55 protein-coding genes (1 of these 55 only partly in view) are annotated in these 56,808 nt (G+C 55.9%); 34 read left to right on the top strand and 21 right to left on the bottom strand.

The annotated features are described in order from the left end of the window. The first annotated feature begins 441 nt into the window (after positions 1 to 441). Positions 442 to 978 (top strand): gamma carbonic anhydrase family protein, encoded by a 537-nt coding sequence (locus AC2D8U_RS19365; protein WP_484620730.1) that lies wholly within the window; start codon positions 442 to 444, stop codon positions 976 to 978. Between the two features lie 7 nt (positions 979 to 985). Here the strand turns inward: AC2D8U_RS19365 and AC2D8U_RS19370 are convergent, their stop codons facing one another. Then, positions 986 to 1,261, bottom strand: a complete 276-nt coding sequence (locus AC2D8U_RS19370; RefSeq protein ID WP_484620731.1) for a DUF1488 family protein — start codon at positions 1,259 to 1,261, stop codon at positions 986 to 988. Then, a complete protein-coding gene (gene aroE / locus AC2D8U_RS19375) occupies positions 1,258 to 2,082 on the bottom strand; it encodes a shikimate dehydrogenase (RefSeq protein ID WP_484620732.1) in 825 nt (274 codons plus the stop codon). Before aroE ends, AC2D8U_RS19370 begins: the two co-directional genes overlap by 4 nt. A gap of 28 nt (positions 2,083 to 2,110) precedes the next feature. Between aroE and AC2D8U_RS19380 the strand changes: the two genes are divergently transcribed. Further along, positions 2,111 to 2,566: a group II truncated hemoglobin gene (locus AC2D8U_RS19380; RefSeq protein ID WP_484620733.1), complete on the top strand. Its 456-nt coding sequence runs from the start codon at positions 2,111 to 2,113 to the stop codon at positions 2,564 to 2,566. Here the strand turns inward: AC2D8U_RS19380 and hemF are convergent. The 7 genes from hemF to AC2D8U_RS19415 form a co-directional block, all read right to left on the bottom strand. Then, complete coding sequence (hemF, locus tag AC2D8U_RS19385) at positions 2,563 to 3,477, bottom strand: oxygen-dependent coproporphyrinogen oxidase (RefSeq protein WP_484620734.1); 915 nt, start codon at positions 3,475 to 3,477, stop codon at positions 2,563 to 2,565. The genes AC2D8U_RS19380 and hemF overlap by 4 nt on opposite strands. A 15-nt stretch (positions 3,478 to 3,492) precedes the next feature. Next, positions 3,493 to 4,062 (bottom strand): L-threonylcarbamoyladenylate synthase type 1 TsaC, encoded by a 570-nt coding sequence (gene tsaC, locus AC2D8U_RS19390; protein WP_484620735.1) that lies wholly within the window; start codon positions 4,060 to 4,062, stop codon positions 3,493 to 3,495. Between the two features lie 4 nt (positions 4,063 to 4,066). After that, positions 4,067 to 4,573 (bottom strand): 5-(carboxyamino)imidazole ribonucleotide mutase, encoded by a 507-nt coding sequence (gene purE, locus AC2D8U_RS19395; protein ID WP_484620736.1) that lies wholly within the window; start codon positions 4,571 to 4,573, stop codon positions 4,067 to 4,069. 57 nt (positions 4,574 to 4,630) lie between these two features. Then, positions 4,631 to 5,191, bottom strand: a complete 561-nt coding sequence (locus AC2D8U_RS19400) for a DNA topoisomerase family protein (protein ID WP_484620737.1) — start codon at positions 5,189 to 5,191, stop codon at positions 4,631 to 4,633. Positions 5,192 to 5,333: 142 nt separating this feature from the next. After that, positions 5,334 to 5,807: a DUF494 family protein gene (locus tag AC2D8U_RS19405; protein ID WP_484620738.1), complete on the bottom strand. Its 474-nt coding sequence runs from the start codon at positions 5,805 to 5,807 to the stop codon at positions 5,334 to 5,336. Positions 5,808 to 5,809: 2 nt separating this feature from the next. Continuing rightward, positions 5,810 to 6,982, bottom strand: a complete 1,173-nt coding sequence (dprA, locus tag AC2D8U_RS19410) for a DNA-processing protein DprA (protein WP_484620739.1) — start codon at positions 6,980 to 6,982, stop codon at positions 5,810 to 5,812. After that, positions 6,873 to 7,979, bottom strand: coding sequence for a LysM peptidoglycan-binding domain-containing protein (locus tag AC2D8U_RS19415; RefSeq protein ID WP_484620740.1), 1,107 nt, complete (start codon positions 7,977 to 7,979; stop codon positions 6,873 to 6,875). Before AC2D8U_RS19415 ends, dprA begins: the two co-directional genes overlap by 110 nt. A 134-nt stretch (positions 7,980 to 8,113) precedes the next feature. Between AC2D8U_RS19415 and def the strand changes: the two genes are divergently transcribed. Genes def through trkA form a run of 4 tightly spaced genes read left to right on the top strand, consistent with a single transcriptional unit; the run spans position 8,114 to position 12,346 of the window. Further along, positions 8,114 to 8,626 (top strand): peptide deformylase, encoded by a 513-nt coding sequence (gene def, locus AC2D8U_RS19420; RefSeq protein WP_484620741.1) that lies wholly within the window; start codon positions 8,114 to 8,116, stop codon positions 8,624 to 8,626. 9 nt (positions 8,627 to 8,635) lie between these two features. Next, positions 8,636 to 9,577, top strand: coding sequence for a methionyl-tRNA formyltransferase (fmt, locus tag AC2D8U_RS19425; protein ID WP_484620742.1), 942 nt, complete (start codon positions 8,636 to 8,638; stop codon positions 9,575 to 9,577). Continuing rightward, positions 9,577 to 10,938 (top strand): 16S rRNA (cytosine(967)-C(5))-methyltransferase RsmB, encoded by a 1,362-nt coding sequence (gene rsmB, locus AC2D8U_RS19430; protein WP_484620743.1) that lies wholly within the window; start codon positions 9,577 to 9,579, stop codon positions 10,936 to 10,938. The genes fmt and rsmB overlap by 1 nt, the downstream gene beginning before the upstream one ends. Before the next feature lie 7 nt (positions 10,939 to 10,945). After that, positions 10,946 to 12,346 (top strand): Trk system potassium transporter TrkA, encoded by a 1,401-nt coding sequence (gene trkA / locus AC2D8U_RS19435; RefSeq protein WP_484620744.1) that lies wholly within the window; start codon positions 10,946 to 10,948, stop codon positions 12,344 to 12,346. A 44-nt stretch (positions 12,347 to 12,390) separates the two neighbouring features. On the opposite strand, the gene hemG (AC2D8U_RS19440) is transcribed toward trkA, so the two are convergent. After that, positions 12,391 to 12,936: a menaquinone-dependent protoporphyrinogen IX dehydrogenase gene (hemG, locus tag AC2D8U_RS19440; protein ID WP_484620745.1), complete on the bottom strand. Its 546-nt coding sequence runs from the start codon at positions 12,934 to 12,936 to the stop codon at positions 12,391 to 12,393. Positions 12,937 to 13,140: 204 nt separating this feature from the next. On the opposite strand from hemG (AC2D8U_RS19440), the gene AC2D8U_RS19445 reads away from it, so the two are divergent. Then, a complete protein-coding gene (locus AC2D8U_RS19445) occupies positions 13,141 to 13,473 on the top strand; it encodes an ArsR/SmtB family transcription factor (RefSeq protein ID WP_484620746.1) in 333 nt (110 codons plus the stop codon). On the opposite strand, the gene hemG (AC2D8U_RS19450) is transcribed toward AC2D8U_RS19445, so the two are convergent. The 4 genes from hemG (AC2D8U_RS19450) to pepQ all read right to left on the bottom strand — a co-directional run bounded on the left by hemG (AC2D8U_RS19450) (position 13,437) and on the right by pepQ (position 17,459). After that, on the bottom strand, positions 13,437 to 13,979 hold the full coding sequence (gene hemG, locus AC2D8U_RS19450) for a menaquinone-dependent protoporphyrinogen IX dehydrogenase (RefSeq protein WP_484620747.1): 543 nt from the start codon (positions 13,977 to 13,979) through the stop codon (positions 13,437 to 13,439). The two genes, AC2D8U_RS19445 and hemG (AC2D8U_RS19450), sit on opposite strands and share 37 nt — an antisense overlap. Positions 13,980 to 13,992: 13 nt before the next feature. Beyond that, positions 13,993 to 15,450: a TrkH family potassium uptake protein gene (locus tag AC2D8U_RS19455; RefSeq protein WP_484620748.1), complete on the bottom strand. Its 1,458-nt coding sequence runs from the start codon at positions 15,448 to 15,450 to the stop codon at positions 13,993 to 13,995. Between the two features lie 80 nt (positions 15,451 to 15,530). Beyond that, positions 15,531 to 16,145 carry a YigZ family protein gene (locus AC2D8U_RS19460; RefSeq protein WP_484620749.1) on the bottom strand — a complete coding sequence of 205 codons (615 nt, stop codon included), beginning with the start codon at positions 16,143 to 16,145 and terminating at the stop codon, positions 15,531 to 15,533. Continuing rightward, positions 16,146 to 17,459 carry a Xaa-Pro dipeptidase gene (gene pepQ / locus AC2D8U_RS19465; protein WP_484620750.1) on the bottom strand — a complete coding sequence of 438 codons (1,314 nt, stop codon included), beginning with the start codon at positions 17,457 to 17,459 and terminating at the stop codon, positions 16,146 to 16,148. Positions 17,460 to 17,640: 181 nt separating this feature from the next. On the opposite strand from pepQ, the gene fadB reads away from it, so the two are divergent. The 3 genes from fadB to tusA all read left to right on the top strand — a co-directional run bounded on the left by fadB (position 17,641) and on the right by tusA (position 21,353). Continuing rightward, positions 17,641 to 19,791, top strand: a complete 2,151-nt coding sequence (gene fadB, locus AC2D8U_RS19470) for a fatty acid oxidation complex subunit alpha FadB (protein ID WP_484620751.1) — start codon at positions 17,641 to 17,643, stop codon at positions 19,789 to 19,791. A gap of 9 nt (positions 19,792 to 19,800) precedes the next feature. Further along, positions 19,801 to 20,964: an acetyl-CoA C-acyltransferase FadA gene (fadA, locus tag AC2D8U_RS19475; protein ID WP_484620752.1), complete on the top strand. Its 1,164-nt coding sequence runs from the start codon at positions 19,801 to 19,803 to the stop codon at positions 20,962 to 20,964. Positions 20,965 to 21,107: 143 nt separating this feature from the next. Continuing rightward, entirely contained in the window at positions 21,108 to 21,353 is a 246-nt protein-coding gene (gene tusA, locus AC2D8U_RS19480) for a sulfurtransferase TusA (protein WP_484620753.1), read from the top strand. Between the two features lie 33 nt (positions 21,354 to 21,386). Here the strand turns inward: tusA and AC2D8U_RS19485 are convergent, their stop codons facing one another. Next, positions 21,387 to 21,962: a DNA-3-methyladenine glycosylase I gene (locus AC2D8U_RS19485; RefSeq protein ID WP_484620754.1), complete on the bottom strand. Its 576-nt coding sequence runs from the start codon at positions 21,960 to 21,962 to the stop codon at positions 21,387 to 21,389. A gap of 134 nt (positions 21,963 to 22,096) precedes the next feature. Between AC2D8U_RS19485 and glyQ the strand changes: the two genes are divergently transcribed. From glyQ to AC2D8U_RS19500, 3 genes are all read left to right on the top strand, one after another. Beyond that, on the top strand, positions 22,097 to 22,999 hold the full coding sequence (glyQ, locus tag AC2D8U_RS19490; protein WP_484620755.1) for a glycine--tRNA ligase subunit alpha: 903 nt from the start codon (positions 22,097 to 22,099) through the stop codon (positions 22,997 to 22,999). A 7-nt stretch (positions 23,000 to 23,006) separates the two neighbouring features. After that, positions 23,007 to 25,100, top strand: coding sequence for a glycine--tRNA ligase subunit beta (gene glyS / locus AC2D8U_RS19495; protein WP_484620756.1), 2,094 nt, complete (start codon positions 23,007 to 23,009; stop codon positions 25,098 to 25,100). Positions 25,101 to 25,540: 440 nt separating this feature from the next. After that, entirely contained in the window at positions 25,541 to 26,578 is a 1,038-nt protein-coding gene (locus AC2D8U_RS19500; protein WP_484620757.1) for a GMP reductase, read from the top strand. A 235-nt stretch (positions 26,579 to 26,813) separates the two neighbouring features. Here the strand turns inward: AC2D8U_RS19500 and gyrB are convergent, their stop codons facing one another. The 4 genes from gyrB to dnaA are packed head-to-tail and all read right to left on the bottom strand — an operon-like array spanning position 26,814 to position 32,808. Further along, positions 26,814 to 29,231 (bottom strand): DNA topoisomerase (ATP-hydrolyzing) subunit B, encoded by a 2,418-nt coding sequence (gene gyrB / locus AC2D8U_RS19505; RefSeq protein WP_484620758.1) that lies wholly within the window; start codon positions 29,229 to 29,231, stop codon positions 26,814 to 26,816. 14 nt (positions 29,232 to 29,245) lie between these two features. Continuing rightward, on the bottom strand, positions 29,246 to 30,313 hold the full coding sequence (recF, locus tag AC2D8U_RS19510; protein ID WP_484620759.1) for a DNA replication/repair protein RecF: 1,068 nt from the start codon (positions 30,311 to 30,313) through the stop codon (positions 29,246 to 29,248). Then, on the bottom strand, positions 30,313 to 31,413 hold the full coding sequence (gene dnaN / locus AC2D8U_RS19515; protein WP_484620760.1) for a DNA polymerase III subunit beta: 1,101 nt from the start codon (positions 31,411 to 31,413) through the stop codon (positions 30,313 to 30,315). The genes recF and dnaN overlap by 1 nt, the downstream gene beginning before the upstream one ends. A gap of 12 nt (positions 31,414 to 31,425) precedes the next feature. Continuing rightward, complete coding sequence (gene dnaA / locus AC2D8U_RS19520) at positions 31,426 to 32,808, bottom strand: chromosomal replication initiator protein DnaA (RefSeq protein ID WP_484620761.1); 1,383 nt, start codon at positions 32,806 to 32,808, stop codon at positions 31,426 to 31,428. A gap of 439 nt (positions 32,809 to 33,247) precedes the next feature. Here dnaA and rpmH point away from each other — a divergent pair, with 439 nt between their 5' ends. The 19 genes from rpmH (at position 33,248) to glmU (ending at position 51,823) form a co-directional block, all read left to right on the top strand. After that, positions 33,248 to 33,382 (top strand): 50S ribosomal protein L34, encoded by a 135-nt coding sequence (gene rpmH, locus AC2D8U_RS19525; RefSeq protein ID WP_013347301.1) that lies wholly within the window; start codon positions 33,248 to 33,250, stop codon positions 33,380 to 33,382. 21 nt (positions 33,383 to 33,403) lie between these two features. Further along, positions 33,404 to 33,763: a ribonuclease P protein component gene (rnpA, locus tag AC2D8U_RS19530; RefSeq protein ID WP_484620809.1), complete on the top strand. Its 360-nt coding sequence runs from the start codon at positions 33,404 to 33,406 to the stop codon at positions 33,761 to 33,763. Next, positions 33,727 to 33,978, top strand: coding sequence for a membrane protein insertion efficiency factor YidD (gene yidD / locus AC2D8U_RS19535; protein ID WP_484620762.1), 252 nt, complete (start codon positions 33,727 to 33,729; stop codon positions 33,976 to 33,978). Before rnpA ends, yidD begins: the two co-directional genes overlap by 37 nt. A 6-nt stretch (positions 33,979 to 33,984) precedes the next feature. Beyond that, entirely contained in the window at positions 33,985 to 35,601 is a 1,617-nt protein-coding gene (gene yidC, locus AC2D8U_RS19540) for a membrane protein insertase YidC (protein ID WP_484620763.1), read from the top strand. A gap of 111 nt (positions 35,602 to 35,712) precedes the next feature. Continuing rightward, positions 35,713 to 37,080, top strand: coding sequence for a tRNA uridine-5-carboxymethylaminomethyl(34) synthesis GTPase MnmE (gene mnmE, locus AC2D8U_RS19545; RefSeq protein WP_484620764.1), 1,368 nt, complete (start codon positions 35,713 to 35,715; stop codon positions 37,078 to 37,080). 462 nt (positions 37,081 to 37,542) lie between these two features. Next, a complete protein-coding gene (gene mioC / locus AC2D8U_RS19550; protein WP_484620765.1) occupies positions 37,543 to 37,989 on the top strand; it encodes an FMN-binding protein MioC in 447 nt (148 codons plus the stop codon). Positions 37,990 to 38,415: 426 nt separating this feature from the next. Beyond that, the gene (mnmG, locus tag AC2D8U_RS19555) at positions 38,416 to 40,305 is read left to right on the top strand and encodes a tRNA uridine-5-carboxymethylaminomethyl(34) synthesis enzyme MnmG (protein WP_484620766.1); all 1,890 of its coding nucleotides are present in this window, start codon (positions 38,416 to 38,418) and stop codon (positions 40,303 to 40,305) included. An 87-nt stretch (positions 40,306 to 40,392) separates the two neighbouring features. After that, entirely contained in the window at positions 40,393 to 41,013 is a 621-nt protein-coding gene (rsmG, locus tag AC2D8U_RS19560; RefSeq protein WP_484620767.1) for a 16S rRNA (guanine(527)-N(7))-methyltransferase RsmG, read from the top strand. Positions 41,014 to 41,032: 19 nt separating this feature from the next. Continuing rightward, positions 41,033 to 41,833, top strand: a complete 801-nt coding sequence (locus AC2D8U_RS19565; RefSeq protein WP_484620768.1) for a ParA family protein — start codon at positions 41,033 to 41,035, stop codon at positions 41,831 to 41,833. A 10-nt stretch (positions 41,834 to 41,843) separates the two neighbouring features. After that, complete coding sequence (locus AC2D8U_RS19570) at positions 41,844 to 42,737, top strand: ParB/RepB/Spo0J family partition protein (protein WP_484620769.1); 894 nt, start codon at positions 41,844 to 41,846, stop codon at positions 42,735 to 42,737. A gap of 1,084 nt (positions 42,738 to 43,821) precedes the next feature. After that, the gene (gene atpB / locus AC2D8U_RS19575) at positions 43,822 to 44,634 is read left to right on the top strand and encodes a F0F1 ATP synthase subunit A (protein WP_484620770.1); all 813 of its coding nucleotides are present in this window, start codon (positions 43,822 to 43,824) and stop codon (positions 44,632 to 44,634) included. A 46-nt stretch (positions 44,635 to 44,680) separates the two neighbouring features. Beyond that, positions 44,681 to 44,896 (top strand): F0F1 ATP synthase subunit C, encoded by a 216-nt coding sequence (atpE, locus tag AC2D8U_RS19580; protein ID WP_484620771.1) that lies wholly within the window; start codon positions 44,681 to 44,683, stop codon positions 44,894 to 44,896. Between the two features lie 70 nt (positions 44,897 to 44,966). Further along, complete coding sequence (atpF, locus tag AC2D8U_RS19585; protein WP_484620772.1) at positions 44,967 to 45,437, top strand: F0F1 ATP synthase subunit B; 471 nt, start codon at positions 44,967 to 44,969, stop codon at positions 45,435 to 45,437. A gap of 18 nt (positions 45,438 to 45,455) precedes the next feature. Beyond that, complete coding sequence (gene atpH, locus AC2D8U_RS19590; RefSeq protein ID WP_484620773.1) at positions 45,456 to 45,989, top strand: F0F1 ATP synthase subunit delta; 534 nt, start codon at positions 45,456 to 45,458, stop codon at positions 45,987 to 45,989. A gap of 14 nt (positions 45,990 to 46,003) precedes the next feature. Further along, complete coding sequence (atpA, locus tag AC2D8U_RS19595; protein ID WP_484620774.1) at positions 46,004 to 47,545, top strand: F0F1 ATP synthase subunit alpha; 1,542 nt, start codon at positions 46,004 to 46,006, stop codon at positions 47,543 to 47,545. 20 nt (positions 47,546 to 47,565) lie between these two features. Beyond that, complete coding sequence (atpG, locus tag AC2D8U_RS19600) at positions 47,566 to 48,429, top strand: F0F1 ATP synthase subunit gamma (RefSeq protein WP_484620775.1); 864 nt, start codon at positions 47,566 to 47,568, stop codon at positions 48,427 to 48,429. 33 nt (positions 48,430 to 48,462) lie between these two features. Beyond that, entirely contained in the window at positions 48,463 to 49,866 is a 1,404-nt protein-coding gene (atpD, locus tag AC2D8U_RS19605; RefSeq protein WP_484620776.1) for a F0F1 ATP synthase subunit beta, read from the top strand. 18 nt (positions 49,867 to 49,884) lie between these two features. Then, positions 49,885 to 50,310 (top strand): F0F1 ATP synthase subunit epsilon, encoded by a 426-nt coding sequence (locus AC2D8U_RS19610; protein ID WP_484620777.1) that lies wholly within the window; start codon positions 49,885 to 49,887, stop codon positions 50,308 to 50,310. A gap of 157 nt (positions 50,311 to 50,467) precedes the next feature. Next, complete coding sequence (glmU, locus tag AC2D8U_RS19615; protein ID WP_484620778.1) at positions 50,468 to 51,823, top strand: bifunctional UDP-N-acetylglucosamine diphosphorylase/glucosamine-1-phosphate N-acetyltransferase GlmU; 1,356 nt, start codon at positions 50,468 to 50,470, stop codon at positions 51,821 to 51,823. Positions 51,824 to 51,876: 53 nt separating this feature from the next. Here the strand turns inward: glmU and AC2D8U_RS19620 are convergent, their stop codons facing one another. Both AC2D8U_RS19620 and AC2D8U_RS19625 read right to left on the bottom strand, forming a co-directional pair. Then, on the bottom strand, positions 51,877 to 52,575 hold the full coding sequence (locus AC2D8U_RS19620; protein WP_484620779.1) for an energy transducer TonB: 699 nt from the start codon (positions 52,573 to 52,575) through the stop codon (positions 51,877 to 51,879). Between the two features lie 92 nt (positions 52,576 to 52,667). Continuing rightward, on the bottom strand, positions 52,668 to 54,335 hold the full coding sequence (locus AC2D8U_RS19625; RefSeq protein WP_484620780.1) for a TonB family protein: 1,668 nt from the start codon (positions 54,333 to 54,335) through the stop codon (positions 52,668 to 52,670). Between the two features lie 394 nt (positions 54,336 to 54,729). Here AC2D8U_RS19625 and AC2D8U_RS19630 point away from each other — a divergent pair, with 394 nt between their 5' ends. Both AC2D8U_RS19630 and glmS read left to right on the top strand, forming a co-directional pair. Next, positions 54,730 to 55,503 (top strand): DeoR/GlpR family DNA-binding transcription regulator, encoded by a 774-nt coding sequence (locus AC2D8U_RS19630; RefSeq protein WP_484620781.1) that lies wholly within the window; start codon positions 54,730 to 54,732, stop codon positions 55,501 to 55,503. Positions 55,504 to 55,524: 21 nt separating this feature from the next. Continuing rightward, positions 55,525 to 56,808: the 5' portion of a glutamine--fructose-6-phosphate transaminase (isomerizing) gene (gene glmS, locus AC2D8U_RS19635; RefSeq protein WP_484620782.1), read on the top strand. Its footprint extends 549 nt past the window's final position; 1,284 of the gene's 1,833 nt are visible here — the first part of the coding sequence; the start codon lies at positions 55,525 to 55,527; its stop codon lies beyond the right edge, outside the window.

A 56,808-nucleotide genomic window follows, 5' to 3' on the forward strand; every position in this document is an offset into this window, starting at 1 on the left:
TGATGATTTCTCAATCCTACGTGAGTGCCCACACAGATTGTCTGACATATTGTTAAAGAGCTGCTCTTGCGAGCGTTGCTTCGTTGCCGAAGCAGGAAGCGTATCTTACGCTTCTCAGCGTTTAAGTCAAGGCGAATTATGAAATTCTTTTTTGACTCAAACCTCAACTTTCTAAGTCTTCGCTTCGAATGTTGAGCGGGAGCGCCATTTTATACAGAAAACTTTGCGGGTCAAGGACCTTATCAATAAGTTTTCTGCGTGGCTGCTGCCTCGTTGACCACTCCGCATGTGCGGCCGGGCCATTGCCCCGTCAACGTGGAGGCGCATTATAGGCAGTTATCCTGAAGGCGCAAGACCTTAATTGACCGTTTAGAGTCGAACGCTCATTATAGCAGCGACCATGGCCTTTACAGGCTCAATTTGCTCAAAAAGGATACAACGATGGCATTGAAACCCTATAAAGGTAAGGTTCCGGCCCTGGGCGAACGCGCCTTTGTGGAGGAAAGTGCGGTACTTTACGGCGATATCACCTTGGCAGAAGATGCCAGCATCTGGCCACTCGTCGCGGCCCGCGGGGATGTAAACACTATCCGTATCGGTGCACGCTCCAATATTCAGGACGGATCCGTGCTTCATGTGACTCGTACGAGTGCAGATAACCCGATTGGCCACCCACTCGTGATCGGTGATGATGTGACCGTAGGCCACAAAGCCATGCTCCATGGCTGTACCATTGGCAATCGCGTACTGGTGGGCATGGGCGCCATCGTATTGGATGGGGCCATCGTAGAAAACGATGTCATGATTGCCGGAGGGGCCCTGGTTGCCCCAGGCAAGCGACTGGAGTCAGGCTTTCTTTATGTTGGTAGCCCAGCAAAGAAAGCGCGCGCACTCAGTGAAGAGGAGCTTGCCTTCTTAAAAGCCTCGGCAGACAACTATGTGCGGCTCAAGGATGAGTATCTGGTCGCGATCAAATAGTCCCTCTTTACTTTGCTGGATGCCCAAGCCAGATCCGGCCTTGGGCATCATACGCTTCATCCTCAATCAGGGCTTCGGCTTCCTCTTCCAGATCGAAGCGTAATTGTTCGAAGGCCACGCTTACAGATTCGGGCTCGGCGATAGGTTGAGCCCAACGTCGACTCAGCTGGGTCAGGCTGATAAAGCAAGGAACCCGCTGACCCGCCAGGATGGCATCAAAGCGGACCCAGCCCTGCTGCCAGTCCAGTTCGATCTGTTCATTAAATAAGATCTGCTGATTCACTGCACCACCCCCAGCTGCTCGGCCAACTCTTCTAATACTGGCACGACATTCGGCTGCACGCCCCGCCATAAAGCAAAACTCTCAGCGGCCTGGGACACCAGCATCCCCAGCCCTGCCAGGTGAGGGCCCCCGCCCTGTTGCCGGCCCCAGCTCTGAAAGGGGGTCATCTCTTTACCATAAGCCATATCATAAGTTGCGCCATTGTCACTGAGCATGACGCCTGTCATCGGCGGTAATTTGCCAGATAGCGATGCCGACGTGCCGTTGATGATCAAATCATACTCACCCGCCATCCCATCCAGACCAACACCAGCTACGTTCCCCAACTCGGCAAAATCCCGGGCCAAGGCTTCAGCCTTGCTGGCCGTCCGGTTGGCAATCACCAGGCTGGATGGCTGACAGGCTAGGATCGGCTGAAGCACTCCCCGCACCGCACCACCGGCTCCAAGAATGAGTATGCGGCGATCGGTCAAGACAATGCCACTATTACGCAGATCCGTGACCAGCCCCTTGCCATCGGTATTGTCTCCCAGCAAGCAGCCATCCTCCTGCCACACTAGTGTGTTGACAGCCCCGGCTCGACGAGCGCGTTCCGTGAGCCGATCACACAAAGTCAGTGCCTGCTCTTTAAAGGGTAAGGTCACGTTGGCGCCCTTCCCCCCCCGACGTCGAAAAGCACTAACCGCATCGGAAAAACCCTCCACGGGTGCTAGGATGGCCCGATACTCCATAGGTTGCTGCGTTTGCTCAGCAAAACGTTGGTGTATAAAAGGAGATTTACTGTGGTGAATTGGGTTACCGAATACCGCGTACTGATCCATGAAGTCCGCCATGTGATAGGAATTTTGAATGCTGTCTCTTATACGCCGGGGTTTGACCAGGAAGCAAGCGCAAAGCCCTTATGATCGCATCGGTGGCGCTCTCCCCCTGCAGGCCCTCTGCAAACATTTCTATCTGCTGATGGACAGTGCCTCAGAATACCAGTCCTTAAGGGTGCAGCATCCGGCGGATCTGACGGAGAGTGAGCAAAAGTTGTTTGAGTTTTTCAGCGGCTGGCTGGGTGGCCCGCCACTGTTTGAGCAAAAATATGGCCACCCAAAGTTGCGATTTAGACACCTTGGTTTTCGAATTGATAAGCAACAACGCAACTTATGGCTTCACTGTATGAAACGAGCACTGGAAGCCGAGATCAAAGATCGAGTTGCTCGTCAGGCCATGCTAAAAGCGCTGATCGAGCTTGCAGATCATATGCGGAATGTGGATGAGGGATGCCCTCTGGAGCTTCCCCCTTCAGGGCAGGACTAACTCAGTTCGCCAAGCCAATCCCGAGGCCGCAAGTAATGATAGAGTTTGGCCTCGGCACTACCCCGCTCTGGCTGATACTGATACTCCCAGCGCACCAGAGGGGGCATAGACATCAGGATGGACTCGGTGCGCCCGCCGGACTGCAGCCCGAACAGGGTGCCGCGGTCATAAACCAGGTTGAACTCCACGTACCGGCCCCGGCGATAGAGTTGGAACTGGCGCTCACGCTCGCCAAATGGGTGAGTTCGACGACGCTCGACGATGGGCAAATACGCCTCTAAAAAGCCATTGCCCACGGCCTGCATATAAGCAAAGCTCCGCTCAAAACCCGGTTGATTCAGATCGTCAAAAAATAGCCCACCGATCCCCCGAGTCTCATCTCTATGCTTTAGGTAGAAGTATTCATCACACCAGGCTTTATGCTCGGCATAACGTTGCTCGCCAAACGGTTGGCATAAGGTTTCGGCCACCTGGTGCCAATGCAGGATATCTTCGTCAAAAGGGTAGTAGGGAGTCAGATCAAAGCCCCCACCAAACCACCAGACCGGCGCCTCTCCCTCTTTTTCGGCGATAAAGAAACGCACATTGGCATGGGTTGTGGGTACATAGGGGTTGTTGGGGTGGATCACTAGGGAGACGCCCATAGCTTCAAAGCGTCGACCGGCCAATTCTGGACGGTGGGCCGTTGCCGATGCCGGCATCTGAGCACCAAACACATGGGAGAAGTTGACACCGGCCTGTTCAAAGATCTGGCCCTGAGACAGCACTCGGCTTTCGCCACCACCGCCCTCTTCTCGCTGCCAACTGTCCTGAACAAACTTGGCTCTACCATCGGCACGCTCCAGCGCCTGGCAGATCTGCTCCTGCAAATTAAGCAGATAGTGTTTAACGTCCGACTTGTTGACCGTCATGGATCCTTCCTGTGTTTATGATCCTCCGCGCAGCACCTCGCCGCTGCGGGCATCAAGAATAGTAGAAGGGGCAGTATCCCCTCCGACATCGCCGATCACCACCCCATCCAGGCGATCGCCTAAATCGGTTTCTACTTCCGCCACAGTTTGGGCTGGCGCCATACCGCTGAGGTTGGCACTGGTGGAGATCAACGGACCGCCGAACGCACAACAGAGATCGGCCACCTGAGGGTGCCCGGATACACGTACGGCGATAGAATCAAAGCGCCCCTTTACCCAGGCTGGTACGCTCGCTTTCGCAGGCACCACCCAGGTATAGGGGCCAGGCCAACGCGCCAGTATCTGGCGACGCTGTTCCTCGGACAGCATAGCGTCATCCACGTAACGCAATAGTTGTCCATAACTGGCGGCCACCAAGATCAATCCCTTTTCAACCGGGCGTTGCTTGATGGCCAGGAGTCGTCGAACCGCCGCTTCATTGAGCGGATCGCAACCCAAACCAAATACGGCTTCAGTGGGATAAGCGACAACACCGCCCCGTTCGATAACCAGGGCAGCCTCTGCAACGGTAAAACGACGACTCATAAGCTTACTGTACCAGCTTGGCCTGCAGAGCGGCGTCTTTCGCCTGAACGGCTTCGGCACTCTTTTGGCGCTCAGCTTTCACCTCGGCAGCCAGCTCATCGCTACCCACACCCAGGATCTGTGCAGCGAGGTAACCAGCGTTTTTGGCACCGGCTTTACCAATGGCGACGGTGGCAACCGGCACACCACCTGGCATCATTACGGTGGACAGCAGGGCATCGTGACCCTGCAGTGGGCCATTATCGATTGGCACACCGATCACCGGACGCGTGGTGATCCCGGCAACGGCACCAGCCAGGTGGGCTGCCAGGCCAGCGGCACAAATAAAGACCTTACAACCACGGGCCTCAGCATCAGTTACGTAAGCATGAGTGGCAGCGGGGGTACGGTGGGCAGAGGTCACCTTGGCTTCAAACGGAATATTAAAGCCCTTCAGGGTATCCAGGGTGGTTTGCATGATCGGCAGATCAGAGTCGGAGCCCATCAGAACGGCAACAAAAGGAGTGCTCATAGATCAGATTTCCTGTTAGTAGGTTTCAGAGGTTATTGTTATTGAGGACGATTATATCTATTCCGATTGATATTTGCAGAGCCGTTGAGGGCAAACTTGGCGATTTTTCCCGCGTACCTTTTTATCAACCAACAAAGGCCAGCCACATTCGGGGCAATCTTTTGCTATCGGTTTGTCATTGATCAGGTACTTACACTTAGGGTAATCGCTGCATGCAAAAAACTTTTTGCCAAAACGACTGGTTCGCTCGACCAACTCCCCACGCCGACACTGGGGACAAGTGATCACCTCGGCCTGTTGCTCAGGTTGATCCTTGACGATGTAGTCACAGTCGGGATGACGACTGCAGCCTATGTAGAATCCATAGCGCCCAGACTTCAGGGCGAGCAAAGCACCACACTGAGGACATTCAGTGTCTTCCAATAACTCATCGGCCTGGATAGATTTCTCTACCAAGGGGCGGTGATACTCGCAATTTGGGTAACTTTGACAACCCAAAAACGGACCATGCTTGCCATGGCGAATCGTTAGTTCACTTCCACAGTCAGGGCAAACCCCATACTCCCGCTCGAGCGCATGCTCGTGGGTTTGAAACAGCTGATGATCTATTTTGGCCATGGATTATCCTGACAGCACGGGCGACAGGTCGATTTTAGCAAGAACCGCTAAGGAAACGCACAAGCATAGGCAAGCCGAGGCAAACGAAAGGTTCAATGCCACCAGACCGAACCATCAAAAAGGGCGCCCAAGGGCGCCCATCTCAATGCAGTAGCCCTTCGGGCTCCTCAAAAATAAGGTCTTCCATCTGGTGGTACGCCTGCTCATTGCCGGGAGCATTAAACAGCACCATCAACACCACCCACTTCAGGTCATCCAGAGTTAAAGGCTCACCATCGAGCTCCATAACCCTATCCAGCACCATTTCCCTGGTGGTGGGATCCAGCACATGAACCTGTTCCAAAAACAGTATGAACCCCCGACACTGCGTATCAATTTTGCTCAGCTCGACCGGATTATAAATCCGCATGCTGGGTGTCTGACTCAGCACCATATAAGGCTGCAGATCGGAGTTTTGCAGTTCAGCCAGCTTCTCAATCCAGATCAAGGCCTTTCCTATCTCATCGGGACGGAATCCCGCGCGACTCAACTCCTCCGTCAGCTCTTCTCGGTCGAACAAGAGTTCAACGTCGCTCTGCACATAGGTCTCAAACAAGTACATCAAGATATCGAACATCACTAGCCTCCCCTAAGCCTCATGTAGCCACCGGGTACCGCAACGACCCAACCTTCCAGTTCCATCTCGACCAGTCGTTCGAGCACCACGTCAACCGGCAATTGACTGCGCTGAACGAGCAGGTCAATGGGCGTGGCCTCATACCCAACACTATCTAACAGCGGCTCATGTGGCAAATCCGGATGGGTACTCACCTCCATTGCCCTTATAGAAGCGCCCCACTGGGGTACCAACTCTTCATAGATATCGACCGGCCCAGTCGCCAGTTTGGCACCCTGCTGAATCAACCAGTGACAGCCCGCCGTATTGGGGTCCAGGACACTGCCCGGCATTGCAAATACCTCCCGCCCCTGCTCGGCGGCCAATCTGGCGGTGATCAATGACCCGCTTTTCAGCCCTGCAGACATCACCACCACACCATGAGCAAGACCACTGACGATGCGATTCCGTTGAGGGAAATGGTGTGCACGAACCGCTTGTTGAGGCCAGAACTCGGAGATCAGGGCACCCTGCTGTCGGATCTGGCCTGCCAATCCGATGTGTCGCTTAGGATAACAATGATCCAATCCACACCCGAGCACCGCCACCGTTTGGCCCTGCTGCAATGCCCCTCGATGGCAGGCCCCATCCACGCCCAGAGCCATCCCCGAGATCACCACCAATCCCATCCCGGCCAACTCGGCAGCCCACGCATTGGCAGCTTCCAAACAGGGAATGGCTGCGTTACGACTGCCCACCATGGCGATCCCTGGACGGGACAAGGCCTCCACTTGCCCCTGAACAAACAGCACAAGGGGCGCATCATCGATTGCCTTCAAGGCCGGCGGATATGCCTCATCCGCCCAATGCACAATATGGTGATCCTCACACCTCGCCTGCCACTCCAGAGCCAACTCAACCCAAGGCGAGCAGGTCAAGCTTCGACATTGGGCTTCTTCGACTCCTGGCAAGGTGCACGCCTGTGCTCGTTGCCAAAGGATTTGGAGCGGCAAGGCCTCCAGCAGTGTCTGTTTACGCCTACGCCCAAGTTTGGGTAGCCCCGCCAGGGCCAGGACAATTTCGAGATCAGTCGCCACTTTCTTGGCCAAAAGCCATAGGTTCAGGACGTAAGATCCGATCAGCGATCCGAACGGGTCGACGGCCATTGACGACCAACCCGTAGCTGATCCGTTCATGTACTTTGAACAGGACCAGTTCCCCGCGATACACCTCGGGGAGCAAGCGTACCCGACCGTCACTCAGGGTCGCCATCACCTTATCGTAGGCCCGATACTCTGCGGGATCGCGAAAAGTACGCTCCCTGCCACTTCCCTGTTCCACCACCTGGGTGGCCGGTTGGTGCACGGCAAACACCTGGCCAACCTCGGCCCCATCCTGGTGGCCGCGGTTAACGATGGCAACCTGCAAAGGGCCAATCTCACGCACCAGGTCATCCGTGGCCACGATCTCTCCAGTCAAAGCCTTAGGTGCCGGGTGAGGCATGATATACGCAGGCATCAGGGTATGCTCAGACAGGGGCATCAACCAGTGTCCTGGGGCGATCTCACTGTGAGCCGTCAATACTCTCAATCGAGATATCTCCCCCTGCTCTATGACCTCACCGGTACCCACGAGCCGAGCTTCCTGTCCCAACAAGGGACCATCGGGCCCATCATGCAAACGCCGCCCAGAGCGAAAAATCCCATAACGCTGCCCGATTGGCATGGATTGATCGATGAACACCACATCCCCACCGGCATAACGTACCGCTTCACGTTCACCGCCCATCACCACCGGGACCCCTGGCAATTCAGACTCGGACACCAAGGTGTGAAAATTCAGGTAGGGCTCAATCACCTTAAGAGGCAAGATAGGGGTTGCCCCTTTAGGCTGGATCCGCCCTCTGGGTGATAGCCGCACCTGAGGCTTGCGCACCAAGCGAGGCTCGCCATTGAGAAACACCAGAGTCAGGCGATCGCCAGGATAGATCAGGTGGGGATTGGCGATCTGGGGGTTTGCCCCCCATAACGTCGGCCAACGCCAGGGATCATCGAGAAATAGGGCAGATATGTCCCATAGAGTGTCGCCATTTTTCACGGTATAGGTCTGTGGGTGGCCCGGTTTCAGAGTGAGCAGATCTGCCCAAACCGGCCAGACAAGACCAAACAAAAGAAAAAATGTCAGCTTTTTCATGCTACTTCCTTGTCGCATAACGCCATTCCTCACCTTTCTGTCAATGGTGCGATCAAAGGGTTAAAATTAGCGAATACCTTCCTCAACCATAGTTGAGTTGAGGCAATACATTTTATTTTTGAAAGAGATTAACAATGGCCATCCGCGAAGTGCTTCGTTTTCCCGATGAACGTTTACGTACCGTCGCTCAACCCGTGACCGAATTCGGCCCGGACCTGCAACAACTTGTCGATGACATGTTTGAAACCATGTACGAAGAGCGCGGGATCGGTTTGGCCGCGACACAGATCAACGAACATATCCAGTTGATTGTCATGGATCTGTCTGAAGACAAGAGTGCCCCGAGGGTATTCATCAACCCCAAGTTAACTCAGGAGCATGGACACTTCACTAATGAAGAAGGTTGCCTCTCTGTCCCCGGGATCTACGCAAAAGTAGAACGTGCCGAGCAAGTTACGGTCGAGGCCCTGGATCGTCATGGCGACGCCTTTTCCCTGGAAACTGATGAATTGCTGGCGATTTGCATTCAGCATGAGATGGACCACCTGGCCGGTAAACTCTTTATCGACTATCTCTCACCTCTCAAGCGCCAACGCATCAAGCAAAAATTGGAAAAGGCCGCCAAACTCGAAGCCCGCCAGGCCTAGGAGCCAGACTTGACCCCATTAAAGATCGTTTTTGCCGGCACGCCGGATTTTGCTGCCGACCACCTGCAAGCTCTGCTGGACTCAGAGCATCAGGTCATCGCGGTTTACACTCAGCCTGATCGGCCGGCAGGTCGCGGCAAGAAGTTGACCGCCAGCCCGGTAAAAAATCTGGCTCTGAAACATGAGTTGCCCGTCTATCAGCCAAAAAGCCTGCGCGCCGAAGAGGCCCAGCAGGCGTTGGCCGCCATCGATTTCGATATCATGGTGGTGGTGGCCTATGGCCTGATCCTGCCCAAGGCCGTATTGGAACTGCCCGAGTACGGCTGCATCAATGTTCATGGCAGCCTGCTGCCTCGCTGGCGTGGGGCCGCTCCGATCCAGCGCGCTATCTGGGCCGGCGATGCCGAAACCGGCGTCACCATCATGCAGATGGATGTGGGATTGGATACCGGTGCCATGCTGCACAAGATCAGCTGTCCCATTGAGGACACCGACACTTCGGCCAGTCTCTATGCCAAGCTGGCCAAGCTCGGCCCGCTGGGCCTGGTGGAAGCCCTTGGGCCGATCGCCGATGGCACCGCCACCCCGGAAGTCCAGGATGAAGCCCTGGCCAACTATGCCGATAAACTCTCCAAGGAAGAAGCTGCGGTCGATTGGCATAAGGACGCCACAGCCTTGTGGCGTGAGGTCCGCGCCTTCAACCCCTGGCCGGTCAGCCACTTCCAGTGCGGTGACAACACCATCAAGCTTTGGCAGGCTCAGCCACTCGACGAGCTCACCGACCAAGCACCCGGTACCATCCTTCGCGCAGACAAAGCCGGTATCGCCGTCGCCACAGGAAAGGGCGTTTTGCTGCTGGAGTCCATTCAGTTGCCGGGCAAGAAAGCCATGGCTGCCAGCGACGTGCTCAATGCACGTAAAGAATGGTTTGAAGTGGGTAACCGACTCTGATGAACAATCGCTCCGACAATCGCCGCACCAACAAGCGAGGCGGCCAACAGCGCCCGGCCCCAAGAAACCTGCGCGCCGATGCCGCACAGGTGATCCTGGCCGTGATCGATCAGGGCCAGTCCATGGGACAGGCCCTGCCTAAAGCCCAGTCTGGCTATGCCGATGGTCGCGATAAGGGCCTCCTGGCGGAGATCTGCTATGGGGTCATGCGCAAACTCCCCCAACTGGATACCCAGGTACGTCGCCAACTGCAGCAACCCCTCAGCGGTAAGAAGCGGATCCTGCACTGCCTGCTGCTGGCCGGCCTCTACCAGCTCAAGCACACCCGTGTACCCGCCCATGCCGTGGTAGCCGAATCCGTCAATGCCTGTTTGGCACTGAGAGCCCCGGGCATGAAAGGCCTGATCAACGGCGTAATGCGCAACATGGAGCGGGATCTCGACGCCCTGATCGGTGAGCAGTTCGATGCCGAACCGGTAAAAACCCTGCATCCTGGATGGCTACTCAAGCGCCTTCAAACCGCGTACCCGGAGCAGTGGATGGAGATTGTTGAGGCCAACAACGCTCAACCGCCCCTATGGCTACGTAACAACCGCAGCAAACAAACCCGAGAGCAGGCACTCGCACGCCTGGATGAAGCCGGTGTTGATGCCCGGGCCCAGGGAGAGGAAGATGCCATTCTGCTCACCACCCCCTGTGATGTGACCGCCCTGCCCGGCTTTCAAGATGGCGATCTGTCCGTGCAGGATCTCAGCGCCCAGCAAAGCGCCCGCCTGCTCGATGCCCAACCCGGAGATCGAGTACTGGATGTATGCGCCGCCCCAGGCGGAAAAACCTGTCACATCCTCGAGCAGCAGCCTCAGCTTAAAGAGATGGTCGCGGTGGATCTGGAAGCCAAACGTCTGGAGCGAGTGCAACAAAACCTAGATCGCATCGGCCTTAAGGCCACCCTGCACTGTGGCGATGCCAGCCACCCTTACCAGTGGTGGGACAAGCAGGCGTTCGATCGTATTCTACTGGATGCCCCCTGCTCGGCGACCGGCGTGATCCGCCGCAATCCCGACAGCAAATGGTTGCGTCGAGATGCGGACATTGAGCGGCTGGCTCAAGTCCAGGCCGATATCCTGGAGGCGATCTGGCCTCTGCTCAAGCCTGGCGGCACCCTGATCTACGCGACCTGTTCGGTATTGCCAGAAGAAAACCAAGAGCAGATCAAAGCGTTTCTTCAAAAAACCGCCGATGCTATGCTCTCTCCAATTCATCAACAGGAACTGGATGCGCAGCCCGGATGGCAATTACTGCCCCGGAACGACGGTGGCGACGGCTTCTACTATGCCCGCCTGATCAAATCCGCGCACTAAAAGTGGCATGAAGATCATAATTCTAGGTGCCGGCCAAGTGGGCGGTACCCTGGCCGAGAACCTGGTCGGGGAAAACAACGACATCACCATCGTTGACAGCAATATGCAGGCGCTACGCGCCCTGCAGGATAAGCTGGATCTGAGGGTGATCCACGGTCATGCCGGTCACCCTCACGTATTGAGGGATGCCGGGGCCGAAGACGCCGACATGCTGATCGCCGTGACCAACTCCGACGACAGTAACATGGTGGCCTGTCACCTGGCCTATACCCTGTTCGGCACGCCAACAAAAATCGCTCGGATCCGCAACGCGGCCTACCTCAACAAAAAGGACCAACTGTTCCAAACCGGGGGGGCCGATCCCGATGCTCGAGGCCGCTTCTTTATCGACGAATTGATCGCACCTGAACAGTTAGTGACCGATTACATTCATCGTTTGGTGGAATATCCGGGCGCTTTACAAGTTCTGGAGTTTGCCGGTGGCAAGGCCAGTCTGGTGGCGATCAAGGCCTATTACGGGGGCTCTCTGGTGGGCTGTGCCCTGTCGGCGTTGAAAGAGCATATGCCCAATATCGATACCCGGGTCGCTGCGATCTTCCGTCAGGGTCGGCCCATCATGCCGCGGGGAACAACGGTGATCGAAGCCGATGACGAGGTCTTCTTCGTCGCCGACTCCAAGCATATCCGGGCGGTGATGAGCGAAATGCAGAAGCTGGAATCCAGTTACCGCAACATCATGATCGCCGGTGGCGGCAATATTGGCTTTGGCTTGGCCAGGGCACTGGAATCTTTCCATGAGGTAAAACTGATCGAGCGTGATGCTGAGCGGGCAGCCCGCCTCTCGGAGTTTCTCGAAGACACCACGGTGTTTCATGGTGACGCCTCCGACCATGAACTGCTCAGTGAAGAGCAGATCGATCAGATCGATGCCTTTATCGCCGTCACCAACGACGATGAAGCCAACATCATGTCCGCCCTGTTGGCCAAACGTATGGGGGCAAAAAAGGTCATGGTGCTGATCCAGCGCGAGGCTTACGTCGATCTGGTTCAGGATGCCAATATTGATATTGCCATCTCGCCCCAGCAAGCCACCATTTCCGCCCTCCTGACCCATGTGCGCCAAGGAGACATCAATAATGTTTACTCCTTGCGACGGGGTGCGGCAGAAGCCATTGAAGCGGTCGCCCATGGCGATCCCAACACCTCCAAGGTGGTAGGACGCCAGGTGCAGGAGATCAAACTGCCGCCGGGCACCACCATCGGTGCCATCGTTCGCAAGGATGAAGTCATGATGGCCCATGATAAAACGGTGATCGAACAGGACGACCACGTCATCCTGCTGCTGGTGGACAAGAAACATATCCGTGAAGTGGAGAAACTGTTCCAGCCCTCGGCCCTGTTCTTCTAAAGAGCAAGAGAACAAAAACGCCGGCAGATGCCGGCGTTTTTTGTTCAGGCTTCCTTCGCCATCTCATCGATGGCCAGGGCGAAAGCCTCCACCTCTCCATAATCGGTGTAATCGATCACCGTATCGGGCGCAGTAGGCCCCTTGGTCATCTTCATAATGAATTTGATGGACAGGCTGTCCCAAAATCCCCAGTTCGGGTAATCCACCTTGCCCGCCACCACTTTAAGCAGTTGCGGCTTCCAGGGAGATTTGGCGAGGAACTTCTGCATATAGCGATTTCCCTCGACCGTCGCCTTGGCCGGATTGCGAGCCACAACGGACAGGCAGTAAAAGGCATTATGACGTGCCTCAATCTGCTCTCGGTGCTCCTCGATAAAGGCCCAGACGCTGTCATCGAAGTTACCGTAAAGCACCGGCGCCCCCACGACGACAGTGTGGTACTGATCCCAATCTATCCCTTCATGCTTGGCTTCCACCACGTCCATCATGTCACACGCCGTTCCCTGTGCCTGAATGTGGCCCATCAAGGTACGGGCGACCCGAGCGGTATGTCCCCGCCGGCTCATGTAGACGATCAAAACCCCGGGCATGCTGCCTCCTGCAAAACGATTTTATTAACCTGAGTGCAATATGCGGGGGTTTCACGTTACTTTCCAGCATAAAGATCACAGCCGCATCACAGCTCCCGTAGGATCAGCATAAAACGGGATCTGGATCTGACCGTCGCACTTTACACCCGCGGATGTTAATATAAGATTAAGCTAATTTAGAGATTTCACTGAGGTAGTCGAATCATGGACGCTCCCGAGCTAAACCTTGAAGATATGGCCAGCAACGCCGATGACGCCGCTCGGCTACTGAAAAGCATCGCCAACCCCCACCGGCTGATGATCCTGTGCCTCCTGCTCAAGCAGGAGATGACGGTTACCGAACTGAATGCCAAGGTACCGCTGAGTCAATCGGCCCTGTCTCAGCACCTGGCGGTCCTTCGCAAAGAAGGCTTGGTTGAAACCCGGAAAGAATCTTTGCTTGTCTGGTATCGCCTATCGAGCCCTGAAGTCGAAGCGATCCTTGCCACCCTCTATGGGATCTACTGCGCGCCAGAAGAGTCCATCGCTGCGATCTGATCGGCAAACAGCTCAACTCGACCCCAGTCCGTAAACTCTTGCACCGTCGTCGGCTGAGTTGGCCCTTTGGTCAACCACATGATAAAGCGGATAACCATACGGTCACGCCAGCCATAACTGGGGTAATCCAACTTACCGGCGAACACCCCCTGTAGCTCCGGCTGCCAATCCGACCTTTTACGAAACAGGCGAATATAAGGGCTACCCTCGGGTGTATCCTTAGTGGGTTTTCGTGCTACCAAATTCACACTGAAAAATGCCGAAGGCCGATTGGCCAGCAGTGCCCGATGGCGGTCAATGAAATCAAACAGGGCTGGACGGTACTTGCCATAACGGATGGATGCACCGATCACCACCTTATCAAACTCCACAAGCCCAACAGAGCAGCGCTCTATGGCCATCACCTGCACCTGATGTTCCTGTGCTTCCAGCCGAGCGGCAATACGCTGAGCAATCTTCTTAGTCTGTCCATCCACGGTGGAATAAAGGATCAGCGTCCGTTGCATGATCTGACGACTCCTAACTTTTCCAAAAGGCCGGGGTGAAGAGCACCAGAAGGGTAAAGATCTCCAGGCGACCAAACAGCATTCCCAGCACCAACAGCCACTTGGCTATCCCATCGACATCGCCATAATGAGAGGCCACATCCCCTAACCCGGGACCAAGGTTGTTAAGTGACGCGGCCGTGGCAGAGAAGGCGGTAAGGTCATCCATGCCCGTCGCTAACAGCGCCACCATGATCAAGACAAATACCACAGCATAAGCCGCGAAAAAACCCCAAACGGCATCGATAACCCTATCATTGACCGGCTTATTGTTTAAACGGATGGAGAACATTGCTCTCGGATGAACCAGGCGCTTAAGCTCCCGCATTCCCTGCAAAGATAACAGTGTGACCCGCATTACCTTGATACCCCCTCCGGTTGAGCCAGCACAGCCTCCAATGAAACTTGAGAAGATCAACAGAATAGGTAAGAAGAGTGGCCAGCCTGCAAAACTTTCCGTTGCAAAACCTGCCGTGGTCGACATGGATACGGCCTGAAACAGGGCTTTATCCATGGCAACCTCAGGCGAGTCATAGACCTGATGACTCAGCAACACCAGAAACACCAGTAATGCCAGACCCACCTGCAGCCCGAGAAACATACGCACTTCGGCATCTCGCCAATAGGTGGCCAGGCGGATCCCACGCTTACTAAAGGCCGTAAAGTGAAGGCTGAAGTTGATTGCCGACAGCAGCAAAAAAAACACGGCAATGCCATTGATCAGCGCACTGTCAAAGTGCCCCATGCTAGCGTCGTAGCTGGAGAACCCTCCAATGGCAATCGTGGAAAAAGCATGACCTATGGCGTCGAAGGCATCCATTCCTGCCAGATAGTATGCCCCCGCACAGGCCAATGTCATGGTCAAATAGATGTACCACAATGCCTTGGCTGTTTCGGCGATCCTCGGTGTCATCTTGTTGTCTTTTACCGGTCCAGGGGTTTCACAGCGATACAATTGCATCCCCCCCACTCCCAGCATGGGTAACACGGCAACCGCCAACACAATGATCCCCATTCCCCCCAACCACTGCAGCAAGTGCCGGTAAAACAGGATCGCTTTGGGCAGATCATCCAGCCCAGTGATCACCGTAGCACCTGTAGTTGTCAGCGCTGAAAATGACTCAAACATGGCATCGGTAAACGTCAGATCGGGACGTTCAGAAAGGACAAAAGGGATGGCCCCCATACTCCCCAGCACCGTCCAAAACAGCACCACAACCAGGAAACCTTCCCGAGTACGCATCTCCGCCTTGGCTCGACGATTTGGGTACCATAAAGCCAGCCCGAGCAACAGACTGAGGCAAAATGCCTGCATAAAGGCCGTTCCGCCCCCATCCTTATAGAGGATGGCGATCAAAGCTGGAGGTAGCATGGTGGCGCTGAAAATGGCCACCAGTAATCCGATGATCCGGATAATAGTGCGGTATTCCATGGGATCTTTTCTGTTTACTTTGCCGCTAGCATACTCCAACGGCATTACACTGTTAACGAATAAGAGTTGTAGGGGGTAACTCAATCCGGCCGAATACGCAGACGACCACGACTGCCATCCGCCAGCATCTGACCGAAGCTCATCAAACTTGCAGAGGGCAGAGCCAGTGTGAGTTGAACCTGGCTGCCATAATCCTGTTTGAGGATCTCACCTTGGTGCTGTTCCACCAGATGGGTGATCAAGGACATATCGGCGTAGTCGCAGACAAGATAAACCTGGGTCATGGGCACAAAAGGCTGAGTTTCTAAGGCCTCCAACGCCATTTTTACCCCCCCTGCATAGGCCCGCACCAAGCCCCCAACCCCCAGCTTGATACCGCCGGAGTATCGCACCACCACCGCCGCCAACTGGCCCACTCCGCTACCCAGCAACACATTGAGCATGGGCCGACCTGCAGAGCCCGCCGGTTCGCCATCATCGGAAGCACCGACATCACGCGTACAGCCCGGTCGACCTGCGGCAAAGGCTAGGCAATGGTGACGGGCGTCGGGATGAGTTTCCCGCATTCGGGCATGAAACGTCCGAGCCGCCTTGCCATCACTGACCGCTTCGATTCGGGTAATGAAACGGCTTCGTTTTATCGTCTCTTCCACTTCAACTGGACCGGCAGGTACCGCGAAACTTTCCTGGGTCATTCAGTCCAACCCCTGGCTGCGGGTAAGGTTCTCGACGCCGATAGACTGGACCAGGACATCGTCCTCGATCCGGATCCCGCCATAGGGACGCAACCAATCGATCCCCTCACTCTTCAGCATGGCCTTTGCCTGTGCAGGAAGCGACTCCAACAAACTATCAATCACATACAAGCCCGGCTCAATGGTCAGCACCATTCCCGGCTCCATGATCCGGGTGCAACGCAAAGTCATGCCATCTGGTGGTGCCAGATGGGTGCCCTGCTCGTCCTGCATAAATCCCGCAACATCATGAACCTGTAAACCAATGGGGTGTCCAAGGCCATGAGGGAAGAACGCCTTGGTGACGCCCGAAGCAACCAGTCCGTCCTCCGAGCCGGTGGCCAGCCCAAAGGACTTCAGCACGCTTGCAACCCTCAGGTGCATCGCCTTATGCAGTTCGATATAACTCAGTCCAGGGCGAATCAACTGAATCATGGCTTGCTGGTGCTCATCCATGGCCGCAATCAACTCAGCATAGCGACTGAGCGGATCATAGGCATAGGTACGGGTGATATCGGCGGCATAACCGTTATAGGAGGCTCCCGCATCGATCAGGAAGCTGCGAAGCACCTTGGGAGATGTCCTATCCAGTTGGGTGTAGTGCAAAATGGCACAGTTCTGATTCAGCGCAATGATATTGCCATAAGGCACATCATTCTCGCCTTGAGATGTCGCCGACAAGTAGGCTTGCTGAATGGCAAACTCACTGGCTCCATTAAAGAACGCCTCCCGCGCCGCCTCGTGACCGGTTACGGCAATGCGATTGGCCTGCCGCATGGACTCTATCTCATACCCCGTCTTAATACTTCGACCAAAGTGCAGTGCGTCCATCAAGCTTGCTGGATTGACCTTGTCTATGCTCAAAGCAGTGGCCCGCTCGGGATGGGCGCCGATATAAGCCATTTCAGCCCCACCAGGCAGTAATTCAGGTAGCCGTTCCAAGCGTTCGAATACCACCAATTCCAGCTCCTGGGTCCAGTGATCCTGCGGGACAGGTGGCACCTTGTGCCAATAATCCACTGGGCGGTAGAAAAACAGTATGGGCTTTTCGCCCTGTGTCACCAGCAGGAAACAGTGGGGATGTTCAACTAAGGGAACCCAATGCTTAAAGTGAGGATTAACCTTGAAAGGGTAATCCAAGTCATCCTGAAATAGCGGCAGGGGGACGCCAGCATCGATCACCATGCCTCGCAACTGATGCTGCTCCAGTAGGCGATCTGACCGCTGGCGTAATATTTGAACATGCTCCGAGTACAGGCTGACAAGGCGCCCCATGGTTTCCCCACAAACAATTTTGAGATCTCCGCAGTGTATCACCACGACTGCAGAGGGCCATACCAAGGGCAATCAAACAAGCGTTTAAAAACGAGTTGCATTTTTTTGTGCAGCAAATCACACTTGGTCACATTACCATCACCGGATGTGGACACATGGACGTGCTAATAAGGAAGCCAGAATGATTTATCAGAGTAATTCATTACAGGTAGATTGGCTCGAACCCGGCATCGCTGAACTTAAGTTCAATGCACCAGGATCGGTCAACAAGCTCGACCAAGCCACCCTGACTGAACTCGGCCAGGCTCTGGATAAACTCAATGCTCAAGCCGAACTGCAAGGGGTCCTGCTCTCCAGTAGCAAATCCTCCTTTATCGTCGGGGCCGACATTACCGAATTTACCGCCCTCTTTGCCGAGCCTGATGAAGTGCTGCTGCAATGGCTGGCGGAAGCCAATGCGGTCTTCAATAAACTCGAAGATCTGCCGGTCCCCACGGTCGCTGCCGTTAATGGCTTTGCCCTGGGGGGAGGCTGCGAAACCATTCTGGCCTGCGATCTGCGAATAGCGGACCGTTCGGCGCGGATCGGCCTGCCAGAAGTTCTGTTGGGGATCATGCCAGGATTTGGTGGGACCGTACGCCTGCCCCGCCTTATTGGCGCCGACAACGCGCTGGAATGGATGACCACAGGCAAACCAAACAAACCGGAATCGGTACTGGCGGTCAACGCCGTCGATGCCGTTGTTGAAGATGATCTGCACGGCCAGAGCGTCGCCCTGCTCAAGCGAGCCATCCTGGGTGAGATCGACTGGCAGGCACGCAGGGCCAAGAAACAGGCCCCTCTGTCCCTGTCTAAGATCGAAGCCCAGATGGCCTTTACCAGCGCCAAAGGCATGGTGGCCATGAAGGCCGGGCCGCACTACCCCGCACCCCACGCCATGGTCGCGCTGGTAGAAGCGGTCGCAGGCGCCGGTCGAGATCAGGCCCTGCTGGCAGAGAGCCAAGCCTTCCTCAAACTGGCCCGTACCGAACAGGCCGGTGCGATGATCGGTAACTTCCTCAATGATCAGTACGTCAAAGGCCTGGCCAAGAAGGCCGCCAAGGCCGGTACTCCAGTCAAGCAAGCCGCAGTGCTGGGTGCCGGGATCATGGGTGGTGGGATCGCGTACCAAAGCGCCAGCAAAGGGGTCCCTGTGGTGATGAAAGACATCGCCCAGCCTGCACTGGATCTGGGCCTGAGTGAAGCGACCAAACTGCTGACCAAACAGGTTGAACGGGGCCGTCTGAAGCCGACCGCCATGGCCAACGTGCTCAATAGCATTGTCCCGACGCTGAGCAGCAATACGGTCGCCACTGCCGAGGTGGTGGTCGAAGCCGTGGTGGAAAACCCGAAGATCAAAAGCATGGTGCTAGCCGAAATGGAAGGGGTGATCAACAAGGATGCAGTCCTGACTTCCAATACCTCTACCATCTCCATCACCTCTCTGGCGCAGAGCCTTGAACGCCCCGAACAGTTCTGCGGTATGCACTTCTTCAACCCGGTGCACCGCATGCCTCTGGTAGAGGTGATCCGGGGCGAAAAGAGCTCAGATGAAACCGTCGCCAAGGTGGTGGCCTACGCCGCCCAGATCGGCAAGACCCCTATCGTTGTCAATGACTGTCCGGGTTTCTTTGTTAACCGAGTGCTCTTCCCCTACTTCGCCGGTTTCAGCCTGATGGTCAAAGAGGGCATCGACTTTCAGCTGATCGATAAGGTCATGAGCAAACAGTTTGGTTGGCCCATGGGACCCGCCTACCTGCTGGATGTGGTCGGGATCGACACGGCTCATCACTGTCTGGACGTCATGGCAGAGGGCTTCCCGGAGCGTATGGGCAAGCTCGACAAGGACCCTGTGGATCTGCTGTTTAATGCCGACCGCTATGGACAAAAGAATGGAAAAGGCTTCTTTATCTACGCCCCGGATCGCAAAGGCAAGCCAAAGAAGACTGTCTGTCCGGATGCCCTCGCCCTGCTGCAGGGGGCCTATGGCGAATTCCAGCCACTGGACGCGGATGCAATCATTGCCCGCACCATGGTGCCGATGATCAAAGAAACCGTGCGCTGCCTCGAAGAGGGCATTATTGCCACCCCAGCGGAAGCCGATATGGCGCTGATGTACGGCCTGGGCTTCCCCCCCTTCCGTGGTGGCGTCTTCCGCTATCTGGACACCCTGGGGTTGGACCGCTTCGTTGCACTGGCCGACAGCTATACCCACCTGGGTCCCCTGTATCGGGTAACCGATAAACTTCGCGCCATGGCCGAGAGCGGCGAGCGCTTCTATCAAGGACAGTAAGGAGTCGTGATGAACCAGGCCGTTATCGTCGATTGTATTCGTACCCCCATGGGCCGCTCCAAGGGGGGCGCCTTTCGCAACGTGCGGGCAGAATCCCTCTCCGCACACTTGATGCAACAACTGCTGCAACGGAATTCGCAGTTGGATCCAAACGAACTGGAAGATGTGATCTGGGGCTGTGTGCAGCAGACCCTGGAGCAAGGCTTCAACGTGGGCCGTAATGCCGCGTTGCTGGCGGGCCTGCCCAAGAGTATTGGTGCCGTAACCGTCAACCGTCTGTGTGGCTCCTCCATGCAGGCGATCCATGATGCTACGCGGGCCATCATGGTGGGTGACGGTGATAGCTTTATCGTCGGCGGGGTCGAGCACATGGGTCATGTTCCCATGAGCCATGGTGTGGATTTCCACCCTGGTCTGGCCCACAACGTCGCCAAGGCGGCGGGGATGATGGGGCTGACTGCAGAGATGTTGGGCAAGCTTCACGGGATCAGCCGCGAGCAACAGGATGCCTTTGCCCTGCGCTCCCATCAACGTGCCCATGCCGCCAGTCAGGAAGGCCGGTTCGAAAAAGAGATCGCCCCACTGGAGGGTCACGATGCCGCAGGCAACCTGATCCGGGTGGATCGGGATGAGGTGATCCGGCCCGAGACCACAATGGAGAGCCTTGCGGCTCTGCGCCCGGTATTCGATCCCGTCAATGGTACCGTTACTGCAGGCACCTCCTCAGCCCTGTCCGATGGTGCGGCGGCCCTGCTAATGATGAGCGAAACCAAGGCCAAGGTATTAGGGCTTCCGATCCGCGCCAGGATCAAGGCCATGGCCGTTGCCGGCTGTGATCCCTCGATAATGGGGTATGGTCCGGTCCCAGCCACCCAAAAGGCCCTGAAAAGGGCGGGCCTCACCATGGACGACATCGATCTGGTAGAGCTCAACGAAGCCTTTGCCGCCCAGTCACTACCTTGCATTAAGGATCTGGGCCTGACAGAAATGATGGAAGATAAAGTGAATCTCAATGGCGGTGCCATCGCTCTCGGCCATCCGCTAGGTTGCTCCGGTGCCCGGATCAGCACCACTCTGCTCAACCTGATGGAATCCAGGGATGCGACATTAGGGCTCGCCACCATGTGTATAGGTCTGGGCCAGGGGATCGCCACGATCTTCGAGCGAGTCTAGAATATACATAAGAAGGGCGCCGCACGATGCGGCGCCCTTTTTGTTGACCAGATCACCTTACCGTGGTCAAAAAAAACACAGACATTGATCCCGCTGGCGAAGGGCGTACCATGTGCGCCCTGACTTTTTATTGGGTGATATTCATGTCCGATCTCTTCCACTGTGCCGAGCACACATTAGATGCCATGGGCCTGCGTTGCCCGGAACCTGTGATGATGGTGCGTAAAACTGTCCGCAAGATGGCAGCTGGCGAGACCCTGCTCGTCACGGCAGACGATCCCTCCACGACTCGGGATATCCCCAGCTTCTGTCGCTTTATGGATCACACCCTAGTCGCCAGCGATACAGAAGCTGCTCCCTACCGCTACCTGATCCGTAAGGGCGAGTGATCTCGATTCGTATACAATGTTTCACGTGAAACATTACTCGTGGGGACACTCACGATAGCTGGGGCACCCGACTAGATGGTCATTGACCATCCCCACCGCCTGCATAAATGCATAGCAGATGGTGCTACCAACGAAACTGAAGCCCGCCTTCTTAAGTGCCCTGCTCATGGCATCTGACTGATCCGTGGAGGTCGGCAACTGGCTCAACTCGGTCCATCGGTTCACCTTGGTATCCCCACCGACAAACCCCCAGAGAAACTCGGAAAAATCGATTCCTTTCGCCTCCAAGGCCAAGAAAGCCCGGGCATTTTTGATGATTGAATTCACCTTAAGACGATTACGCACAATGCCAGGATCCTTCAGTAACTGCTCGATCTTTGTCTCGTCGTACTGGGCAATCTTGGCGGGCTCGAAGCCATCGAATGCTCTGCGATAACCCTCGGTCTTCCTGAGGATGATCAACCAGGACAACCCGGCCTGCTGGCCATCAAGACATAGTTTTTCAAACAATTCCCGCTTATCCCGAACCGGACGTCCCCACTGCCTGTCGTGATAATCGACATAATCAGGGTCGGTGCCACACCAGCCACATCGTTGCCCTTCGCTCATTGATGCTCCCTTTGCCCAATTAAACGGGTTAAGTTCTACCCCATATCGACAAAATTTAACCTACATCTGTTTGTACGCACAGGGTATAATTGCTTCCATTTACCAAAATCCACACCGCATTCAGGTGAGATCCCATGCACAAGTATGACACCAAGACCTTTCAGGGCCTGATCATGGCCCTGCAGGACTACTGGGCCCAGCAAGGCTGTGCCGTAGTTCAGCCGCTGGATATGGAAGTCGGCGCCGGTACCTCCCACCCGCTGACCTGTCTGCGCGCCCTCGGCCCAGAGCCGTTTGCCGCTGCCTATGTCCAACCCTCCCGCCGTCCGACCGATGGTCGTTACGGTGAGAACCCAAACCGCCTCCAGCATTACTACCAGTTCCAGGTAATGATGAAGCCGTCGCCCGATAACATTCAGGAGCTGTACCTGGGCTCGCTGAAGGCCATCGGTATGGATCCCGAAGTTCACGACATCCGCTTCGTCGAAGACAACTGGGAAAACCCGACACTGGGCGCCTGGGGACTCGGCTGGGAAGTTTGGCTGGACGGCATGGAAGTGACTCAGTTTACTTACTTCCAGCAAGTCGGTGGCCTGGAGTGTAAGCCGGTGACCGGCGAGATCACCTATGGTCTTGAGCGTCTGGCCATGTACGTCCAGGGTGTCGACAGCGTCTACGATCTGATCTGGGCCGATGGCCCCTTCGGCACCATCACTTATGGGGATGTGTTCCATCAGAACGAGGTGGAGCAATCCACCTACAACTTCGAACACGCCGATGTGGATGCCCTGTTCGCCCAGTTCGAGCAGTCTGAAAAAGAGTGTCAGCACCTGCTGAGTCTGGAGAAGCCCCTTCCGCTGCCAGCCTACGAGCGCGTCCTGGATGCGGGCCACGCCTTTAACCTGCTGGATGCCCGTAAGGCGATCTCGGTCACCGAACGTCAGCGCTACATCCTGCGGATCCGCACCCTGACCAAAGCGGTCGCCGAAGCGTACTACGCCTCCCGTGAAGCCATGGGCTTCCCAATGTGCAAGTGAGGGCATGATGGAACAACAAACTTTCCTGGTTGAGATCGGCACCGAAGAGTTGCCACCGAAATCCTTGCGTACACTGGCTGAATCCTTCGCCACTAACCTGGTCGCTGGCCTGGAAAAGGCGGAAGTCCCCCATGGTCAGATGGAATGGTTCGCCTCCCCTCGCCGCCTGGCCGTGAAGATCGCCGATATGTCTGCGAATCAGCCGGATAAAATCGTCGAAAAACGCGGCCCGGCCATCGCCGCCGCATTCGATGCCGATGGCAACCCGACCAAGGCCGCCCAGGGCTGGGCCCGTGGGAACGGCATCAGTGTCGAGCAGGCCGAACGCCTCAAAACCGATAAGGGCGAATGGCTGCTGCACAAGGCAGAAGTGAAGGGGCAAGCGGTTCAAGGCCTGCTGCCCGATCTGGTCGCCCAGGCGCTGGCCAAGCTGCCGATCCCCAAGCCAATGCGCTGGGGCGCCTACGACACTCAGTTTATCCGCCCGGTAAAGACCGTTACCCTGTTGCTGGGCAGTGAGTCCATCAAAGCCACCATTCTAGGCAAAGAGAGCGACACCCTGATCCAGGGCCACCGCTTCATGGGTGAGCAAACACTCACCATCGACTCTGCCGATCAGTACCCCCAGTGTCTGCTGGATGGCAACTATGTGCTGGCCGATTACGAAGCCCGTAAGGCGAAGATCAAGCAGGACATCGAAGCCGCCGCCGCGGTGATCGGCGGCAAGGCCGATCTGGATGACGAACTACTGGAAGAGGTCACCTCCCTGGTCGAATGGCCCGTCGTGCTGACCGCCTCCTTTGAACCGGAATTCCTCAAGGTTCCCGCCGAAGCCCTCGTCTATACCATGAAGGGCGATCAGAAATACTTCCCCGTCTATGACAACGACGGTGAGCTGATGCCTAAGTTTATCTTCGTCTCCAACATCGAATCGAAAGATCCGGCGGTGGTGATCGACGGTAACGAAAAGGTCGTCCGTCCCCGCCTGGCGGATGCCGAGTTTTTCTTCAACACCGATAAGAAGCGCAAGCTGATCGATCAGCTTCCCCGCCTCGAAAGTGTGCTGTTCCAGAAACAGCTGGGTACCCTCAAAGATAAGACTGACCGGATCCAGGGGATGGCCGCCCACGTCGCCAAGCTGATCGGTGCTAACGAGGAGCACGCCTCCCGCGCCGGCTTGTTGTCCAAGTGCGATCTGATGACCGACATGGTGTTCGAGTTTACCGACACTCAGGGGATCATGGGCATGCACTACGCCCGCCACGATGGCGAGGCCGAAGAGGTTGCCTTAGCCCTGAATGAGCAATACCAGCCACGTTACGCGGGTGATGAGTTGCCTGGTTCAGGTGTGGCCCAGGCGTTGGCGATCGCCGATAAGATGGATTCCCTGGTGGGGATCTTCGGTATCGGTCAACCACCGAAAGCCGATCGCGATCCCTTTGCCCTGCGTCGCGCCGCCATTGGTGTGCTGCGTATCGCCGTCGAGAAGCAGTTGCCACTCGACCTGTTCGATCTGGCGGCTTACAGCTACAGCCTGTTCGCCGAGCAGGGTAAGCTGGAGAACGATCCCAAGCATGCCGTTAAGGTATGCGATCAGGTGGTCGAGTTCATGTTGGCCCGCTTCCGCGCCTCCTATCAGGAACAAGGCTTCCCGGTGGATGTGATCCAGGCGGTTCTGGCCCTGCGTCCAACCCGTCCGATGGACTTCGATCAGCGTGTGAAAGCCATGCAGCACTTCCGCAGCCTGGACGCCGCAGAAGCCCTGGCCGCCGCCAACAAGCGGGTTGGGAATATCCTGGCCAAGGTTGAAGGGGCAATCGCCGACAGCGTCGATCCTGCCCTGCTGCAGGAGGATGCCGAGCAGGCATTGGCCGCCAAGGTTGCCGAAGTGTCAGCCGAGATCAGTCCGCTGTACGCCAATGGCGACTACCAGCAGGGCCTGATCAAGCTGGCCGAGTTGCGTGAATCCGTAGATCAGTTCTTCGATAACGTCATGGTTAACGCCGACGACGCTGCGCTGCGTGCTAACCGTCAGGCACTGCTCAAGCAATTGCGGGCGCTGTTTATGCAGGTGGGCGACATCTCCCTGCTGCAACAATAACGACCTGATATACAAACAAGGCCACCGCGAGGTGGCCTTTTTCTTACCCTTAACTCTGAAGCACCAACCCAAAAATAAATAATTAAAAAACAATGTATTACTCCTTGATTTGGCTTTCCTTGCATCTAACCTGAGTGTAAAAATGGGGCGAACCAGACATCGTAAGTTAACCCCTAAGTGGACACGAGTAGCGTACAAGAACTGAGCCCCTCGTAGCTTTTCAACCACTCCGACATCAGCTCGCGCCTTGGGTTACACCTCATTGTTCTTCACACAGAACTTGATGTTCTTGCGAAACAGATTGGCATACGGATCGATCTGCCTATAATGCCCAAAACCGGTGCGCACGCTTTTTTATGGCGGGTTCGTGCTGGTCTGAATTCCTTCCTACCAGTCCATTCCCGCACTTTGAATTTCCTTAGAAGTAACCGGGATAGACCATGCATATCGAATCTGACATCAAATTAGGCTTTAAAGACGTTCTGTTTCGCCCGAAACGCTCCACGCTGAAAAGCCGTTCTGAAGTCGATATCCGTCGTACCTTTAATTTTAAACACGCCGAAGGCGAATGGACCGGCGTTCCAGTGATTGCCGCCAACATGGACACCGTAGGTACCTTCGATATTGCCGCCGCCCTGGCCGAACACGAAATGCTGACCGCTATCCACAAGCACTACAGCGTAGAACAGTGGGGCGATTTCCTGGGTAGCCAGGATGCCAAGATCTATCAACACATCATGGTTTCCACCGGCACCTCGGAGCATGAGTTCAACAAGCTTTGCACCCTGCTCAATGATTTCCCACAACTGCGCTTCATCTGCATCGATGTGGCCAACGGTTACCAACAAGCCTTTGTCGATTACGTTGCCAAGGTTCGCGCCACCTTCCCAACCAAGGTGATCGTTGCGGGTAACGTCGTGACCGGCGAAATGGCGGAAGAGCTGATCCTCTGTGGTGCTGACATCGTTAAGGTCGGTATCGGTCCAGGCTCTGTGTGTACCACTCGCGTAAAAACCGGTGTGGGCTACCCACAGCTGTCTGCCATCATCGAATGTGCCGATGCGGCGCACGGCCTGGGCGGCCAGATCATCGGTGACGGTGGCTGCAGCTGTGCCGGTGACGTAGCCAAAGCCTTCGGTGGCGGTGCCGACTTCGTCATGCTGGGTGGCATGCTGGCCGGCCACGATGAGTCCGGCGGCGAGCGTGTTGAGAAAGACGGCGAAACCTTCGTTGCCTTCTATGGCATGAGCTCCGATACGGCGATGAACAAACACAATGGTGGTGTCGCCAAGTACCGCGCCTCCGAAGGTAAGACCGTCATGCTGCCGTACCGCGGCCCGGTAGAGAACACAGTTCAGGACATCCTGGGTGGTGTGCGCTCTACTTGTACCTACGTGGGTGCTCACAAGCTCAAAGAGCTGACCAAGCGTACCACCTTTATCCGCGTACAAGAGCAGGAAAACCGCGTTTACAGCTGATCGGTTTCCAATAGAAAAGGCCCCGCTTTCGAGAGGAAGCGGGGCCTTTTTGTTTCACGTGGAACATACTGAGCTAACAGCTAACAGCTAACAGCTAACAGCTAACAGCTAACAGCTAACAGCTAACAGCTAACAGCTAACAGCTAGATGTTCCACATGAAACATGCGCCCGAGCAAGGAGATCAAAAAAGGGCAGCCCTAAGGCTGCCCTTTCTCTGCTTTAACCACTGAGCTTTTAGACGTCCAGGTTGGCTACAGCCAACGCATTGCGCTCGATAAACTCGCGGCGCGGCTCTACCTGATCGCCCATCAGGGTATTGAACAGCTGGTCGGCACCGATGGCATCCTCGATGGTGACCTGCAGCATGCGGCGAGTATCAGGATCCATGGTGGTCTCCCACAGCTGATCCGGATTCATCTCACCCAGTCCCTTATAGCGCTGGATGTAGAGGCCGCGCTTGGATTCCTTGATCAGCCACTCCAGACCCTGCTCGAAGTTGGCAATGGGCAGGCGCCGCTCGCCACGACGAATATAGGCACCCTCCTCCAGCAGATCGGCCAAGGCATCATACAAGGCCACAACCTTGCGATAGTCGCTGGAGTGGAAGAAATCATAGGTCAACACGTAATCCGACTCGACTCCGTGCTGGCGCAAGATCAGCTTGGGTTGCCACATGCCACGCTCGACCTCCTCTTCGAGATCGAAGCGATAGCTGGCACCTTCCAGATCCAGTTCATTCAGGCTGGTTACCAAGCCCTCAGTCCACTGGGTCATGGACGCCTTGTCTTTAAGTTCAGCTTCGGAGATCGCTGTGGTGTAGATCAACTGCTTCAAGAGGGTCACAGGGAAACGACGGGATTGGCGCTCAACCACGGCTTCGACTTCGCGGAACTGATAGACGAGGCGTTCAAGTTGCTCGCCACCGATCCCCGGCGCTTCGGCGTTGACATGCAACGCCGCGTTATCCAGCGCCAAGGTAGTCAGGTATTCCGTCAGGGCCGCTTCGTCCTTGATGTAACGCTCCTGCTTGCCCTTCTTCACCTTGTAGAGTGGCGGCTGAGCGATGTAGACATAGCCACGTTCGATCAGCTCAGCCATCTGGCGATAGAAGAAGGTCAGCAGCAAAGTACGAATGTGTGAACCGTCGACATCCGCATCCGTCATGATGATGATGTTGTGGTAACGGGTCTTTTCAGGGTCGTACTCATCGCGGCCAATACCACAGCCCAAGGCCGTGATCAGGGTCGCCACTTCCTGTGAGGAGAGCATCTTATCGAAGCGCGCCTTCTCCACGTTCAGGATCTTACCTTTGAGTGGCAAGATGGCCTGATTCTTACGGTTACGCCCCTGCTTGGCACTTCCGCCAGCAGAGTCACCCTCCACAATGTAGAGTTCAGACTTGCCTGGATCTTTTTCCTGGCAATCTGCCAGTTTGCCCGGCAGACCGGCCAGATCCAGCGCACCCTTACGTCGGGTCATTTCACGGGCCTTACGAGCCGCTTCACGGGCACGCGCCGCATCAATGATCTTACCGACAACCACCTTGGCTTCGCCTGGATTCTCCAGCAGGTATTCCGCCAGTTTTTCACCCATGGCTTGCTCTACCGCGGTTTTCACCTCGGAAGAGACCAATTTATCTTTAGTCTGAGAGGAGAACTTGGGATCTGGCACCTTCACCGAGATCACCGCAGTCAGACCTTCACGCGCATCATCCCCGGAGGCTGAGGTCTTGGCCTTCTTGCTGTACCCCTCTTTATCCATATAGGTATTCAGGGTTCGTGTCAGAGACGCTCGGAAACCGGCAAGGTGCGTCCCGCCATCCCGCTGCGGAATGTTGTTGGTAAAACAGTAGATGTTTTCCTGAAAGCCATCGTTCCACTGCATGGCAATCTCAACCGCCGTGCCATCTTCACGCTCGGTATTGAAGTAGAAGATATTCTGGTTGATTGGCGTCTTATTGGTATTCAGGTAGTCGACGAATGACTGGATCCCGCCCTCATAACAGAAATGCTCCTCCTTACCATCGCGCTCATCCACCAGGCGAATGGACACACCTGAGTTCAGGAAGGACAACTCACGAACACGCTTGGCCAGAATATCGTAATGGAAGGTCACATCGGAAAAGATGGTCGGGCTCGGCCAAAAGCGAACCATGGTACCTGTCTTATCGGTATCACCCACCACGGCCAATGGGGCTTGTGGCTCACCCAGGTGATAGGTCTGTTCGTGTACATGCCCTTGGCGGCGAATGGTCAGTTCCAGTTTGTCCGATAGGGCATTCACCACCGAAACCCCAACACCGTGCAGACCACCGGATACCTTATAGGAGTTATCGTCGAACTTACCGCCTGCGTGCAGTACAGTCATGATCACTTCCGCAGCCGATACCCCTTCTTCTTCGTGGATATCGACGGGTACACCACGGCCATCGTCTTTCACCGACAAAGAGCCATCGGCATGGATGGTGATCACGATGTCGTTACAGTGACCGGCCAAGGCTTCATCGATGGAGTTATCCACCACCTCGAACACCATATGGTGCAGGCCGGTACCATCATCGGTATCACCGATGTACATCCCGGGACGCTTACGTACCGCGTCCAGGCCTTTAAGGACCTTAATACTCGAGGAATCGTAGCTATTTTCTGCCATTCGCCTGTCTCTGTTTAATCTTTCTGTTCCGTGATCCGGCCATGTTCCACGTGAAACATTTTGTCCCACTGGACCATAGCCAGCTGTTCCGGCTCGATTGCCGTTACAAATACCTGACTACCGGTTTCTTGCAATTGCTGCAGCAGCAAGGTGCGTCGCCCCTGATCCAGCTCCGACGCTAAGTCATCCACCAGATAGAGGCACCTGCGGTGCTGTTGCTGACTCAACACCTTGCCCTGCGCGATCTTTAGTGCGCACACCAAGAGCTTTAGCTGCCCGCGGGATAAGCTATCCTGTGCAGGTAACTTACCCACCCGAAGGCGTAGATCTGCCTTATGGGGACCAGATACCGTATAACCTAACTGAATATCCCGCTCCAGGTTGTTGCGTAAAAGCGTATCCAGGGCCGTTTTGACGTCCCAGCCCTGACTGAAGCTAACCCGGATCGGCACATCGGGTAAAAACTGACTTATTATACCCTTCAACGCGTCATTTAACGAATTTACCCAAGCACTTCGCAGCTGAGTCAGAGACTCACCATAGAATGCTATTTGCCGATCCCACACGCCAATTTGACTTACTGCATTGGGTTGACGCAGCAGCTGATTCCTTTGTTTAAGCAAACGCCGGTAACGACTCCAGACTCCTATAAACTGGGGATCGGTATGGAAAGCTCCCCAATCTATAAACTCCCGCCGGGCCTTCGGCCCATCCAGCAGCAGGGCGAAGCTTTCCGGGCTGATCAACTGCAGGGGCAGCAAGGCGGCCAAATCGGCGATACGCTTAGGCCGTTCACCGTTGATCCTGAAATCGTTATCTCCATCTCGATGGCGCTGGATCCCAAGACGGTCTCCTTCGACAAGGCGACTGAAGAGGGTAAATTGAGGATGGTCGTGCTGGATAACCCGTGGGGACAGGTGAGTGCGAAAAGAACGCCCAAGGCTGAGATACCAGATCGCTTCGAGTACGCTGGTTTTACCGCTACCGTTCGCCCCATAGATAAGATTGAGACCGCCAGCCGGATCCAGGCTTGCGGTCTCAATATTACGAAAATGATGGATCTGGAGTCGCGACAAAGCCATTAGAGACGCATCGGCATCACCACGTAGAGCGATTCCTCGACCTCGCCACCTTCGAACAGCGCACTGCTGTTCGCCCCCCCAAGGGTGATCTTCACGGAATTTTGCTTAAGAGCATTGAGTACATCGAGTACATAGGACACGTTAAAGCCTATCTCCAGATCATCATAGGTGTAATCGATATCGAGTACCTCTTCCGCTTCTTCCTGCTCAGGATTATTGGCGGTAATAGTTAGCCTGTTGTTTTCCAACAACAACCTAACACCTCTAAACTTCTCATTAGAGAGAATGGAAGCACGAGCGAAGGCCTGTTTCAGCAGATCCCGGTCTGCCTGTACCACCTTATCACCGTCTTTGGGCAGTACCCTTCGGTAATCAGGGAAACGACCATCTACCAACTTAGAGGTAAAGATCGCATCTCGGGTAACGGCCCGAATACTGGAATCACCGATACACAAGGTGATTTCCGCCGCCTCGTCCTCGAACAGACGTGCCAACTCAACCACCCCTTTCCTCGGCACGATAACCTGTTTTTCCGGCAGGTTAGCCTCGACAGTACGAAAACTGACCGCCAAGCGATGACCATCGGTGGACACAGTGCGCAGCACATTCCCTTCGGTTTCAAATAGCATACCATTGAGGTAGTACCGAACATCCTGGTGCGCCATGGAAAACTGAGTCGATTCAATCAGCGATTTAAGCACACCCTGGGGGAGAGTGAACTGCAGTTCGCCCTGCCAGTCTCCCAGATCTGGAAACTCTTCAGCTGGCAGGGTCGCTAGGGAAAAGCGACTGCGACCACAGCGGATCAACAGACGATTATCCTGTTGTTCAATGCGGATCTCGGCCTCATCGGGTAAGCTCTTGCAGATATCTAAGAACTTGCGGGCCGGTACTGTCGTGCGCCCAGGACGCACCTCTCCTTCCAGCGCTACCTGCCCCACCAACTCAACTTCCAGATCTGTGCCGGTGATCTTAAGCATATCGCCAGAGACATCGAGCAACACATTGGCCAGGATCGGCAGGTTATGGCGGCGCTCTACCGCGCCGGATACCAGTTGAAGGGGCTTAAACAGCGCATCCCGGGTAATGGAAAATTGCATCGGGCTCACCTATCAGGAGGACAAGGTTCGGATCAGGTTGGCGTAATCTTCTTTAATGTCGTGGCTCTCTTCACGGAGCTGCTCGATCTTGCGGCAGGCGTGCAAAACGGTCGTATGATCCCGACCACCAAAGGCATCGCCGATCTCCGGCAAGCTGTGGTTGGTCAACTCCTTGGCCAGAGCCATGGCCACCTGCCGAGGACGAGCCACCGAGCGAGAGCGTCGCTTGGACAGCAGATCGGCCACCTTTATCTTGTAATATTCAGCTACCGTTTTCTGAATATTGTCGACGGTTACCAACTTTTCCTGCAACGCCAACAGATCCCGCAGCGCCTCACGAACAAAATCAATGGTGATGGGCCGGCCGGTAAAGTTAGCGTTAGCGATCACCCGGTTCAATGCCCCTTCCAGTTCTCGCACATTGGAACGCAGTCGCTTCGCGATAAAGAACGCCACCTCATCGGGCAGATGAATATTACTCTCTTCAGCCTTACGCATCAGGATGGCAACCCGGGTCTCCAACTCTGGTGGCTCAATAGCCACCGTCAGCCCCCAGCCGAAGCGGGACTTGAGACGATCCTCTACTCCATCGATCTCCTTCGGATAACGATCCGAGGTAAGAATGATCTGATGGTTGCCTTCCAGCAGGGCGTTAAAGGTATGGAAGAACTCTTCCTGAGAACGGTCTTTGTTGGCAAAGAACTGGATATCATCGATCAACAAGGCATCGACGCTGCGATAGTAGCGCTTGAACTCCGCGATAGCGTTGTTTTGCAGCGCCTTAACCATATCCTGAACAAACCGCTCGGAGTGCATATACACCACCTTGGCATTGGGCTTGTTCTTCATAATGCCATTGCCCACCGCATGCAGTAGGTGAGTTTTACCCAGGCCGGTTCCCCCATAGAGAAACAACGGGTTATAGGCACCACCAGGGTTGTCGGCGACCTGGGTCGCAGCAGCCCGTGCCAACTGGTTAGACTTACCTTCCACGAAGTTGTCGAACTGATAGGTCAGGTTAATATTGCTTCGTGGGCCGCTGGCTGGCGCGGGTGCAACCGGAGCCGGCTCGGGGCGGCGGATCGGCTGACTTGGCGCAGCAACCGCCGGACGAGTCGTTTCTCCCATCGCCACTTTGGGGCGCGCCTCAGGCTTAGACCCAATATCAAACTGCAGCGTGGGGGATTGACCGCCAAGCTCCTGGTGTAAAAATGCCGTGATCTTATCCAGATACTTATCTCGTACCCAGTCAAGGACAAAGCGATTTGGGGCATACAAAACCAGCGTATCGCCGATCATCTCGGACTGAAGTGGCCGGATCCACATGCTGAACTGCTGCGCTGGCAGCTCCTCTTGTAGCGAGGCCACACAGCGTTGCCAAATCGGTACACTCACCGCGATCTTCCCCAAAAAATTTCAACACCAAAGAAGGACGATTTTACTCCTCTTGCCCAGCGATCACCATAGCTTTGAGAAGGTTATCAACAGATCCGATCCAAGATCCCGGGATCCGATCAGAACGAAGGATCGTTCAGATCGCGCTTTTCAAACCCAGACTGTATAAGGGCTGGCAAGGGATCGAAGCGATCGTTATAATCCCCGGCGTCGGATCCGATCGCGATCCGCCTGTCTATATCTAGTGGTGGATACACAGTTTTATCCACAAGAACTGGTGCCAGACATACGAGAAAAGAAAACACTGCAATTTCGATTGACGGTGGTGGTCGTTTTTTATTAGAATTCGGCCTCTTTTTGAACCGCCTGATCGTCAAGCCAAGCTTGAAGTGGGCGTCTAAAGTTAATCTGTACAGTTAACTGAATACGGTAAAAAGCTATGAAACGTACTTTTCAACCGAGCGTACTGAAGCGTAAGCGTAACCACGGTTTCCGTGCCCGCATGGCCACTAAAAACGGTCGTCAGGTACTGGCTCGTCGTCGCGCCAAAGGCCGCGCTCGCCTGTCTGCATAATTCATTATGCAAAGCGCCACACTGGTGCGATACACCTTCGGCCGGGAGTTACGTCTGTTAACTCCCGGCGATTTCAAACCTGTCTTCGCTAACCCTGTTCGGGCAGCCTCTCCCCAGCTTACCCTTCTGGCCATACCTAATGGTCTGGAACATCCCCGCATCGGCCTCACCGTCGCAAAAAAACACGTCAAAAAAGCCTGTCAACGTAACCGCATCAAGCGCGTTGTGCGTGATAGCTTCCGTCTGCAGCAGCATGATCTGCCCGCAGTGGATATCGTGGTGATCGCCAAAAAGGGGGTCGACGAGCTGGACAACGCCGCCCTGCACAAATTGATTGAAAAGTTATGGCGCAAGCTCATTCGCCGCTGCAACGAGTCCTGATAGGATTGGTTCGCGGCTACCAAAGGTGGATCAGCCCCATGCTAGGGCCCCGCTGCCGGTTTACGCCAAGCTGTTCTCAATACACCGTGGAAGCAATTTCCGCCCACGGAGCGATATTCGGGTGTTGGTTAGCCATCGCACGCATACTAAAATGTCACCCTTTGCATCCGGGTGGCCACGATCCGGTCCCCAAAGCCAAAAAAGGCAGAGACTGATAATTTATGGAATCACAACGCAATTTAATCCTGATCGGATTGCTGTTTGTCAGCTTTATGGTGTGGCAGCAGTGGAATCTCGATCAGAATCCGCCGGCCGAACCTGCGCCGGTCGCAGCGCAAAGCAGCACCCCGGTAGACGTACCTCAGGCAACGCAATCCGCCGAAGTACCGACAGCGACACAAGCCGTCTCTGCCAGCCTGGTTAAGGTAAAAACAGATACCCTGGATCTGGTGATCGACACCGCCGGTGGTGACATCGTGTTTGCAGCCTTGCCTCAGTACAAACTGGAGCAAGGGGGTGAAGAGGCCCTGACCATCCTGGAAAACGCCAACGGCTTTACCTATATCGCTCAAAGCGGTCTGATTGGCCTGCAAGGGCCGGATGGTCAGCAGCAGCGTCCGACCTATGCGGTCGACGGGGCCGAGTTTGTCCTCGCCGAGGGTCAGGACAGCCTGGTGGTGCCCATGGTATACACCGATGAAAACGGCATCCAGTTTGAAAAGCGCTTCACCTTTACCCGCGGCCAGTACGACGTTCGTGTCGATTACGTGATCCGCAACGCCGGTGAGCAAAACGCCCAGGTGCAGATGTACACCCAGCTGAAGCAAAGCACAGGTAAGAAAGAGGGCAGCATGTTTATGCCCACTTACCGTGGTGCAGCCTACAGCACGGCAGACACCCGCTATGAAAAGTACAGCTTCGACAAGATCGCCAAGGGCAACCTGACTCAGCTGACCGAAGGTGGCTGGATCGCCATGCTGCAGCACTACTTCGTGTCGGCCTGGGTACCAGAAGCCAATGAGCGCAATGAGCTCACCACGGTGCAGGTGGGCAACGATGCCATCATTCGCGTCAAGCAGCCCTCCCACATCATTGCCCCGGGCAGTGAGCTGACCACAGGTGCCAGCCTCTATGTTGGCCCTAAAGATCAGGACGCCTTGTCCGCGCTGTCGCCAACGTTGAACCTGACCGTCGATTACGGCTGGCTTTGGTTTGTGGCCCAGCCCCTTAACAGCGTTCTGATGTTCCTCCAGTCGCTGGTGGTCAACTGGGGTATCGCCATTATCCTGATGACCCTGCTGATCCGTGGTGCCATGTACCCGCTGACCAAGGCGCAGTACACCTCCATGGCCAAGATGCGCAAATTGCAGCCAAAGCTGGCTGAAATGAAAGAGCGTTTCGGTGACGATCGTCAGCGCATGAGCCAGGCGATGATGGAGCTGTACAAGAAAGAGAAAGTGAACCCCATGGGTGGCTGTCTGCCACTGCTGGTTCAATTCCCATTCTTTATTGCTTTCTACTGGGTGCTGCTGGAATCCGTCGATCTGCGCCACGCGCCGTTCTTTGGCTGGATCACCGACTTGTCCCAGAAAGACCCGTACTACATCCTGCCTGTGCTGATGGGGATCTCCATGTTCGCCATGCAGAAAATGCAGCCGACCATGGCTACCATGGATCCGATGCAGCAGAAGATCATGCAGTACATGCCGGTGATGTTCACCTTCTTCTTCCTGTGGTTCCCATCCGGCCTGGTTCTGTACTGGCTGGTGGGTAACCTGGTGTCTATCACCCAGCAGGTGATCATCTATCGCCAACTGGACAAGCAAGGCCTGAAATAACGGTCTCTGTAGGAAAAAAGGCGGCCAATTGGCCGCCTTTTTTGTCTCTCCCTTTCTCAGTCCAAGGCTGAAACGGTTACACTTGGCAAAAAATTTCCCCACTGGATAACTATGACCGATCACAACGACACTATCGTCGCCCAGGCTACCGCCCCCGGTCGGGGTGGCGTCGGCATCGTCCGCGTCTCCGGCAAGCTGGCTGACCGGGTCGCGACCACCCTGCTGGGCAGGGTACCCAAAACCCGCTATGCCGAGTACCTGGCGTTTAAGGATGCCCAGGGCGAAGTGCTGGATCAGGGGATCGCCCTGATGTTCAAGGCCCCCAACTCATTTACCGGGGAAGATGTGCTGGAACTGCAAGGCCATGGCGGACCGGTCGTGATCGACATGCTGATCCGCGCGATCCTGCAGATCCCCGGTGTCCGCACTGCCCGTCCCGGCGAATTTTCAGAGCGGGCCTTCTTGAACGACAAGATGGATCTGACCCAGGCGGAAGCCATTGCCGATCTGATCGAAGCCAGCTCAGAGCAGGCTGTACGCAGTGCCATGCACTCCCTGCAAGGGGATTTCTCCGCCCGGATCCATGAGCTGGTTGAGCAACTGACCCGGTTGAGGATCTACGTCGAAGCCGCCATCGACTTCCCGGAAGAGGAGGTGGACTTCCTTGCCGACGGTCGTATCGCCGCCGATCTGGCGGCAGTCAAAGCCCAGCTGGAAGAGGTCCAGTCCAGTGCCCGCCAAGGTGCCCTGATGCGTGAGGGCATGAAGGTGGTGATCGCAGGCCGACCCAATGCCGGTAAATCCAGCCTGCTTAACGCCCTCGCTGGCCGCGAGTCCGCCATTGTCACCGATATCGCTGGCACCACCCGAGACGTGTTACGGGAGCATATCCACATCGATGGCATGCCACTGCATATCATAGATACCGCCGGCCTGCGTGAAGCGTCCGACGAAGTGGAGCGGATCGGCATCGAACGGGCCTGGAGCGAGATAGAGCAGGCCGATCGTGTCCTACTGATGGTGGATGGCACCGACACCGAGGCCACCGATCCCGAGGCCATCTGGCCTGAGTTTATCCACCGTCTGCCAAAAGAGATGGGGATCTCCATCATCCGCAATAAAGCGGATCTGACCGGTGAACCCCTGGGTGAGAGCACGGCCGATGAATGGCCCCTGTTCCGCCTGTCCGCCAAGAGCGGTGAAGGTATCGGCCCGCTAAAAGCTCACCTCAAGGCCTGCATGGGTTACCAAGGTACGGCGGAGGGCGGCTTTATGGCCCGTCAGCGCCACCTGGAAGCCCTGGAGCAAGCCGCTGGGCATCTGGACAATGGGGATGAGCAGCTGACTGTCTTCCACGCTGGAGAGCTGCTGGCTGAAGAGCTGCGTCTGGCCCAGCAGGCCCTGGCTGAGATCACCGGGGAGTTCAGCTCAGATGATCTGCTGGGCCGGATCTTCTCCTCCTTCTGTATCGGCAAGTAACCTCGAACCGGTCATCATAATTAGCTTAAGCCCTCTGTTATAGAGGGCTTTTTTGTACGCTCTATGCGGGCCGTAGGGTGGGTTAGGCGCGCTCGGCTCCTTCTCTAAAGCTGGACCCGAACCGCCGTAACCCGCCATTTCGATCTCGACGCTAACTCCAGATATCAGGTTACGAACACTCCGTCCTGTGGCGAAATTGGTCATGTTGCAGATAAGGAGCATTCCGGATGTAGGTCAGGTTAGGCATGGTTAAAGCTGGCCATTACCCAAAAAAACAATAATCGACGTAACCTGCCATTCAGATCTTGAAGAGACATCGGATGGCAGGTTACGTCCGCCCCAGAGCAGCGCGTCGGTACAGAGTCGCCCTCGTTCCCGGAGCCCCCACCATGCCCCGGATCGCGGACTAACCTGCCCTACGGTAAGATTGGCCCTCTTTTCCCTATCAAAAGGATCCCATCCATGAAGATCGCCTTGATCATTGGTACCACCATGGGCGGCGCCGAAGCCGTTGCCGATGAGCTGCTGCCGGTTCTGCAAAGTGCCGGACACGAAGTCAGCTATTGTCTCGAACTCGATCCCCAAGCCCTACTGGATGCCCCCTTTTGGCTGATCGTCACCTCCACCCATGGCGCCGGCGAACTGCCGGACAACCTGCTTCCATTCGCCAACTGGCTGTCCGAACAAACCGATCTGAGTGCTCATCGTTACGCCCTGTGCGGGATCGGTGATTCCAGCTATGACACCTTTTGTGGCGCAATTGATCGTTTGGATCCCCCCTTGCGATCCAAGGGCGCGATCCCACTTGTGGATAAGATCCTTATCGATGTACAACAGATGGATCTCCCGGAAGATCAAGCACTAAGCTGGCTTGAAAGCTGGCAGGATCGGATCGGGATCCCAGCTTAGATCCCATTTTGATCACAGGATCCCTAGGGTTATCCACGGATCAAGGATCTAACCACAGGCAATTGTGCATAAACATGGATCTCCCTGTGATTAACCTGCCTATTAATCACAGGGAGATCTTTTTTTTGATCCCCCCTGTGCATAAGATCCGGATCTATCCCCGTGTTGCGATCCCATAGATCCCATGAAGATCACAGCTTGCGATCCTTCACAAACCCAGAGCCAGCAAGGGTTTGCGAAGGTTTTCCACAAAGATCGCGGGATCTAATAGAAGAAACAATAAAAGATCTTTAAATAGATCTTTTAATATTTAAGGATCAGAACACCCAGGATTGGTCAAATAGTAATCTTTCTTACTCGACAAAGCGGTGATAGAATGCAGCGCTTTTTTTGATCCATCACGGCTTAGGGTAAAGGTAGCGACCTATGCAGGCACAAGAACACTTTGACGTCATCGTTGTAGGCGGCGGTCATGCGGGAACAGAGGCGGCATTAGCCAGTGCTCGAACCGGCAGTAACACCCTGCTGTTGACCCATAACCTGGATACGCTGGGACAGATGTCCTGTAACCCCGCGATCGGTGGGATCGGCAAAGGTCACCTGGTTAAAGAGATCGATGCACTGGGTGGTGCCATGGCCCTGGCCACCGATCATGCCGGGATCCAGTTTCGTACCCTGAACGCCTCGAAAGGCCCAGCCGTTCGTGCCACCCGTGCCCAGGCGGATCGCGCCCTGTATCGCAATGCCATTCAGCAGATCCTTTTTAGCCAAAAAAACCTGCAGATCTTTCAGCAAGGGGTCAATGATCTGATCCTGGATCAGGATCGGATCGCTGGCGTGATCACCGATGCCGGGATCCGCTTTACTGCCAATGCCGTCGTGCTGACCGTAGGGACCTTCCTCGATGGTAAGATCCATATCGGCCTGGAAAACTACGGAGGCGGACGGATCGGCGATACCAATGCCGTTGCATTGGCCCACCGCCTGCGTGAAATGCCTTTCCGCATGGATCGTCTTAAAACCGGCACCCCGGCCCGCCTCGATGCCCGTAGCCTGGATTTCTCCGTGATGCAGGAGCAGCCCGGGGATCACCCAACGCCACTGATGTCCTACATTGGTGACCGCTCGATGCAGCCGAAGCAGATCTCCTGTTACATCACCCATACCAATGAACGAACCCATGAGATCATCCGCAGCGGCCTGGATCGCAGTCCCATGTATACCGGGGTGATTGATGGGATCGGCCCGCGTTATTGCCCGTCGGTGGAAGACAAGATCATGCGCTTTGCCGATAAAACCTCGCACCAGATCTTTGTCGAGCCGGAGGGGCTTAACAGCATCGAGATCTACCCCAATGGGATCTCCACCTCCCTGCCCTACGATGTCCAGCTGGATCTGATCCACTCCATCAAGGGCTTCGAGCAGGCGCGGATCCTGCGTCCCGGCTACGCCATCGAATACGATTTCTTTGACCCGCGGGATCTGAAAACCTCGCTGGAGAGCAAATACATCGAAGGCCTGTTCTTTGCCGGTCAGATCAATGGCACAACGGGCTACGAAGAAGCCGGTGCTCAGGGGCTACTGGCTGGCCTCAATGCGGCACGCCAGGGCCGTGGTGAAGCTGCGTGGACCCCACGTCGGGATGAGGCTTACCTGGGTGTGCTAGTGGACGATCTATCGACCCTGGGAACCCAGGAGCCCTATCGCATGTTCACCTCCCGAGCGGAATACCGCCTGCTGCTGCGAGAAGACAATGCCGATCTGCGCCTGACCGAAAAGGGGCGTGAGATGGGACTGATTGACGACGATCGATGGGCCAAGTTTAGCGAAAAGCTGGAGTCCATCGAGCAGGAACGCCAACGTATGCGCAGCACTTGGGTGCAGAAAGAGAGTGCCGAGGCCGAGATCCTCAATCCTCAGCTGAAGTCTCCACTGACCCGGGAAGCCAACCTCGAAGATCTGATCCGCCGACCGGAAATGACCTATCGCCAACTGATGGCGGTGGGATCTCTGGGACCGGCGCTGAATGACAGCCGGGCTGCAGAGCAGGTTGAGATCCAGATCAAGTACGCGGGCTATATTGACCGTCAAAAAGATGAGATCGAGAAGGCCCGTCGCCACGAGAGCACGATCCTGCCGCTGGACCTGGATTACAGCCAGGTAAAAGGGCTCTCTAACGAGGTGGTCGCCAAGCTCAACGAACATAAGCCGGAAACCATTGGCAGTGCCTCTCGGATCTCCGGCGTCACACCCGCCGCCATTTCCCTGCTGCTGGTGTACTTGAAGAAACACGGGCTGCTACGAAAAAGCGCCTGATCCCATCTTGTGATGACGCAGCGGGGCTTTTCATGCCCCGCTGTTCCTTTCATAATGCAAAATTGACCCTTAGGGGAGGAAGCCGACGTGTTGGCTCAACGCCTGAATACTCTGATCAACCAAACCAACCTGACCGTGAGCCCTGAACAACAGGCCCAGCTTATCAACCTGGTTGAGTTACTGGACAAGTGGAACAAGGCCTACAACTTGACTTCGGTGCGAGATCCCAACGAAATGTTGGTGAAACACATTCTCGATAGCATCGTGGTGGGCCCGCATCTGGTTGGCCAGCGTTTTATCGATGTGGGCACCGGCCCGGGGTTACCTGGACTGCCACTGGCGATCTGTAACCCGGATAAAGAGTTTGTCCTGCTGGACAGCCTGGGCAAGCGGATCCGCTTTATCCGTACCGTGATCCACAAGTTGGGCCTGACCAATGTCACCGCCGTGGAAAGTCGGGTTGAAGCCTATCAGCCAGAGTGTGGATTTGATGGTGTTCTTAGCCGGGCGTTTGCCTCATTGCAGGACATGCTCAACTGGTGTCATCATCTGCCCAAGGTGGATGGTCGCTATTATGCTCTGAAGGGCCAGCTTGACCCATCTGAACTGGCTCAGATCCCTGATGGTTTAGGGATCGATACCGAGGTTGCTTTGCAGGTTCCGGGCTTGGATGCTCAACGGCACCTGGTGATCGTGACCGCCCAATAACGGTTCTGGAGAGATTTTCGTGGCCAAGATCATTGCCGTCGCTAACCAAAAAGGCGGCGTAGGAAAAACGACCACCAGTATTAACCTGGCAGCTTCCATGGCGGCGACGCGTCGTCGCGTCCTGCTGATCGATCTTGATCCCCAGGGCAATGCCACCATGGGCAGTGGTGTGGACAAATACCAGGTGCCTCACACTGCCTACGATCTCTTGGTGGAGGAAACGCCGACGGCCGAGGTGATCCAGACTGAAACCACTGGCAAATATCACCTGATCGCCGCGAATGGTGATGTGACGGCGGCTGAGATCAAGTTGATGGAAGTGTTTGCCCGGGAAGTGCGCCTGCGCAATGCCCTGGCTTCGGTGCGCGATCAGTACGATTACATCTTTATCGATTGCCCTCCCTCCCTCAACCTGTTGACGGTGAATGCCCTGGCGGCGGCCGATGCGGTAGTGATCCCCATGCAGTGCGAATACTATGCACTGGAGGGATTGACGGCACTGATGGACACCATTGGCAAGTTGGCGCAGTTGGTTAATCCTCAATTGGCCATCGAAGGGATCCTGCGTACCATGTATGATCCCAGAAATCGCCTCGCCAACGATGTGTCTGATCAGCTCAAGCAACATTTCGGCGAGAAGGTTTATCGCACCGTGATCCCACGCAATGTTCGCCTGGCAGAGGCGCCAAGTTTTGGTGCACCGGCTATGTACTACGACAAGAGTAGTGCGGGGGCTAAAGCCTACCTGGCACTGGCTGGCGAAATGCTGCGTCGCCAGGAGTCGGCGCAGATCACCTGTTTGGCAACCGGATCAGAGTAAGAGGAATCAGATGTCCCCGAAAAAGCGAGGACTGGGTAAAGGGCTGGATGCCCTGCTCGGTAGCAGCCAATCCCTGGCCCAGACTGAGGCCGCACAAGAGCTTTCCACCGACATGCAGACTGGGCTGAGCCAATTGCCGGTCACCAGTTTACGTCCGGGGCAGTACCAGCCTCGTCGTGACATGTCCCATGAGGCGCTGGAGGAGTTGGCAGCATCGATCAAAGCCCAGGGGGTGATCCAACCCATCGTTGTTCGTCAACTGGCCGGGGATCGCTACGAGATCATCGCCGGAGAGCGCCGTTGGCGTGCCTCGCAGATGGCTGGCCTGGATACGGTGCCCTGCCTGCTGAGACAAGTCGACGATAATGCGGCCGTAGCCATTGCTCTGATTGAGAATATCCAGCGGGAAGATCTCAACGCCATGGAAGAAGCCATTGCGCTCAAGCGTCTGGCCGAAGAGTTTGAGTTGACCCATGCTCAGATCGCCGAAGCCGTGGGTAAGTCCCGGACTTCGGTCACCAACTTGCTGCGTCTGAATAACCTCAATGAGGAAGTCAAAACACTGCTGGAGCATGGCGATATCGAGATGGGCCATGCTCGGGCCCTGTTGGCCATCAGTGGTGATGAGCAGACCCTGGTGGCTCGTCAGATCGTGGCCAAGGGGATGACGGTTCGCGAAGCGGAACGCCTCATCCAAAAATTGCAGAACCCGCCTGAGGTTAAATCGGCTCGCCTGCCCGATCCGGATATCACTGCACTGGCCCAGCGTCTCACCGAGAGTCTGGGGGCTGAGGTGGCCATCAATCACGGCAGTAAAGGCAAAGGTAAGCTGGTGATCAGCTACCAGGACCTGGATCAGTTAGATGGGATCCTGGTGAAAATTGCACCGGGTTCGAACGAGTAATAAAAAGGGGCCGAAAGGCCCCTTTTCATTATCGCTAACATCACGCTGGACCCTATTGGTAAATGCGCGGCGCACTGATGGCCGGTCCGCTTCCCTTTCTCCTTCCCTTGTATACGGCGTACTAACCCGTAGAGCGTTCCTTTATGGCCGTCGAGCCAATAACTAGCTGCTCCCTAATCGGGGTTTTGTGTGACAGGCCTGTGGAGCTGTAAGGGGAAGTGTTCGTAAGGGCTAAGTTCGAGGTCCTAAAAGCCCAACTCCCCAAATCTGGAGCACTCAAGGTTCGTCGGGTGTAATGCATATTGGAACGGTCATATAGAGCTATTAGCCGTAAAACAGGGTCACATCACCATCGTCTTTGTTCGGAGTGGGGTGAGAGCGGAACGCATATTCTGGCTGTTTGGCAAGATAGGATATTTCAATGACTGGATTATCTTTGTACTGCATGGCGACTTGGAGTTTTTTTTTCGTTTAATTACGACATATTCAGGTGGAAATACCGTGTTTTCTGATTGGGATTTGTACGTCAGTCGTTCCACCTCTCATTTTGTTTAGAAGCCTGCTGCTGGAGTTCGCAAAAAAGGACTTCATTGCGCGCTGGGTTGCACTTTATGGCCGAATGGCCGGTTGCATCGAACAACTAAGCCGGTATACTTCGCATGGATTTTGTGGGGTAGGTCACGCTGATTTGAACTGCCCTGACAAAGAAGCACGGAGCAAATCACCGGTTTTTGCCCAAATGACGGCTATGCAAAGGAGTGTGGCGGTTGCTCGACTCCTATCGATGTTAGTTGTCAGCTTGTTGCGGACTGGGGTAGGCTACGTGCACCGGTATTTAGCCTAGTGACTGAGCACGGTAATTACGTTTTCAGACCTGTCTAACTGTCGGATTTATATCGCTTTCCTTGTTGTTGCCAGTTTTGGTGACGGCGGCGAGTAAGGTCTCTGTAGATCTTGTCGGATAGGATTCGATAAAGCTGATGCTAACCATGGTGTACTCAAGGCTGTGTGATAAACGCACACGCAGTGATTCGCACATTGGGCAGCAACTTTGTTTTTACAACAAAAACAAATGAGATGAATAATGGCTGCTACTCCAAAGGAATACATCCAGCATCACCTGACGAACCTGCAGTACTGTTCCGCTGGTTGGAACTATGACTGTAAGGACGCAGGGTTCTGGGTTTGGCACGTCGATTCATTGCTGTTCTCGGTTGGCTTAGGTGTTCTCTTCTTATGGCTGTTTCGCTCCGTAGCGAAAAGTGCGACAACTGGCGTACCCGGTAAGCTGCAGTGCTTTATCGAGCTGATTGTCGAATTTGTGAATGATTCCGTTAAGGATGCATTCCACGGTCGCAACCCGATTGTCGCCCCGCTGGCTCTGACCATCTTCGTCTGGGTTTTCCTGATGAATCTGATGGATCTGATCCCGGTCGACTTCATCCCTGAGCTCATTATGCGTACCACGGGTGCGGATTACTTCAAGATCGTACCAACCACGGACTTGAACATTACCGCGGCGTTGGCATTGGGCGTGATTTTGACGGTGATCTTCACCAGCATCAAAGTCAAAGGGCTGAAAGGGTTTGCCAAGGAGATGACCCTCCATCCGTTCAACCACCCAGTAATGATCCCCTTCAACCTCGTCCTCGAAACGGTCACCCTGTTGGCGAAACCGGTCTCTCTGGCCCTTCGTCTGTTTGGTAACCTCTACGCGGGTGAGTTGATCTTTGTCCTCATCGCTATTGTTTACACCGGCGGTGTGGTCCTCGGCTCCATGGGTGTGGTGTTGCACATACTTTGGGCAATCTTCCACATTCTGGTGATCGTACTTCAGGCCTTCATTTTCATGATGCTGACGATCGTGTATCTCAGCATGGCGAGTGAAGACCATTAATACAGTTTTTAAACGTTAGTTTTAGCTTAACTATCTGGAGAAAATCATGGAAACCTATTTCGCTGTTGCTTTTCTGATTGGTATCTGTGCCATGTCCACCGCCATCGGCTTCGGTCTGCTGGGCGGTAAATTCCTGGAAGCCTGTGCCCGTCAGCCTGAAATGGCCCCGACTCTGCAAACCAAGATGTTCATCATCGCCGGTCTGCTGGATGCCGTACCGATGATCGGTGTGGGTATCGGCATGTACATGCTGTTCGCATAAGGCACCCTGACTCCGTTTTAACGGGCCTTGCGAAGCAAGGCTTGAATTGGATTAAAGAGGAGATGCCGTTGTGAGTATCAACGCGACCCTGATCGGTCAGATGATCGCTTTTATCCTCTTCGTCTGGTTCTGCATGAAGTACGTATGGCCGCCCTTGCTGGGTGCCATCGAAGACCGACAGAAGACGATAGCCGATGGCTTGGCCAGTGCAGAACGCGCCGGCAAGGACTTGGATCTGGCGCAACATAAAGCGGCAGACACCATCAAGGAAGCCAAGTCGCAAGCAGCAGAGATCGTCGAGCAGGCCAACAAACGTGGCGGTGCCATTGTCGAGGAAGCCAAGGCGGAAGCCGAAGTTGTCCGCGCCAAGATCATCGCCCAAGGCGAAGCCGAGATCGAAGCTGAACGTAACCGCGCACGAGACGAACTGCGCGCCCAAGTTGCCATCCTGGCAGTGGCGGGTGCCGAAAAGATCCTCGAGCGTACCATTGATGCCAACGCGCACAGCGACATTGTCGACAAGCTGGCTGAAGAGCTGTAAGCAAAGGGAGAGGGCTAAATGTCTGAATTGACCACTGTTGCTCGCCCTTACGCCAAAGCCGCTTTCGATTTTGCCGTCGAGAAGCAGGCGCTGGATCACTGGGCTCAGATGCTGGGTTTCCTGGCTGAGATCACGGTGAACGACACCGTGATTGAACTGTTGTCCAGTCAGACCAATGCCGAGCAGCTGGCCGAGATCTTTATCAAGATCGGTGGCGAGCAACTCGATGAGCATGGCCAGAACCTGGTGAGGGTGATGGCAGAAAATGGACGCCTGGTGACGCTGCCGGCCGTTGCCCAACACTACGCGCTGCTGCGCGATGAGTGGCAGAAGGAGCTGACTGCGGATGTTGAATCTGCCCAAGCCCTGTCTGATGAGCAACAGGCCAAGATCGCAGCGTCGTTGGAACAACGTTTGGCACGCAAAGTGAAGCTGAACTGCAGCGTAAACCCGGATCTGATTGCCGGTGTCTCCATTACCGTGGGTGACACTGTGATCGACGGGTCGGTACGTGGCAAGCTCAGCCGCCTTGCTGACAAGCTGCAATCCTAATTGGGGATGTGAGCATGCAACTGAATTCCACTGAAATCAGTGAACTGATCAAGAGCCGTATTGAACAGTTCAATGTTGTCAGCGAAGCTCGTAACGAAGGGACCATCGTTTCTGTAAGCGATGGCATCATCCGTATCCACGGCCTGGCCGATGTGATGCAGGGTGAGATGATCGAGCTCCCTGGCAACCGTTTCGCCATCGCACTGAACCTGGAGCGTGACTCCGTGGGTGCGGTAGTGATGGGCCCTTACGCCGACTTGGCGGAAGGGGTTAAAGTTAAATCTACCGGTCGTATTCTGGAAGTACCCGTAGGCCGTGGCCTGCTGGGACGCGTCGTGAATACCCTGGGTGCACCGATCGACGGTAAGGGCCCCATCGAAAACGATGGTTTCTCTCCCGTTGAAGTGATCGCCCCGGGCGTTATTGAGCGTGAAGGCGTTTCTCAGCCGGTTCAGACCGGTTACAAGTCCGTCGACTCCATGATCCCGATCGGCCGTGGTCAGCGTGAGCTGGTGATTGGTGACCGTGAGACCGGTAAGACCGCTCTGGCCATCGATGCCATCATCAACCAGCGTGACTCTGGCATTAAGTGTGTCTACGTAGCGATTGGCCAGAAGGCCTCCACCATCGCCAACGTGGTTCGCAAGCTGGAAGAGCACAACGCCCTGGAAAACACCATCGTGGTGGTGGCCTCCGCGTCTGAAGCGGCTGCGCTTCAGTACCTGGCGCCCTACTCTGGCTGCTCCATGGGGGAATACTTCCGTGACCGCGGTGAAGATGCACTGATCGTTTATGATGATCTGACCAAGCAGGCCGTGGCCTACCGTCAGATCTCCCTGCTGCTGCGTCGTCCGCCGGGCCGTGAAGCGTTCCCGGGTGACGTTTTCTACCTCCACTCCCGTCTGCTGGAGCGTGCCTCCCGTGTAAACGCGGATTACGTGGAGAAGTTCACCAAGGGTGAAGTGAAAGGCAAGACCGGTTCTCTGACCGCTCTGCCGATCATCGAAACCCAGGCGGGTGACGTATCTGCGTTCGTACCGACCAACGTGATCTCCATTACCGATGGTCAGATCTTTCTGGAAACCGACCTGTTCAACGCCGGCCTGCGTCCTGCGGTGAACCCGGGGATCTCCGTATCCCGTGTAGGTGGTGCAGCCCAGACCAAGATCATCAAGAAGCTGTCCGGTGGTATTCGTACCGCTCTGGCTCAGTACCGTGAACTGGCGGCCTTTGCCCAGTTCTCTTCCGACTTGGATGACGCCACCCGTGCCCAGCTGGAGCATGGTGAGCGTGTTACCGAGCTGATGAAGCAGAAGCAGTACGCGCCAATGAGCGTGGCCGAGCAGGCTGTCGTGATTTTCGCTGCCGAGAAGGGTTTCCTGAAGCCTATCGAAGTGGCCAAGATCGGCGATTTCGAAGCCGCTCTGCTTTCCTACATGCACAGCGAACAGGCTGAGCTGATGACGTTGATCAACGACACCGGAGACTACAACTCCGATATCGAAGGTCAGCTGCAGTCTGCTTTGGACCAGTTTGTTGCCACCCAAACCTGGTAACAGGTCAAGGAGAGTAAGAGATGGCCGGCGCTAAAGAGATCCGTACCAAGATCGCGAGTGTTCAGAACACTCAGAAGATCACTTCTGCCATGGAGATGGTGGCCGCATCCAAGATGCGTCGTGCGCAAGAGCGTATGAATGCCAGCCGTCCCTATGCTGAAAGCATGCGTAAGGTGATCGGTCACATCGCGCAGGGCTCTCTCGAATATAAGCATCCTTACATGGAAGAGCGTGAAGCCAAGGCCGTGGGATACATAGTTATCACCACGGATCGTGGCCTCTGTGGCGGCCTCAACATCAACCTGTTCAAGCAGGTGATGAAGGCCGCTAACGAGTGGCAGGCCAAAGGTGCCAAGGTGCAGTTCGCTGCCATTGGCAACAAAGGGGCCGGCTTCTTCCAGACCTTTGGCGGCGATGTTGTCGCTCAGGTCACAGGTCTCGGTGATGAGCCGAGCCTGACCGACTTGATCGGCTCCGTTAAGGTGATGCTGGATGCTTACGATGAGGGTAAGCTGGATCGTCTGTACGTGGTGTACAACCAATTTGTGAACACCATGAAGCAGGATCCGGTGATCGATCAACTGCTGCCGTTGCCTAAAAGCGACACTCAAGAAAAGCCCCACCTTTGGGACTATGTCTACGAGCCTGATGAGCCGAAGCCGCTGCTGGATCAGCTGCTCAAGCGTTATGTCGAGTCCGTGACATACCAGGGTGTGGTGGAGAATGTCGCGTCTGAGCAGGCCGCACGTATGGTTGCGATGAAAGCCGCAACCGACAATGCGGGCGACCTGATCGACGATCTGCAACTGGTATACAACAAGGCTCGCCAGGCTGCCATTACGCAGGAACTGGGTGAGATTTGTGCCGGTGCCGCAGCGGTTTAAGGTAACGGTTTAGACAAGATCAGAGGATTAATCATGAGCACAGGTACAGTTGTACAGGTGATCGGCGCGGTTGTTGATGTGGAGTTTCCACAAAACGCCGTACCGCAGATCTACGACGCTCTGAACATCGACAACGATGGCCAGAAGCTGGTGCTGGAAGTGCAGCAGCAGCTGGGTGGCGGTGTGGTTCGCACTATCGCCATGGGCGCGTCTGAAGGCCTGCGCCGTGGGTTGGTAGCCACCAACACCGGCACTGGCATTAAAGTTCCAGTAGGTTCCGCGACCCTGGGTCGTATCATGAACGTACTGGGCGACCCGATCGACGAATGTGGCGAGATCGGCGAGGATGAGCAGTGGGTGATCCACCGCGAAGCCCCGAGCTACGAAGATCAGTCCTCCGCGACTGAGCTGCTGGAAACCGGCGTTAAGGTTATCGACCTGGTTTGTCCGTTCGCCAAGGGCGGTAAGATCGGTCTGTTCGGTGGTGCCGGTGTGGGCAAAACCGTCAACATGATGGAGCTCATCAACAACATCGCGAAGGCACACTCAGGTCTGTCCGTATTCGCTGGTGTGGGTGAGCGTACTCGTGAAGGTAACGACTTCTACTACGAGATGGCCGAGTCCGGCGTAGTAAACCTGGACGACAAAGCTCAGTCCAAGGTTGCCATGGTTTATGGTCAGATGAACGAGCCGCCGGGTAACCGTCTGCGCGTGGCCTTGACCGGCTTGACCATGGCCGAGAAGTTCCGTGACGAGGGTCGTGACGTACTGTTGTTTATCGACAACATCTACCGTTACACCCTGGCCGGTACTGAGGTATCCGCACTGCTGGGCCGTATGCCTTCCGCGGTAGGTTACCAGCCGACTCTGGCGGAAGAGATGGGTGTCCTGCAGGAGCGTATTACCTCCACCAAGACCGGCTCCATCACCTCCGTACAGGCGGTATACGTCCCTGCGGATGACTTGACCGATCCGTCTCCGGCGACCACCTTTGCCCACTTGGATGCCAAGGTTGTACTGAGCCGTGACATCGCGGCCCGCGGGATCTACCCGGCGATCGATCCGCTGGACTCCAGCTCTCGTCAGCTGGACCCTCTGGTGATCGGTCAGGAGCACTATGATGTGGCTCGTGGCGTGCAGACCGTTCTGCAGCGCTACAAAGAGCTGAAAGACATCATTGCGATCCTGGGGATGGACGAACTGTCTGAAGAGGACAAGCAGACCGTATCCCGTGCCCGTAAGATTGAACGCTTCCTGTCTCAGCCGTTCTTTGTGGCAGAGGTGTTCACCGGTTCTCCGGGTAAGTACGTTTCCCTGAAGGATACCATCCGTGGCTTCTCCGGCATTCTGGCCGGTGAGTACGATCACCTGCCCGAGCAGGCGTTCTACATGGTGGGTACCATCGAGGAAGCGGTTGAAAAGGGCAAAAACCTTTAATCTTTCCGGGAGGATAAGATGGCAATGACTGTTCACTTGGATGTCGTCAGCGCCCAGGAGAAGCTGTTTTCAGGCCTGGTCGAAACCCTGCAGGTGTCCGGCTCCGAAGGTGAGCTGGGTATTCTGCCGGGCCACGTACCGCTGATGACTGCCATCAAGCCCGGTATGGTTCGCATCGTAAAGCAGCACGGCAAGGTCGAGATGATCTACCTGTCCGGCGGGATCCTTGAGGTTCAACCGGACTCCGTGACTGTGATGGCTGACGTGGCCATTCGAGCCGAAGAGATCGACGTGGAAGCCGCCCGTGAGGCCAAGCGCGCCGCACAGGAGCGCATCGCCAACGCCGGTAAAGACTTCGACTATGATGCGGCACAGATTGAGCTTGAAAGAGCCTTGGCGCAGCTGCGAGTAGTGGAAACCATTCGCAAAAGTATCCATAGGTAAGTTTGCCTGAGCGCAAAAAAGCACCGCATTCGCGGTGCTTTTTTTATGGACGCCCTTCGGGCATGGCTGTTAGCTGTTAGCTAAAAACTTCTAGCCGATAGCCGTTAGCGGCTCTATCGGTATAATGTCCGCCAGCTAAAGAATCTAGGATGACCCCATGAAGCTGGAAGTCGTGATCCTGGCAGCCGGGATGGGCACGCGGATGAAATCCAAGTTGCCAAAAGTGCTGCACCCCATTGCCGGTAAGCCCATGGTGCAACACGCCATCGATGCCGCCGCGCCGCTCACTCCCCACCGCACCCACCTGGTGTATGGCCATGGTGCCGACCAGCTCAAGGCGGCTCTGGGCCACAATGACGTCCAGTGGGCCCTGCAGGCGGAGCAGTTGGGTACCGGCCATGCGGTCAATATGGCCGACTGGGATGACGACAGCACTGTACTGGTGCTGTACGGTGATGTGCCGTTGATCCAGACACAAACCCTTGAGCGCCTGCTGGCGGTTCAGCCGAACAACGGCATTGGCCTGTTGACCGTCAACCTGGACAACCCCACCGGCTACGGCCGTATCGTCCGCGAGGGCGGTGTGGTGAAAGCGATCGTCGAGCAGAAGGATGCCAATGCCCAGCAGCTGGCGATCACCGAGGTGAACACCGGCATTCTGGTGGCACCGGGCAAGGCGCTGAAAACCTGGCTGGCCAACCTCTCCAACGACAATGCGCAGGGCGAATACTACCTCACCGACGTGATCGCCATGGCCGCGGCCGAGGGTGGGGTTGAGACCGCTCAACCGGACTCCGCCATCGAGGTGGAGGGCGCCAACAACCGCTTGCAACTGGCCGCCCTGGAGCGTGCCTTCCAGGCCCGTGCCGCCGAGCAACTGATGCTGTCCGGCGTGACCCTGATCGATCCTGCCCGTTTCGATCTGCGCGGCGAGCTGATCTCAGGCTCCGACATCACCATCGACGTCAATGTGGTGATCGAAGGCAAGGTCACCATCGAAGACGACGTTGTGATCGGTGCCGGCTGTCACCTCAAGGATTGCCATATTGGCAAGGGCAGCGTGATCAAACCACTGACCGTGGTGGAAGGTGCCAAGCTGGGCGAAGCCTGCTCCGCCGGTCCTTTTGCTCGCCTGCGTCCTGGCGCCGAACTGGTTGAGGACAGCCATATCGGTAACTTTGTCGAGATGAAGAAGGCGCGGCTGGGTAAGGGCTCCAAGGCGGGCCACCTGGCCTATATCGGCGATGCCGAAGTGGGCGAATTGGTGAACATAGGTGCCGGCACCATCACCTGCAACTATGACGGTGCCAACAAGCACCTGACGGTGATCGAGGATGAAGTCTTCGTTGGCTCAGACACCCAACTGGTGGCTCCGGTCACCGTTGGCAAGGGCGCGACCATCGCCGCCGGCTCTACTATCACCAAGGATGTTGGTGAAGGCGAGCTGGTGCTGACCCGCACCAAGCAGCGCCACCTGAGCAACTGGCAGCGTCCGGTGAAGCAGAAGAAGTAACGACTTCTGACGTAAACCCAAAAGGGGAAGCCTCTGGCTTCCCCTTTTGGGGTTTAGTGAGCGGTAAGTTTGAAGTCGAGTCTGCTCATTTGTTTTGTTTGCCGAACCGCAATACCGTCTTGTGTTTTTGGGCGGAAGCGCCATTGGGCTACAGCTTGTATTGCGGCGGCATCAAATACTCTCTCTGGATTGGCCTGAAGCACACGGATCCGTTCAGGGTTACCACTTTCATTGATGTCGAAGCTTAATACCACATATCCCTCGGTTCGATTTCTGGCGGCGTCCATTGGGTAGCGCGGTTCGATCCGCTGAGGAGGAAGATGGGCGAGAGCCGTTTTACCCCAACGCTGTCTATATCCTTCAGCCCGTTGCTCGGCACTGACGCGTTGTTCCTCGGTGAGCAAGGGAAGTATTTTCGCTATCAGCGTCTCTGCTTTCTCGTAGTGATAGTCAGCAGCGAGGGCAAGCCAAGCATAACCGGCTACAGCATTTGGTGCCTGTCCTTGGCCTTTGATGGCCATTATTCCTAGGTAGTAGCTGGCCTCGGCGAAACCCTGTGGCACCCATTTTTCATATTCTGTTTTAGCCTGATCATAGTTTCCTGCCCGATAATGGAGGTGACCATCCAATATGGTGCTTTTGTTCAAAGGTGTGATGTTCTGATGCAGGCTGCCGATGTCGCTCTTTTGCGTGCTGCTGCAGCCGATGAGGATCACGGGGATCAGCCACAGAAGGAGTCGTCGATGGTTCATAGCGGTGTTCCATATCCCTATGTTTCTCTGTCGCAACAAGAGTTGGGTTCTTGTGTGTTTTGCTGTGTGTTTTGCTGTGTGTATGATTTTGCTTATAGGGCTTGATAGCGGTTCAGGGTTGCGGTGAACTCTGTGCTGATCGCCCCGTTTTGCTCGGCAAGCGCCACGGCCTGCTGCTGGTAGCGGATAGCGTTATCCCGCTCGCCTTGCAGGAGGTGGGCCCGTGCCCTGGTTTCCAGCCAACTCAGGCCACGTTCCTCATCGTCGATTTGATCCAGCAGGCTCAGGGCATGAGCGGGATCCTGTCCCCCTAACCATTCATCGCGAACCAAGAGTCGGGCCAGGTAAAGGCGAGCATCTTCCACCCCACCCTTCAGCGCTGCCTCCAGGTGCTCAAAGGCTTCCGGGTAGTTTTGTGCCTGGGACTCAATCCGACCCAGTCGGAACTGGGCGCGGGCATGGCCTCGTTGCGCTGCCTGTTGCAGCCAAAACGTCTTGCCTTTGCCACGGTAGACTCGGCCCAGCTCATATTGCGCGTCCACCACGCCTCCCTGTGCGGCCGTCAAAAGGAGTGCCTTGATCTCCTCCATATCTCGCGGGGTTCGTTGCATCAGCCAGCGGGCGTATTGGTAACTGACTCTGGGGTTGCCGGACTGGTGGCGTTTCTTCAGGGTGCGCTCGGTCTCCTTATCCCTTTCGATCTCCAGGGTCTTGTTGGTGTAGTAGAGGGTGATGCTGCTGCGGTGTTGTATCTCGACGCTTTGGCCATCTTGCACCGGTGGTGCGTAACGGTACTGTTTCAGGGCATTGGTGGCGGTGCGTACAAAGAGATCATCGGGATAGCTGTCTACTACCTCGATGTTCCGCACCTTGCCGGTTTGATCTATGGTGTAGTCAAAATTGACCCAGCCTTCGATCCAGCGGCTCTTGGCCAGCTCGGGAAAAATCACCGGCTCTCTGTGCAGCAGTTTAGGCTTCGTGCTGCGCTTCGTGCTGTTGCCGTATTGACCGGCTAAGGTGAACGTCAGTTTGACGCGCTGATCGGGCAATACCATGGTTATGCCATCAACCTTGTGGGGGCGATAGCGCCAGCGCTGTAACGCTTTTACCGCTTCCCTGTCGAACACGCCCCTGGGCTGGCTGTCGAGTACTTTGATATTGCTTACTGCTCCCACGGGATTAATGGTGAAGCTCATCTCCACCCAGCCCTCCGTGCCCCTGCGGGCCGCGTTGACCGGATACCTGGGATCGGTACGGACTATGGGGTATGGCCCGGTTATGCTGGGTGGAGTACTGGACCGGGGAGGAAGCCGTATGCCGGTGCGGTTGGCCGTGGCGGACAGCACGGGGGCAAGGGCCTGCTGGCCATAGTGGTTGACCCTTTGATCGGCGAGAGCCTGTGCCTCGGCCTGCCCTGCCCTATCTAGCGCGTCGGTAAACAGGGGGACCGCCTGGCGTGCCTTGTCATGACCGAGATCGGCGGCCAAGGCAAACCAGGCATAGGCCTGGATCAGATCGGGGGCTTGCCCCTGCCCCTTATAGGCCATGATCCCCAGATAATAGCTGGCGGTGGCATTACCCAGGGGGACCCACTGTTCAAATTCGGTTTTCGCCTGGCTGAACTCACCCGCCTTGTAGTGGCTAAAGGCATCCAGGATGGTGCTGTCGTTTTCTGCTCTTCCGGCATCCGGTGCCGAGGTGCTGCTGCAGCCGAAAAGGATCACGGGGATCAGGCACAGCAGGAGTCGTCGAAGGTCCATATCACTACTCCAGGTTGAGGTGGTATGTTGCCACGATGTTAGTGGTGCGTGGTGCCGTTTTGATTTAACTGGGTGACATGAAACCGCTGCTGAGCTGAATTCGGTGGCTGCATGCTGTTGTTGATGGGAAGACTACTGTGGGGTGATGGGACGTTTTTTTTGTGAGGCGAGCCCCGGGTGGGGTTTCTCTGTGTTTAGTGCAGCGGTCTATGACGGGAGTGATCCTCTGCCGCGTTGAGATAAGCGAAAGGGGAGAGTCGAGCGCCTCTTTCGGGTAATTGGATGCAGCATCCCCGGATCTGCGATCAAAACTTGATCTTCCAAGTTTTGTTTTTATACTTCGTAACTTTCGAAACGAAACTTAAAGTTACAGTCTGGCCATAAGTCGAAAGCCATGTCGAAACGTAATACCCAACAGCGTCGCCACCATATCGTCAGCCTGGTCAATGACCGGGGCGAGATCAGTGTGGATGAGCTGGCCCGTACCTTTGAAACCTCCGAGGTCACCATCCGCAAGGATCTGGCGGCATTGGAGATCAGCGGCCTGTTATTGCGCCGCTATGGCGGTGCCGTGGCCATGCCCCAGGAGGTGATCGGGGATGATCCCGCCCATAAGGTATCGCCCTATAAACTGGCCATCGCTCAGGCCGCCGCGGGGTTAGTTGGTGATCATCAGCGCATAGTGATCGACTCGGGCCGGACCACAGGGACCCTGATCAAGGCGCTGGGCAATAAAAGGGGTCTGGTGGTGATGACCAACAGCCTGGATTGCGCCGAGGCGCTACGTGCCCTGGAGCCGGAGCCGACCATTTTGATGACCGGCGGCACCTGGGATCCCCATTCCGAATCCTTCCAGGGCCAGGTGGCAGAGCAGGTGCTGCGCTCCTACGATTTTGACCAGCTGTTTATCGGCGCCGATGGCATCGATGTCGAACGGGGCACTACTACCTTCAATGAGTTGGTTGGCCTGTCCCGGGTGATGGCCGAGTCCTCCCGTGAGGTGAACGTCATGGTAGAGGCGGATAAGATCGGCCGCCGCATTCCCAACCTGGAGCTGCCCTGGCAGCGGGTGACCCGTTTGATCACCGACGGGCGTCTGGATGACGCCACCAGGCAAAAAATTGAATTACAAGGCGTGCAGGTGATCTGCGCGACCACCCAAGATTAAGTACGAATTTAGGAGAGCACTATGTGTGGCATTGTTGGCGCGGTAGCGCAGCGTGATGTGGCGGAGATCCTGGTTGAGGGTCTCAAGCGTCTGGAGTACCGGGGATACGACTCCGCCGGTGTGGCGATCCTCAACGAAGCCGGCGATCTGGGCCGTGCCCGTCGCGTCGGTAAGGTTCAGGAGCTGGCCAATGCCCTGGCCGAGGCCCCGCTTGCTGGCGGTACCGGGATCGCCCATACCCGCTGGGCCACCCATGGTGAGCCCTCCGAGCGCAACGCCCACCCTCATGTCTCCAGCGACCGCATCGCCGTGGTGCACAACGGGATCATCGAAAACCATGTCGATCTGCGTGATCGCCTCAAGGGACTGGGCTACAGCTTCAGCTCAGATACCGACACCGAGGTGATCTGCCATCTGGTTGATCTGGAACTGAAAAACCACGACACCCTGCTGGCGGCGGTTCAGGCCACCGTAAAGCAACTGGAAGGCGCCTACGGCACCGTGGTGGTTGACCGTACTCAGCCTGAGCGCATGATCGTCGCCCGCTCTGGCAGCCCGCTGGTGGTGGGTTACGGCGTCGGCGAGCACTTCGTAGCGTCCGATCAACTGGCCCTGCTGCCGGTAACCCGCCGCTTTGCCTTCCTGGAAGAGGGCGATGTGGCCGAGATCTGCCGTCGTGAGGTGAAGATCTTCGATGTGGATGGCAACCCGGTTGAGCGCGAGATCAAGGAGTCCGAAGTCAGCCATGATGCCGGTGACAAGGGCGAATACCGTCACTACATGATGAAGGAGATCTACGAGCAGCCGCTGGCCCTGCAGCGCACGTTGGATGGGCGTCTGGCGGGCGGTAAGATCGTGCCGGAAGCCTTCGGTGACAACGCCGCCGAGTTGCTGGACAAGGTCAAGCACGTGCAGATCATCGCCTGTGGTACCAGCTACCACGCCGGCATGGTGGCCCGCTACTGGCTGGAGCAGCACGCGGGGGTTTCCTGTAACGTGGAGATCGCTTCCGAGTTCCGCTATCGCAAGTCCCATGTCTTCCCGGACAGCCTGATCGTCACCATCTCCCAGTCCGGCGAAACCGCCGACACCCTGGCGGCTCTGCGCCTGGCCAAGGAGATGGGTTACATGGCCAGCCTGAGCATCTGTAACGTGCCGGGCTCCTCCCTGGTGCGCGAGTCCGACATGGCCTACATGATGAAGGCCGGTGCGGAAATTGGCGTGGCGTCCACCAAGGCCTTTACCGTGCAGCTGGCGGCCCTGGCCATGCTGACCGGTGCCATCGGTACCCACAACGGCATGAGC

The organism is Ferrimonas sp. YIN67 (assembly GCF_057219095.1).

What these genes read in the sequence shown, in the direction of transcription:
- AC2D8U_RS19625 (WP_484620780.1), bottom strand. Translation starts at nt 54,335, where the DNA reads ATGGACCTTCGACGACTCCTGCTGTGCCTGATCCCCGTGATCCTTTTC.
- atpB (WP_484620770.1), top strand. Translation starts at nt 43,822, where the DNA reads ATGGCTGCTACTCCAAAGGAATACATCCAGCATCACCTGACGAACCTG.
- atpG (WP_484620775.1), top strand. Translation starts at nt 47,566, where the DNA reads ATGGCCGGCGCTAAAGAGATCCGTACCAAGATCGCGAGTGTTCAGAAC.
- AC2D8U_RS19405 (WP_484620738.1), bottom strand. Translation starts at nt 5,807, where the DNA reads ATGTTCGATATCTTGATGTACTTGTTTGAGACCTATGTGCAGAGCGAC.
- hemG (WP_484620745.1), bottom strand. Translation starts at nt 12,936, where the DNA reads ATGCCCGGGGTTTTGATCGTCTACATGAGCCGGCGGGGACATACCGCT.
- fadB (WP_484620751.1), top strand. Translation starts at nt 17,641, where the DNA reads ATGATTTATCAGAGTAATTCATTACAGGTAGATTGGCTCGAACCCGGC.
- trkA (WP_484620744.1), top strand. Translation starts at nt 10,946, where the DNA reads ATGAAGATCATAATTCTAGGTGCCGGCCAAGTGGGCGGTACCCTGGCC.
- mnmE (WP_484620764.1), top strand. Translation starts at nt 35,713, where the DNA reads ATGACCGATCACAACGACACTATCGTCGCCCAGGCTACCGCCCCCGGT.
- glyS (WP_484620756.1), top strand. Translation starts at nt 23,007, where the DNA reads ATGGAACAACAAACTTTCCTGGTTGAGATCGGCACCGAAGAGTTGCCA.
- tusA (WP_484620753.1), top strand. Translation starts at nt 21,108, where the DNA reads ATGTCCGATCTCTTCCACTGTGCCGAGCACACATTAGATGCCATGGGC.
- AC2D8U_RS19620 (WP_484620779.1), bottom strand. Translation starts at nt 52,575, where the DNA reads ATGAACCATCGACGACTCCTTCTGTGGCTGATCCCCGTGATCCTCATC.
- dprA (WP_484620739.1), bottom strand. Translation starts at nt 6,982, where the DNA reads ATGAACGGATCAGCTACGGGTTGGTCGTCAATGGCCGTCGACCCGTTC.
- AC2D8U_RS19630 (WP_484620781.1), top strand. Translation starts at nt 54,730, where the DNA reads ATGTCGAAACGTAATACCCAACAGCGTCGCCACCATATCGTCAGCCTG.
- rsmB (WP_484620743.1), top strand. Translation starts at nt 9,577, where the DNA reads ATGAACAATCGCTCCGACAATCGCCGCACCAACAAGCGAGGCGGCCAA.
- pepQ (WP_484620750.1), bottom strand. Translation starts at nt 17,459, where the DNA reads ATGGGGCGCCTTGTCAGCCTGTACTCGGAGCATGTTCAAATATTACGC.
- glmU (WP_484620778.1), top strand. Translation starts at nt 50,468, where the DNA reads ATGAAGCTGGAAGTCGTGATCCTGGCAGCCGGGATGGGCACGCGGATG.
- yidD (WP_484620762.1), top strand. Translation starts at nt 33,727, where the DNA reads ATGGCGCAAGCTCATTCGCCGCTGCAACGAGTCCTGATAGGATTGGTT.
- AC2D8U_RS19400 (WP_484620737.1), bottom strand. Translation starts at nt 5,191, where the DNA reads ATGGCCAAAATAGATCATCAGCTGTTTCAAACCCACGAGCATGCGCTC.
- hemG (WP_484620747.1), bottom strand. Translation starts at nt 13,979, where the DNA reads ATGCAACGGACGCTGATCCTTTATTCCACCGTGGATGGACAGACTAAG.
- glyQ (WP_484620755.1), top strand. Translation starts at nt 22,097, where the DNA reads ATGCACAAGTATGACACCAAGACCTTTCAGGGCCTGATCATGGCCCTG.
- def (WP_484620741.1), top strand. Translation starts at nt 8,114, where the DNA reads ATGGCCATCCGCGAAGTGCTTCGTTTTCCCGATGAACGTTTACGTACC.
- fadA (WP_484620752.1), top strand. Translation starts at nt 19,801, where the DNA reads ATGAACCAGGCCGTTATCGTCGATTGTATTCGTACCCCCATGGGCCGC.
- AC2D8U_RS19460 (WP_484620749.1), bottom strand. Translation starts at nt 16,145, where the DNA reads ATGACCCAGGAAAGTTTCGCGGTACCTGCCGGTCCAGTTGAAGTGGAA.
- atpD (WP_484620776.1), top strand. Translation starts at nt 48,463, where the DNA reads ATGAGCACAGGTACAGTTGTACAGGTGATCGGCGCGGTTGTTGATGTG.
- AC2D8U_RS19500 (WP_484620757.1), top strand. Translation starts at nt 25,541, where the DNA reads ATGCATATCGAATCTGACATCAAATTAGGCTTTAAAGACGTTCTGTTT.
- AC2D8U_RS19610 (WP_484620777.1), top strand. Translation starts at nt 49,885, where the DNA reads ATGGCAATGACTGTTCACTTGGATGTCGTCAGCGCCCAGGAGAAGCTG.
- AC2D8U_RS19415 (WP_484620740.1), bottom strand. Translation starts at nt 7,979, where the DNA reads ATGAAAAAGCTGACATTTTTTCTTTTGTTTGGTCTTGTCTGGCCGGTT.
- mnmG (WP_484620766.1), top strand. Translation starts at nt 38,416, where the DNA reads ATGCAGGCACAAGAACACTTTGACGTCATCGTTGTAGGCGGCGGTCAT.
- AC2D8U_RS19445 (WP_484620746.1), top strand. Translation starts at nt 13,141, where the DNA reads ATGGACGCTCCCGAGCTAAACCTTGAAGATATGGCCAGCAACGCCGAT.
- yidC (WP_484620763.1), top strand. Translation starts at nt 33,985, where the DNA reads ATGGAATCACAACGCAATTTAATCCTGATCGGATTGCTGTTTGTCAGC.
- recF (WP_484620759.1), bottom strand. Translation starts at nt 30,313, where the DNA reads ATGGCTTTGTCGCGACTCCAGATCCATCATTTTCGTAATATTGAGACC.
- atpE (WP_484620771.1), top strand. Translation starts at nt 44,681, where the DNA reads ATGGAAACCTATTTCGCTGTTGCTTTTCTGATTGGTATCTGTGCCATG.
- atpH (WP_484620773.1), top strand. Translation starts at nt 45,456, where the DNA reads ATGTCTGAATTGACCACTGTTGCTCGCCCTTACGCCAAAGCCGCTTTC.
- AC2D8U_RS19380 (WP_484620733.1), top strand. Translation starts at nt 2,111, where the DNA reads ATGCTGTCTCTTATACGCCGGGGTTTGACCAGGAAGCAAGCGCAAAGC.
- aroE (WP_484620732.1), bottom strand. Translation starts at nt 2,082, where the DNA reads ATGGATCAGTACGCGGTATTCGGTAACCCAATTCACCACAGTAAATCT.
- purE (WP_484620736.1), bottom strand. Translation starts at nt 4,573, where the DNA reads ATGAGCACTCCTTTTGTTGCCGTTCTGATGGGCTCCGACTCTGATCTG.
- rpmH (WP_013347301.1), top strand. Translation starts at nt 33,248, where the DNA reads ATGAAACGTACTTTTCAACCGAGCGTACTGAAGCGTAAGCGTAACCAC.
- dnaN (WP_484620760.1), bottom strand. Translation starts at nt 31,413, where the DNA reads ATGCAATTTTCCATTACCCGGGATGCGCTGTTTAAGCCCCTTCAACTG.
- AC2D8U_RS19570 (WP_484620769.1), top strand. Translation starts at nt 41,844, where the DNA reads ATGTCCCCGAAAAAGCGAGGACTGGGTAAAGGGCTGGATGCCCTGCTC.
- AC2D8U_RS19485 (WP_484620754.1), bottom strand. Translation starts at nt 21,962, where the DNA reads ATGAGCGAAGGGCAACGATGTGGCTGGTGTGGCACCGACCCTGATTAT.
- mioC (WP_484620765.1), top strand. Translation starts at nt 37,543, where the DNA reads ATGAAGATCGCCTTGATCATTGGTACCACCATGGGCGGCGCCGAAGCC.
- AC2D8U_RS19455 (WP_484620748.1), bottom strand. Translation starts at nt 15,450, where the DNA reads ATGGAATACCGCACTATTATCCGGATCATCGGATTACTGGTGGCCATT.
- atpA (WP_484620774.1), top strand. Translation starts at nt 46,004, where the DNA reads ATGCAACTGAATTCCACTGAAATCAGTGAACTGATCAAGAGCCGTATT.
- hemF (WP_484620734.1), bottom strand. Translation starts at nt 3,477, where the DNA reads ATGACGGTCAACAAGTCGGACGTTAAACACTATCTGCTTAATTTGCAG.
- AC2D8U_RS19365 (WP_484620730.1), top strand. Translation starts at nt 442, where the DNA reads ATGGCATTGAAACCCTATAAAGGTAAGGTTCCGGCCCTGGGCGAACGC.
- gyrB (WP_484620758.1), bottom strand. Translation starts at nt 29,231, where the DNA reads ATGGCAGAAAATAGCTACGATTCCTCGAGTATTAAGGTCCTTAAAGGC.
- tsaC (WP_484620735.1), bottom strand. Translation starts at nt 4,062, where the DNA reads ATGAGTCGTCGTTTTACCGTTGCAGAGGCTGCCCTGGTTATCGAACGG.